Below are 43706 nucleotides of genomic sequence, written 5' to 3' on the forward strand. Positions count from 1 at the left end.
CCATTCCGCCGCCTTGATAATGATCGAGTACTCGTCGCCTTCAAGCAGATATGCCTCGCCCGCCGGGTGATCCGAGGGCAGCATCCCCATCACCTGGCCCTTCAGAATCGCCAGGTGCGCCTCGATCTCTTTCTGCTGTTTGTGCAGCGCCCCGTAGGCGTCGATTGCCGCGCGCTTTTCATTCTTCGTCACGCGGCCACCTGCTCGCGCCAGCGGTTTTTCGCCCACGCCCGCGCCATGGCGCGGCGCTGGGTCCGGCCCTCGCCCGCGTACGTTCGCGTGAACGTGTCGAACGCGGCGCGAAACAGCAGGTTGCGCCTGCACTGCCGCGTGGCCACAGGCGGCGCGGCTGGGCGCTTTGTCACGCTGGCCCACAGGTGGTAGGGCTTCGCGTTCTTGCCGAGCTTCAGCCTTTGCTCGATTTCACGGCTTACGGTGCGCATTGTGCGCTTGATGCTTTCGATCATGTGGGGTTCTCCGATACGGCTCGATACGTCTCAATGCGTCTCAGTAGGGCGAGATGGCTTCGCGGTCCTCGTACGTCACCACCTGCTCGCGCGGCCCGTACGAGTCAATGGCGCTCCAGGCAATCGCCAGCGCCATCACGCAGTCGTCGTGTTGCCCGCTGGGCGCTTCGTAGCGCGTTAGCCCGCTCGGCAGCTTCGACGATGCGAACGATTGCAGCTCGGCAAGTAACTGCGGGTCCGGCGTGATGCGGATATCGCCGCGCTCAAACGCAAGGCTCAGGCCTTCGATTGCCAGTGTCTTGCTGGCGTTCGTCGTGAAAAACGCTCGCACCGGCACGCCATCGCGGTAAAGCTGCTCGATGATGGGTTGGCCCATCGAGTTCGATTCAGCCAGCACAAGTGCGGGACGCCATGTCTTGTACATCTCCTGGATTCGCTGGCGCTGCACCGCATAGTCCACGCTCGACCATCGCTGCATGTGCACCTGCGTGCGCAACCGCGGATCCACAACCATCACTACCGTGTAATCCAGCGAGCGGCCCCAGTCGATACCGAAAATGTACGCTGCGCCTTCCTCGGGCTCGTCAAGCCAGGCCGCCGTTGCCGCTTCCTGCACATGGCGGAAGACGCTGCCCTCGAAATTCACGAACTGTGCCAGATACTCCTGGCTGAACGCCAATTCGTGCATATCCTTGCGCGCTTCCTCAATTTCCCCCGGCACGATGTAGGGGTTCGTCGAGGTGGGCATTTGCCAGCTTGCCCACGCCGGGTACAGCGGGTCCTGGCCGCGATCCCACAGCGTCTTGAAGTAGTTCATGCCACGCGGCGTCGAGAACATCCACGCGTCGCCCTGATAATCCGTCAGCGTGGCGCGAATCACAAGCTGCCAGGCATCGCGGAGGTTCGCGATGTGCGCCGCCTCGTCGACCACGATGCGCTTGTATTTGCGTCCGCGCGCTACGTCCGTCTTATCCATCGACCACATCTCGACCGAGCCACCGGTGATCAGATCGATCGAGTGCAGGTTTTCCATCTTGCGCTTTGTAATCGGCTTTAAAACGTTCACCATCTCGCGCCAGGCCGGTTCGAGCTGCTTGTTCGTCGGCGCGAACCAACCAGCCGGGTAGCCTTCGAGTACAACAGGGATTAGTTGGTCGATGCCCTCGGTTGTTTTTCCCCAGCGCCTGCCGCAGCAGACCACGTTAAATCGCTTCGCCTCATTCCTCACCCGCTCCTGGGCCTGGTGTGGCGCTGGTAGTTTTAGGCGGTATTCGGGCATATTCGACGACGATTTTGTGTTCCTGCGGCCCGCCTCCCGCGCCGGTCACCTCGCTCGCGGTCACGTCGCGCTGGCCGAGAAGCTGCTTGCCGAGCCAGATCGCCATCGTGGCGCTCCCCTTCTTCATCAGCTCAATCTGCTCTCGCCGCACGCTCAGGCGGCCCCGCGCTCGCCCGCGCTCATACGCCTCGCGGTAACGCGGCTGCTGCAGCCGCTTTTCGATCGTGGCCAGGCTGCAACCGAACCACCCGGCAATCTCTTCCTGGGTGGCGTTCAGCGCGCCCAACTTCTCGATCTCGTCGACGCTGATCCTCAGCTTGGGTCGCCCGATCTTGCCGGGTTTGCCAACCTTGCCGGGTTTCTTCGCGCCCATTACGCCGCGATCGCTTCCGTGCGATCGTAGGCGACCTGGTCAAACGTGCGTCCGTCCTCGGCCAGGCCCGCCGTTTTGCCCGTGAACGTCTGCCAGCGCTGCACGATCGCGTCGCAGTAGCGCGGGTCGATTTCGAGCCCGTAGCAGATTCGCTCGAGTTCCTGGGCGGCAATCAGCGTTGTGCCGCTGCCGAGGAACGGATCGTAGACCGCGTCGCCGCGCTTGGTGTGGTTCACAATAGGGCGGCGCATGAGCTCGACGGGCTTCTGTGTGCCGTGGCCGGTGGGCTTTTCCGTTTTGTTGCCGCCCATCGGGTGCAGGTTCGCTACGTCCCACACGGTTGTCTGCTTGCGGTCGCCGAGCCAGTTCGCCTTGCCGCCTTTGCGGACAGCGTACCAGCATGGCTCATGGCCCCAGTGGTACGCGCCGCGCCCGAAAACGAAGTGCTGTTTGCGCCAGATGATCTGCGCCCGAATCTCGAAAGACGTTGCGATTAGCCCGGCTGAAACATCAGCAGCATAAACGCCAGCGTGCCATACGTACGCCACGTCGCCAGGGAACAGCCGATAGGCGTCGGCCCAGTCTGCGCGGTCATCGTTGGCAACCTTGCCCACTGCGTGGCGCTTAAACTGGTCGTAATCTTCGCGCCACTTCGGGTCGTATTCCACACCATAGGGCGGGTCGGTGACCATGAGATTCGGCTTTGCGCCGGCTAACAGGTCTCGTACGTCCAGCTCATCGGTCGAACTGCCGCACATGACCCGATGCGCGCCCAGGATCCAGATGTCGCCGCGTTTCGATACCGGATTCGCCGGCGGCTCGGGCGCGGCCGCGTCCGCGTCGGCTCCAGGCGTCGACGCCGCCTGCAGAAAGCCTTCGATTTGCGGCAGGTCAAACCCGGTAAGCGTCAGATCGAGGCCTTCGAGCTTCAAATCCGCCATCTCGAGTGGCAGAATGTCCAAATCCCAGGCCGTCTCGTCGTGGCTGCGATTGTCCATCAACCGGTACGCCTTTACCTGCGCCGGCGACAGATCGGCGGCGACCAGGACGGGCACCTCGTTCCAGCCTAGTTTCTTGGCCGCTGCGAGGCGCGTGTGGCCGACGATGACCACTCCCTGCGGGTCCACTACCAGCGGCTGCTTCCAGCCGAACTGAGCCAGCGACGTGGCCACCTTGGCGATCGCCTTCTCGGGGATACGCCTCGCGTTCCGGACGTAAGGCTTCACCTTGCCGATGTGCCAGGTTTCGATCTGCATCTCTTTTTAGGAGGCCGTAAAAACTACAACTCCCCGTACACTTCCCGCGCCGCCGCGTCCATCTCCGCGCTGCGGATTTGTGCGTATACCATCGTGCTCTTGATGTCCTTGTGGCCCAGCCAACCCTGCGTCTTCGCGACGCCCAGCTTGCCCACCAGATGGGTAGCAATGCTGTGCTTGAGGCAATGCGGGTGCCACAGGTGGCGGGGTATCCCCGCCTCTCGGCAGTAGCGCTGATACAGGACGTACACCGTGCGCCGGTCAATGCCGCGCTTCTCGCGCGAGACGAACAGCGGCCCCGCCGCGTCGCCGCGAACGGCGAGCCAGGCGCGCAGCGCGCGCAGCTCGGGCGGCGAGAGCAGAAACGAGCCGTCGAGCGATCCCTTGACCCTCTTTACGTGCAGCCGGCCTTTCTTCGCGTCGAAGTCGGAGAGGCGCAGCCGCCCGGCTTCGGAGGCGCGCAGGCCGCGCCAGTACATGATCGTGAACATCGCGCGATCGCGCGGCGCTTTGATCACGCGGAGCAGCGAGGCGATCTCCGCCTCGGTGAGGTATTTTCTGTCGGCCACGGATTACCGCTGGGGTTCGTACGGCTTGTTCACGTCGGAAACGCGGAAACGCGGATCCACGCTGCGCTTGCTCCCGAAGTAGCGCCGCGCCACAGGCGCGAGCATTTCGCGCGGCTTCAGTAGCGGCAGCTCCCGAATCTGCGCGTCGAGCGCAATCGTGCTGTGTATTTCGCGTTGCGTCCGTTCGGCGCTTTCGCGCTGGTGGCCGCCGAACTCGATACACCGCTCGCCGCCTGCCGCCGTCACCCACTCGGCCGCGCCGCGCGCGACGTGGCGCACGCAGGCTTCGAGCGAGAGCCGCGTTACGCCGCCTGCTATCGGGTTCAGGATGCGCACCGTTTGGCGGCGGATGCGCCTCGCCTCGCCTTGCATTCTCTCCAGATGGCGGCGCTCCGCCCCGGGAAATGCTACTGCTTTTTTGCGCTGATTTGCGAGTGAATACACGGAGGGCGGCTTTGCCTCGATGGGGAGCCGGGTATGCCCGGCTGGGGTTACAAGCGTTCGCCACGGATAGCTAATCGTGGCATGACCGTACTGGGACCGTCAATGGTACGTATCGGCGCGATGGGGGGTAAAGTTGCGCGCGTCGAAAACAGCGAAAAGTAGGCTCGCGCCCGACGATGCGCTGGGTGGCGAAAGTGGCGTTTTCGCCGGGTTGGCTGGGCTTGCGGGCCTCGGGCGATGGCTCGTAAACCGCTGATCCGGCAATCAGTTGCGCCCGGTTTTGCCCCGCAAAACGAGTTGGTCAGTATTCGCCTTCTGTCCAACTGGAGGCACTTTTGGGCACCTAACTCGTTGATTCTTCGTTCGCCAAAAACGCGAATCCTACCCCGTATTGTCTAATTCAATCCCTTTTCGCGGGGTTCCTGTTCGCGGCCGGCCCGCGGCGCGCCGATCACGCCTCGTACACGCCGTGGCTGTCGATCCGGATCGTGGGCAGGCGGTCGAAGTCGGGAAAGCTGAGCTGCGCGGGGTGCGGCGCGATCCGCGCTTGGCGGCGCAGCTCCTCCGCTACCAGTTGTTCAACGCGTTCCTTGGCCAGTTGCCCCAACGCTCCCAGGATGAGCACGCCTCCGAAGACCGAGCTAAAGAACGTCAGAATCCTGGTTTGCCGACTTTGCCGACAATTCCGAAGCGGCGCGAGATTAAAACAGTCTTGCGATCATGATTGAAAAATCCTCCGCGCGTACGATCGGCATTCACGCGGCTGATCGTTAGGGCGACTGCGCTTTCCCCTTTTTCCTCCATCTTGCCGCCGCCGCTTTCTTTGCGACGGCTGAACGCTGAGCGGGTGTGAGCGCGGCCGCGCGCGCCGCGCCGCCAACTGCGCCGCCCTTACGCCCGATCTCACTTAAAGCCTCGGGCGTGAGAACCCGCGCTCGCGCCTTGCCTCCCAGCTTCCCTAGACTCACCGCCGCCCGGTTCTTTTTGGCTCGCTTCTTGATTGGCATCATGCCTATCTTAGCGCTACGTAAAAAAAGTTTCAATCCCTGTCTTTTTTGCTTGACCTAACGCTAGATTAAGCTCATACTTAAATCATGAAACACACACAAAACGCCGCCAGCTACGCGGCGATCTGCAACGTGACGCTGGTGCTCAAATGCGCCCTCGTCCCGAACCCGACCGTGGGTTATTACCCCACGGTTGCCGCCGCCCGCGCCGCCGCGCTGAGCCGCAAGGGCTTTGACAGCGCCGTCATCTACGACGAAGCGAACCGCCTCGTATTCCGCTCGCGCCGCTGGTTCGGCCAGGGGGTGAACTAACATGCTCCCCCGCATCCCCCCACAACGCGAAACGGCCCCGGCAAGCGTCACCTTGCCGAGGCCTTCGGTCCAAACAACTTCGAGCAGCTCGAACCAAGCCCAGTATAACGCCGAGCCCAGCGGCGAGTACGTGTTCACCTGCCGCTCCTGCGGCAGCCCCGATCTCGCCTCCCTGTGGGGAGGCGGATACCTCGACGAACTCACCGTCTGCAACGCCTGCGGCGCGCGCACTGCCGAGGATCCGGATTGCACGCTGCACTTCCCCGAGTTCGCGCCCGATTTCGCCGCCATCGCGCCCTACAGCGAGCCCGCGGCGGCCGAGGTGGCAGCATGAGCGCCGCCGCCAGTTCGTCTCCCAAATCAGAAACGCGGCCGATGCGCCCGCGCGTCGAATTCCCGTTCAACACTACGGTGCTCGTCACCTTGCAAAACCCGAAACCGGCGGGGCCGTACCCGAGCCGATACGAGAACGGCCGCCCGAGTTACCTGTACACAGTCCTCGAAGGCGACGTCGAGAAATCTATGTTTCTCGACGACTCGCAAAAAGACATGGTTGACGCGCTCCACGTCACTGCTGGCACCATGATCGCCATCACTAAAAAGGAGGTACGAATTACCCTGCCGGACGGCAAGCCAGGGCGAAAGGCCGAGTGGACAATCGTTGACCCGAGCGCCGCCATCCAGACACAACGCAACGCCCGCTCGCCCTTTCCCGCTCGCAGCGCCGACGAGATCAACGCCGAGCAGCGCGCCCGCGAGCTGGCTGATGACATCGCGCGCCGCAAGGCCGATGAAGCCGCCGCCTCCTCCTCCACATTCACACCCGCTTTGAAGCCTTACGGAGATCTGATCCGTGACGCGCTCTGCCAAGCTATCGACGCTTGCGCGGCAGCGCGCGAATACGCGGCCGCCAAGGGCATCGCGGTTGAGTTCAGCCCAGACGACTATCGCGGTCTGGCCAGCACGATCTTCATTCAGCGGTCCAAGGGAGGCGCGCTGTGACGACACGCACCCTTTCCCCGTCGCAGGTAAACACCTTCCTGAGCTGCTCCTACGCGTGGCATTGCGAGTACGTAGAAAAGCTCCCCACCTCTCCGAGCGCCCCCGTGGCGCTCGGGAGCGCTGTCCACGCCACGGTTGCCGTGGCCCTACGCGCTAAGCGCCAGGGGCACAATATGGATCTCTCCGAGTTGCTCTGGGATCACTACGAAGATGCCGCACACGCGCACCTGTCCGAGGCGCGCTTCAGCGAAAAAGAATCGCTCGCCGAAGAGATCGAGCGCGGCCGCTCGATGGTGTCCCTCTGGCATGCGCAGGCGCTACGTACGATCAGCCCTGTCATCGTTGAGCGCAAAGTCACCTCGAAAATCGGCGGCGTCAACGTAGTTGGCGTGCTCGACATCGTCGATAGCGACGCGGTCGCACGCGACACGAAAACCAGCCGCAACCCACCCTACCCGCTTCGCGATGTGAAGCCGCGCCACCGCTTGCAGATGGCCACCTACGCCGTCCTCTGCGACGTGGAGCGCGTCCAGCTCGATCACATCACCGCCAACTCGAAATCATCGCGCTACACACCGCAGCAACTCACCATCACGGATGAGGATCGCCGCTTCGTACAGCTCACCTATCCAGCGGTGGCCAAAGCGATGGATGCGGGCAACGTGTTGCCCAATCGCAACGCGCAATTCTGCTCTCGCCGCTTCTGTTCGCACTGGCAGCAGTGCGAGAAGGAATGGGGCGGCACCGTGAAGGAGGGGTTGTGAAACGGCTTATTCAGTCGCTCATCATCCACTGGATGTTCTCCAAAGTTCCTTTCCCCGCTCCAGCGTTCTTGCACCCACACATCTTCGGGTGGGCGATCGGCGCGCGGATCTACGAGCGCGTGAAAGGCGAGCGCCCATGAAGTGCCTCGTGTGCGATTCCCCACTCGCCGCCGGCCGGTGCGAAAGCCCGGCCTGCGCGCTGTTTCTCTCCGCGCAGCCGCGCCTGGTCGTGCGGCTCGACGGCCCCCGCATCATCCTCGCAATCGAGGAGGAAACTGAAACCCCGCAACCGAACCCCGGAGGATTGATCGTATGAAACTCTGTCCGAAGTGCCAGCGGCCCCTCACGCCGTCGCGGATCTCGCCCGCGGATCTGCTTCACGCCGCTGCCAGCATGGCCCCGCCGCTCGATGGCCCGATCCGCGAGAACGTGATCGAGGCCGCGTTCCTGCTTTCGTGCATGGTCGATGTCGAGATTTCGCGCCTCGCTGCCGACCAGGCCGACCGCGACCGCATGCTCGCGCTCGTTGCTCAGCACATCGAGCAGAGGATGGGGCAGACGGCGTGAAAAACGACGACGCCTCGCTGCTGATCCTCCTGTTTCTGCTCCTCGCCTGTGCCGTGCTCGTGTTCTTCCGCTAGGCCGCTGGGGCCTTCACAAAAAGGCGCGGCGTGATCGCGAACTACCTGCGCCCGCGCTTCGGCGAGGCGAGACCCCAGGGCAAAACTGCGCCGCGGCCACCGCGCGTGGATCACGCCCGCCCAGCTCGCCGGGATTGTCGACGCGATGGCCGAGCCCTACGCCACGATGGTGCACACCGCCGCCTGGACCGGGCTGCGGGTGAGTGAGCTGATCGGGCTGCGCTGGCGCAACGTCGGCGCGGATTCGATCACCGTGGCCGAGCGCTGCTGCCGTGGCGACTGGGGCGAGCCCAAAACCGAGGCGAGCGCCGCGACGATCCCGGTCAACCGGTCCGTGCTGGCCCGCCTGGGCAAGCGCGGCGCTCCGGACGCGCTCGTGTTCCGGACGGCGTGCGGGCGGCCGCTGCGCGATAACAACGTCCTGGTGCGGCACCTCAAGCCCGCCGCGCGCCAGCTCGGCCTCGACTGGGTGAACTGGCTGGTGCTGCGCCGCTCGTTCGCCACCTGGCTCAAAATGGCCGGCGCGGACGTTAAGGACGCGCAGGGACTCATGCGCCACGCCCAGGGCCAGTACCACCCTCGACATCTACCAGCAGTTCGTCCCAGCCTCCCAGCGCCGCGTGATCGATGGACTTATCGATCACTTCGCGGCTGAGTCCGCGCCCTGAAAAGGCTGGCGTCGGCGGTTCGATTCCGTCCCTGGCCACCATCCCCTTCAACTAGGGGAAATATTGGGGTAACGTTATCGTGCCTTTGGAACACAAAGGTACTTTGATGTTTTTGGGCAGCGTGGAAGCGTTTCCGCAGTAGAATAGTGACTTGAGCGCCGCCACACCCTGGCGAGCGCCTGTTCGCAGTCCTCGCATCCGCGCCCGCTGCCATGCGAAGTTAGGCTGAGGTTCACTGGGTTTCTTCGGATGCACGCCCGGTGACTGAAGCCCGACCTGGCGAGCGGGCCGGAACATGCCGGACCTTCGCGAGACCCTGGGGGCGGAATGCTCGTGCAAAAGCACCCGCCCTCCAGATTTTTTTACCCCCCAACAGAGCCGACGAACACAGCCTTTTGACTGCATCCCGAAACATAGTCTTTTGACTGTGTGTTTGCCCGAAAAACCCAGTCATTTCACTGGGTCCCATCATTATTCAGTAGAGAATTACTCTATACATGTAGAGTCTGTCTGTTCTCCCGGAGAGAAAACCGACCCAACTGACTTGACCCTTCTCCTTCTCTTCCCTCTTGCGTTTTACGCGCATGTGGGAGTATCGTTGACTCTTCCGGCTGTCGTTTTGAAATCGGACCAAAGGGATTTGCACCCCTCCGAATCGAGCGATGGCGCAGGAAAGTGCATCCGACAAGCGGGCCTCGCCCGTTGCCCCCCACGCAACGACGATCCACGTTTTCGGAAAGAACGAAGACGAGGGTTAATCGTCCTGATGCGAACACTGAGCTTTTACGCGCGGGAGGCTGCCAATGAGTAGAGCCTCCGCCGCGACAACGGCAGCCGCTGAGCTGCCAGCCCCCAAAGTCCGACGCCTACCCGCCTGGACGCGCCGCAACATCGCCTGGCGCGCCATCCCCGAAACGTACTTCACCGTGTTGGCGCGCGAGCTATCGCCCGCCGCCTACTCGCTTGCCGGGCTCATGATCTGCCTCGCGGGCGAGGAAGAGTTTTGCGACGTGCTGCAATCGCGGCTCGCGAAGCTCCTGAAAATGCACACGGTTACCGTTGGCGAGGCGCTCGACGAACTGGAACGCGCGGGCGCTATCGCCAAGCGCAAAGTCGGCGCGCGCAAGGTGTACGACCTGCTGGTGGATGCGTGGAAAAACGTGAAGTGCCGGCCGCGGCCCAAGGTCGAAGAGATGCCCGCCGCCGAGGAAGCGGAGGCGACAGAGCCCGCCGCCGATGCGCCGCGCAAGCCGCTGCAGAGCGTGAGCATTGCCCGCGGCAAGACGCGCGAGATCGCGATCCCGGCCGCGATCACCTGCCGCGCCGTGCGCTGCGCGAACGAGAGCGCTTTCCCGCTGGACGTGGAAGCGCGTATAATCTCGGGAGAGCAGCCGGGCGCGGACACCATCGAGTTGGCGATTCGCGAAAAGAGCGCGATTTCGCAACATGTGCCCGATGCAAGCAAAGGAGTTAAGGTCGAATCACCCAGTCAAATGACTGGGTGTTTGGATCCGCAAAACGCGCCGAGCGAGCTGAATTCGCTGCGCGAAATGGTGAATCGCGCCCTCGGCGCGCACCTCGGCTTTGTCACCGACGAAGATCTCCGCGCGATCGGCACCGCCCTGAACGGCTGCCCGATCGACCAGTATGCTCGCCGCCTCCACCAGCGGCGCGGCATGTTCACGGGCGGCAAAGGCACCTGGGGCGGTGCCCTCCTCATCGCACAGGATTGTGCCAAGGCCTTTGCCGCCGCCTCCACCCCGCCGCCCGCAGCCGCGCAGCCTGAACCACTCCCCACCGTCGCAGCGGCCGACGAAGCCGCCTACGAAGCGCATTGCGACCAGCTTTTCGAGGCGTGGTGGAACGCGCAATCGCCCGATGAGCAGGCGAAGCTGAACGAGCAGCACAGAGATGCTGTGTACAAACAATTCGCCGGAACGCGCTATTGGCCTAAGGCGCAGCTCGCGGAAACGATCCGCCGCAGCATTCGCGTAGAGGCGCTCAAGACGCTCGCGCCGGCGTTCGATGAGTTTATGCGCCGCCCTCGCGCGAAAGGGGCAAGCGTATGAGCTACCTTGAGAGCTGCTCCTCGAACGCGTGGCAGTGCCGCGAGTGCGGGTGCGATGACATGCACGCGTGCATGGATCGCGGCGTGCCCTGCCACTGGGTTGCGCCGCACCTGTGTAGCGCCTGTGCACGGAGCAAGGCGTCTCCAGCTCGGCGCGCTGCGAGAGAGGCGCGAAGTCTTCTGGCACTCCGCCGGAACGCGGGCGGTATAGCAGGCCGCGGGGGCCTGCCTGCCGCCCTCCGCGTGCAACGCGTGGGGAAGGGCAGGTGATGCGCCCATGGCGATTGAGATCCTGAGCCGGTATACCGGCGCAATCCTCTATTCGAGCGCGACGGCGGAGACGATAGCGAAAGCGGTCGTCGAAGCTGCTCGGAGCGGCGACCTCTACGGCGCGAACCTCTACGGCGCGAACCTCTACGGCGCGAACCTCGAAGGCGCGAACCTCGAAGGCGCGAACCTCGAAGGCGCGAACCTCTACGGCGCGAAACCTCGACCTCTAGGCGCGAACCTCTACGGCGCGAACCTCTACGGCGCGAACCTCGTCCGCGCGAACCTCTACGGCGCGAACCTCTACGGCGCGAACCTCTACGGCGCGAACCTCGTCCGCGCGAACCTCGAAGGCGCGAACCTCGAAGGCGCGAACCTCGTCCGCGCGAACCTCTACGGCGCGAACCTCGAAGGCGCGAAAACTTCAGACACCACCAAGATTGATCGCGTTGCGATCACGCTTGTCGGATCGCGGCACGTCATCACCGCCTACTCTGATCGCGTCCGCATTGGTTGTCAGGAACGCTCGTATGGAAACTGGCTAGAGGTCTACAAGAGCGTCGGCAAGATGGAGGGTTATACCGCAGAGCAAATCGAAGAATACGGGGGGCTGATTCTTCGCGCCCAGGCGATGTTTGCAGCGAGTGGAAAAGCCGTGGAGGAACTTGCGTGAACATCCGCCCCACCACGCTCATCCTCACGCTCGCGCCCACGCCACAGGACGGGCGCGATCTGTATCGCGAGCAAAGCCTCACCTGCGCCTGCTGTGGCAACGACAATCGCCGGGTGACGGCATGGGTGATCCCAGGCCTGTGCGTTGAGTGCGCGATTTACGTTATAAGCGTCACCGTGGCCGCGCCACACACGCCGCCGCGCCAGGCTGCGCTGTTTGATCGCGGCGCGAGGTTGCCGGGATGAGCGCCTCAGCGTTGGCCTTCCCCGCCGCCACCTTTCGGGCGTGTCTCGACTGCGACGCGCCTCTCGATCAGCCATACGCGCAATGGTGCACACGCTGCCGCCCGGCGCATCGCAAGCGCCGTCTCGTCCACGTTCCCAGCACGCAGATCGACGAGGAAATTACTGCGGCGTATAAAAAATTCCGCGAGTTCAACAACCGCAAGGCGATCACGCTCGCCGCGCGTCGCATCGGCTGGCCTCGCCACGCCGTGCTGAGGCGCGCCCGGCAGCTCGGCCTGGCGCAAACGAAGGAAGCGCCCTGGACAGAGCGCGAGGTTTCAGTGCTTCAGCAGTACGGCTACCTCTCAGATGCGAAGCTCGCGGAGAAGCTGCGGGCTCACGGATTCATCCGCTCCGCCACAGCCGTGCACCTGAAATGCAAGCGCATGCGGATCAAGAGCAATGGCGACTGGTACAGCGCGACGAAACTCGCGAACGCGTTCGGCTGCGATGCTCACGTGGTGCTGCGCTGGATCAACTCGAAGGCGCTGCGCGCGGAGAAACGAGGGACCGAGCGCGGCGAGGCGCAAGGCGGCGACACGTGGCTGATCCGCCATGAGGACGTGCAGCGCTTCGCGCTCGCCTACCCGGATGAGTACGACCTGGCGAAGGTGGAAAAGTACTGGTTCCTCGACATGATCACCGGAGGCAAGATATGTCGGTGAGCGCGGTCATAAACATCGTCGTTTTCGTCGCGCTTGTCGCTCTTCACTTCTACATCATCCATCGCCTCATCCTTGTCGAGCGCGCCTTGCGCAACGTCCTCGCCGCGATTGAAAACGGCGATGATCTGGAGCGCCTCAACAATGCGATCCAGGCAGCGCGAAAGGTAGTGGCGTGATGGGTTGCCACATTGAAATCCCGCAATCCGGCCCATGGAAGGGCGCGCAAGTTATCACCTGCGGCAAAGCGTTCGACCCGCCGAAGCCCTGCAAGTTCTGTAGCGAGACAGGACTCTATCTTTGCGACTGGAAGGAAGTGGAACGCGTAGAGGCTACGCAATGGCACGATGTGCGGATTGGAGACGTATGGATGTATTTGCCGAGCCAGCCCGCAAAAGTAGTGAACATCGAGGCCGAAGATTATGGCCTGTGCTTCTGTCTCGACATCGGCAAGGGTAGAATCGTTCGCCCTTTCCGCTTCTTCAACTCCACTCTGACTTGCCCCATCTTCCGCCGCGGCAGATGCGATCAGCCAGTGTGCGAGTGCCACGCCCGCGAAGTTGGCGATGACGTTCATTACTGCATGGACTGCTGGCAGCGCCAGGCGGCGCTGATCGGGGGCGGGCGATGAACCCCCGCGAAATCGCGATCATCCGCGAGCTGCTCGCGCTGCGCCGCGCGGGCCAGCTCGCGGGCGTGTGGTGCGACGCGGGCCACCTCCGCGTCGAGCTGCCCGACGGGCACGTTTACGCGGCGCGCAAGCCAGAACGCTACCAGCGCGTGCTGTTCGCCGCGCAGCAGCACCTCGCGACGCGCAAGGTGGCCGCGTGATGCCGAGATTGGAAAGGAGTTTAACCCTGTGAAGGTAATGCTGGAAAGCACCAGTAAAATCACCTTTCTCGTCGTGAATGGCGAGGAAGTACCGGCCCGCGTGTGGGAAGGCACCACGGAAAGCGGCATCCCCTGCCACGCGTACATCACGCGCATTGCCGTGAACGCACAACACGATGCCGCAGAATTCGAGCGCGACCTGCGCGAGACTCGGCCACCATCGGCGGATCTGGCGCGCGCAATTCCGATGCGCATGGTGCTGTGAGGCAATGCCCATCCGCCCCGAGCTTCGCCACCTGTACCGCGGCCCCGCCTGGGCGGCGATCCGCGCGCGCATCCTGGCCCGCGCAGGCCACGCCTGCGAGCGCTGCGGCAAGCCGCACGCCGCGAAGCTGCGCGTCACGCGCGGCGGCATCTGGTACGACGACGCGCTGAGTAGCTGGCGCAACGACGCGGGCGAGGCGAACGGGTTCAACTATCCCGGCATCACCGGGCGCACCGTGTACGTGATCCGGTGCGTGATCACCATCGCGCATCTCGATCACGATCCGCGCAACAACGCGGACGCGAACCTGGCCGCGCTGTGCCAGCACTGCCACCTGAAACACGATACGCATTTCCACCACGCGAACGCGCGGCGGACGCGGGCCGCGAACGTGGGACAGGCGTGGCTGAGCCGGGAAATTGAGGAAGGGGTGAGGCCGTGAGCATGTTCCGCAATGGCAAGTGGCACTTCAAGGCCGCCGTGGAGCCGAGCGCGAAACGCTGGCGCGTGGTGAGTGTGGACGGGCGAACGGAGATGCCGTTCCACGTCGAAGAGGCGGCGCGGCGCTACGCGGAAAAGCACGGCGGGCGCGTCGAGGAACGCGTTGCGCGACCGTTCAAATTGCAGGAGGCGAGGTAAGGCAATGGCAGCCACAGCAGCCGCGCTCGTCACCACCCGGCCAGGCCGGGTCCGCTACGGCCACTACGAAACCTTGTCCGGCGCCGCTGGCTCCTGCCCGATGTGCGGCGCGCCCATCGAGGCACACGTCCCGCACGCCTGCGCGAAGCCCGATCTCGATCACCGGCCGCACGCGGTGCGGACGCGTTCGGAGCCGTTCGAGTCGGCGACGCTGCCGTTCCTCGTGCACAGGGGAATGACGTGCCGGTTTGAAGGGCGCGTCTATCGCTACACGAATTACGCGCCGCTCTGCGAAGGCCGCGTGCGGGATAGCGATCTAGTAGAATCGCGCGAGCACTTCTACGAGCTGGTGGGGATGGGTGTGTTGGAGGAGATCAACGCACAGGAGGTGCAGGCGTGAACAACTACGCCATCGTGCTTATCGCAATCATCGGCGGCACACTCGCCGCGCTCCTGATGATCCCCATCAGCACCGCGCAGCAACCGGGCAGCGTCACGGTGACAAACACCGTGACGGCTATCGCAGGCCCGATCACCTGCACGCTTTCAAACCCCGCGCCGCCCGCGTTCTCGATGACGTGTTCGGCGCCAGGGGGCGCGACACTCAAGCAGGACGCGACGCCAGCCGTGGGCGCAACGTCGGGCATCGTGGGCAGCTTCAACGTGGGTGCCGACGCAGTGACGTGGATTGTGAAGCAGGAGACGGCGGGCGCGGTGACGTGGCAGGTGGGGGCGAATGGCGTGATGAAGGCGGGGAGTTTTTGAGATGATCCTCGGCTTCAAAGACCGATTTATCCCTTACGTTCTCGACGGCTCGAAGACGCACACCATTCGCGCCGGTGAGCGCTGGCGCGCTGATATGCGTGCCGACTTGTTCGCCAAGGTGAGACAGAAGGGGATGAGGCTTTTGTTTCGCGCACCGGTGGTGCGTGTGGAAGAGATACTCATCCAAGTGTTGCCGCACTACGGACCAATGATTGTCATTGGGGATTGTGCTCTGACTAACGAAGAGGCGGATATGTTCGCGTGGCGCGACGGGTTTCGCCATCCGATGGCATCGAAGCCGCACGGCGCGTTCAGCCTGATGATGCGCTTCTGGCAATTCACACACAAGATCGACGCGAAGCCCTTCCACGGCCAGATCGTGCACTGGGATTACGCCCAGCGCTACGTGCCGTGCGGCGATTGCGGGCGCTCACATCCGCTCGGCCCGTGCAACGCGATGTTCCGCTCAGACTGGCGTTTGCCGCGTCCCACGCGCGCGGCGATGGCTGCGCGATGAAAGCCCTCGACGTGTTCACGGGCAGCGAAGGCGCGATCACCCGCGCCTACTACGCCGCGCTCGAACAGCACGGCGCTCCAGGCATCGTCGCGGTGAACCTGTTTCGCGCGCAAAAGTGCTCGACGCGCGCGAAGAAATATCGAGGCGGCGTTCGCGGCGTGGGCTCGTATCGCGACATGGCCTACGACCGCAAGGCCTGGTCGATGGGGAACCTGGTCAAGGCGCTCGAAGAACACGGCGACGCGCTCGGCATCGCATACGGCTGGAAACGCGATCCGCTCGCGCTAACGAACCCGTGGGTGCTGTACGTGGATCTGCCGAATGGCCAGGTGAGCTTCCACTCACCCACGCGCGGCGAAGGCCCGGATTACGCGGGCGAGTGGGACGCAATGCGCGCCAGCGAAGAGCGCATCCTCGCGTTCTGCGATGGCGTGATGCGCGGGTTTCGCGTGGATGTGACAAACCACTCGACGGGGGAGCTGAAGTTTTTATAGGCGGTGATGAATGAATCGACGAGCCTTTTATGAAACGCTGTGCGCAGTCGCCGTAATCAAGGCTATCGCGCGGGACCAATCCGCGCCTGTGCGGACTTGGTACCCGCATTCAATTCGCGAACTGCTGAGCTTCGGTGTCGAGGTGCGGAAGGTGGGAATCTCGCTGTGTGATGTGGACATGCGGGTGGAAGGGATACACCTTAACCAACACATGAACCTCGGATGCAAGGTGTACTTCGAGGACGTTCCGCAGTCCTTCGTCTCGGCGACGGCGAACGCGATGAACGTCTTCATCCGCGACGGCTCGTTGCACTGTGACGATGTGACATTTTTCTCGGCTACGGGAAACGAAGCAGGGTTGCTGATTCACTTGGAGTTCACAAACGGCTCCCGTCCGATCCTCGCATTCCTGACGGATTCGCGTTACTTCTTGGGTCTGCCAATCACTCCGAACGGGGGCACAATCCACGTACAAATGCCTCGTCGGGAAGGCTTAATCCGCCTCGCATGAAACGTCTCTTTCTTTAAGCCCGAATCCGCCCTAAGGCTCCGGTGATTTTCGCTTCGCAGGCAGCGAGGCGCGCAGCCGCTCCATCGCTTCCGCCACGGCCTCGGAGGCCTCGGCCGAGCGCTCCAGGATGCGGAGCGCTTCCGCGATCACCTGGTCTTTCTGGTCGAGCTTGCGCCACAGCGCGATCACCGCGATCGCCAGCGCGGCTGGCAGCGTCAACGCCTCGATATTTACTGGCGGCATTCATCACATCTCCATTTTCTCAAAAGGGTCAAAACGAGTAGCCTTGCGGCACGCACTCGCCGGGCGCGTCGATCGCCGTGTCCGGGTCCACAGGGTTGCACGCGTTCGAGGGCTCGACCGCGATCGGCGTGCCGCACGTGTCGAGGCCGCCGCCTGTGACGCCGGACGTGTTGAAAAAACGCTCTTTCGTTGTGATGGGCTCGACGCCGGTGATCGTCTGCGCCGCTCCGCTGGCCAGGAAGTAAAACGACGGCAGCGGGTCATCGGAAAAATCCGTGAAGAAGAAGCCCCAGGCGCTACCCACTTCACGGCCCGAGAATGCCCCGCCAATCGACGACAGGAGCGCTGTGGACGCGCTCCAGCCGCTGGAGTACGTAGAGGCATAGATTGTGCCGCCGGCCGCCCAGGCGGCCCTGAACGCGCTGCCGCCCACGAGTCCCGCGTTCACGCCCGCGTCGGCGGCCGCCGACGTGTCGATGTCCGCAAACGCCCAGGACGGCGCGTCCGCGCTGGTCGCAATCGCGGAGCGCAACTTCCAGTTCGTGCCCACGCCCACGTCGGGCGCGTTGTAGATCACGCCAATGGTGCCATCGGCGAGCGCGGCGGCGCTGATCGGTAAATCCTCGTCGTCGATTTCAGCCTCGATCTCGTCGAACGCGGTGCCGATGCCGCCGCCTTCGCCGATCACGAGCACATGCAGCAGCGAGTGCTCATCGGTCGAGATGGTTTGCTTGCGTACGAAACCATGGATGCGCCCGTCGAGGCCGCGCGCGATGCCAACGGGATTGAACAAATGATCGCTGTCCGTTTGGCCGGCTGGTGCGCTCAGCGATGACCACGAATTCAGATCAGCGCTCAGCGTGCAGATTTCAGCTTTGATCGTTGATCCGCTGCCGGGAAACGTTTTAACCAGCACGCCGAATCCACCATCGGTGGATTCTTCAATGAACAACAACGCCGCATTGCCTGCGCCATTGTCCAACGTCGGACCCGCCGCGCTGGTGTCGTCGACCGCGCCCGTCGCGAGATTGAAGCGCGACACCTCCAACTGCGTATCGAAGCCGTCCGGCACGACGTACAGCACGTAAACGTAGTCGCCCGCGATGGATCGGCACGCCGCGAAAACCTGCGTCGTTCCGCCAATGGTGCGAGTCTCGCCCGTCGCGGTCCACGTCTCGCCCGCGTCGCTCGACGAATACGCTTCGAGCGTGGTCAGATCGGAGAACGCGAAGCAGTACAGCGTTCCGCCGTACTCCCACGGCCCTTGCGGCCCGCCACGATTCGCCAGCGGGTGCGCGGCAGTCGAAACTTGAAATGGTCCAGGCATTTCAGTAGCTCAAATACAAAGACGTGGGCACGCTCAGCGGGTCAATCGAGATGCCCGACGGCGGCTCGAAGTACTCGCCCGACGCGATGGGCGCGACGCCTTGGAGGCGCGTTTCGTACACGCTCGAATCCGCGAGTGCGAACGCCTCAGCGCTCGCAATCGGCGTTGAGCCCGTGATTGTCTGGTCCATGCTGTAAAACCCGCTCCGCGCTCGCGATGGGCGCGTTGCCGCTCAGCGTTTGCGCGGGCGGCGCATTGTCTTTCCGCTCGTCGAGAACATTTTCTTCGATCATGTTTTTAGCCTCTCGTAATCAGGTTCACCACGCCGCCGCAGCCAGGAAACTCGCTTCCCACCCCGACCACGTCCACGGTGAACTTGTCGTCGCGCTCGATCACGAGCGGAGCCTCGCGGAAGCTGGTCACCCGGTGCACGTCGGTGCTTCCGGCGGGCACTTCTAGATAAGTTCCGGCGGCGAAGATCGAAGTGCCATTTTGCTTAATGTCGATCAGCACGGGCGCGCCCTCGGGCGGCGTGCCGAACACCACGGACACGCTCTCCGCGACGCTCAGGTCTTTCTGCGCGTACCAGGGGTTAGTCACATTCGTCCCGGTGGCCAGCGCGCGGCTGGCGACGCCGGGGATCGCGTTGGCGAGCACAAACGTGGCTCGCTCCTGGTCGAGGTTCGTGCCGACATACGTACCGGCGGCGAGCATGGTGCGCAGGGCGTTTGCCTCGCTACTCCCCAGTGTCACGCGCACAATCGCGTCGGTCTCGGCGCAGCGGCCGCGGCGATCGTTCTGGAACGGTTCGCCGCCGGCCAGGTTGCCGACGTCGGCAGCGAAAAACGTGGTGGGCGAAAGCACCTCAACGCGCGTGGTTGCCGTGTTAATGGAGCTGCCGGTCGGTCCCACCGCGCCGGTCACCCCCCAGATTGCGACACGGAAGCCGTTGTCTGTCGGGTAGCTGGACGTGAAGCCGTGATTCTGTGAAGTGGTAACCACGTTTGTGTTCGTGTCCACGTTGGTGATGACGAGCGCGTCTGAGCCGCCGATCCCCGTCTCGCCTGGCTCCGGACCGGTCCCACTCCATACGTAGCCGCCGAACGGATCGGGACCGCTATTGTAGCCATTCGTGCCGCCGCCGTCCGTGCCCCCGCCGCCGCCCTCGTATGTGTAGCCGGTCACGTCGATGGGCGTCAGGTCGATGGTGAACGTGTACGGGTCAATCGGCGTGACCTCGAACGTGCCGCCGTTGAGCAGCTCGCCCAGCTCGCCGCTGAACCCGCCAAAGTTCACGCCTTCGTATGTACCGCCAAAGCCGTGCGGATACTCCGTCTCAATCGTCAGTTCACTGGTGTCCGTCACCTCGACGCCTACAACAAGCGGTAGCTCGCGCGCCTGCGCCGTCACGTTGTAGCGCAGGAACGTGCCGCCGATATCGCGAAGCTGGACGCGCTGGATGATGAACACGCCGCACAGCGGAGGCGAGGTGGTGAACACATCGAGCCACTGCCCGATGTGCCAACCGTTCGTGTCCGTCTCAAACTCGACTTCGGCGACGTCCACGCCGAAGTTTTGGAAGCACGTTTCCGCGAACGCGGCCGCCATGCCCGCGTCGCGAATGTTCTTCGCGCTCGTCACCGCCTCAATAATGCCGCTGCCGCCGGTCCGTGCGGCGACGCTGGCGATCGCGGCCGAGTTCTCAGCCCAGTACACATCAAGGCTGCTCGACGCGTGAGTGACCACGATCTCATCGATTGCCGTGTACGCGGTCTGAGCCGAATTGTGGCGCAGCACATTTGAGGTGCGCTCCCACGCGAAATCCCACGGCGCCGTATCGCGGTCTTCCCAGGCGAGAACGATCTTCTCCACGTCGTTCACCACCACCTTGGGCGCGTAGAGCAGCGAGTAGGAAAGTAAGTACTGATGCGTCCCGTTGCCCGCAAGTGTAGTTGTGCGCTGGCCGCCGGTCGGGATCGCGGTCCGGACGCCCTGACGGGTGCGCGTCTGACGATTCGAGCGCGTGATGCGCATGTTGCGCCACACGCCGTCGTCATCGCGAATCACGCGTGGGGCAACGTCGAAGCTCTTGCGTTCGAGGCGCAAACGGCGGAAGTGGTCAATGCGCCAGTTGAAGCCGAACACGCTTGAGACGCGATCGAGGCACGCTGCCACGGTCTCATCGTCGAACACGAGGCGCTTGCCCGTCACGCTGCCGGTCTCGACCGCGTCGTAGGTGACACCCTCGCTCGCCAGCGTGGCGTCGAAGATCTCCTGCACGATCGTCCGGAGGTCGAACGTCGGACCCTCGTACGTTTTCGCAAACGTGCGCCGGTCCGCCAGGTCGCGATAGTCCGTGCACGTGACGCTGATCTTCAACTCGCTGCGCGAGTCGAAGGCCTGCTCGACGATGGTCTGGACGAATCCACCGAAAAGCCGGTCAGTGCCTCGGAAGTAGATCACTTCCTCTCCCGCGTTCGGGCGATATGTGGCGCGGCCCACGTCGTTCAGCGCGAACTGCGCACTGGCGCGGCCGTTGAACTCTTCGACGATGTTCAGCGTGTTGACGCTGAGCCAGGCCGTGCGATCGCGGCCGCGCACAAACAGCGTTCCCGTCGCTTCGCGCAGCACCGCGCCGCCAGGCAGAAATGTTTCCCCGCTCGCGATCGTGTCGTAGCCGGTGATCGTGTACGACAGCGCGCCGCTGCTCGGCACGCTCTCTGCGGACGCGATCGGCGACGCGCCGGTAACGTTGAGCGCGAGCGAGCCCGTGCTCGGCACGCTCTCTCCGGAAGCGATGGGCGAGGCTCCGGTGACAGGCTGATCGTAGATCAGCGCTCCAATACCAAAACTCTCCCCACTCGCGATAGGCGTAACGCCGGTGATCGGCCCGGCGACCACGCCGCCTGCGGGGAAGAATTCTCCGCTGGCGATGGTTACGGAGCTGGCAACCTCGGCGATACCGCCGGGGGGGAACGTTTCTCCGGACGCGATCGGTAAGACGCCCGTGAGGGTGATTGTGCCGTCCGACACAGTGCCGCTGCTCGGCACGCTCTCTCCGGACGCGATGGGTGAGTTGCCTGTAATTGGTCCGGCGATTACACCGCCAGCGGGGAAGGACTCTCCGCTCGCGATGGGGGTGGAACCGATCAAGTTGGGTTCGGCGAGCGGGAAGAATGCATACTTGACTGCCCTCCGGGGAGGGTTGAACATCTGGAATGGCTCTCGCCAAAGGGAGGAAACTTCCTCCTTCGAGAGAATGCGATCCCAAATGTAGACGCATTGGCAAACGGAGTTGGAGTCCCGTCCACCAACGTTGTCGCCAATGGAAAACGTCGCATCGGCACTGTAGGAGATCGTTCCTGTGGTTCCGCCGCCTCCATCGTAGGAACCGTCATCGGTGTATGCTCGCTGCCCTGCTGTGGTGGGTTGCATGTCCACCGTCAGGACAAACTGATGGAGGCCGTTAGCTACAAAGTCGCTGATGTTGCGAAAGCCGTTGTTTTGAAACGCTCCGTTGTTGAAGCCGAACGTCAGCTTGCCGGCATTGTCCTTGTAGAACACATACGACGTGTAGGGGCTCGAATCGGTGGCATTCGGAGCAACGCCCGCGAAGTTCGCGAAATCTGTTGGCGTCGAACGAATATAGCCTCTCCAGAGGAGAGAGACTCGCTGCAACCGCAGCGCCGGTTCAGCCGTGCCCTTGATCCCTTTGCCCGCCGCGTCCACGTCGAGCGCGAGGCCGTAGCGGCCTTCCTCCCACGTTGGAGCCGTCGAAGACGGCCCGTACACAACCCCGCTGATGAGGTTGCGGACTGAGCCCTGATGCTCCTTTTGGAGAGGGAAACATCCCACCATGCCGATGCCGAACGGAGATCCGGTATCGACACGAGAGCCGAGAGGTGGCTTGACCAGCCACCTGCCGGGATGAAGGATGGAAGGCATTTATAATGCTTAGGTGTATTGAGCCAGCACGCCCTGCCAGATCGCCGCGTGGTTGCCACTCGTGGAATCGAGTGTCCCGCCGGAATTGTTGACCACAACAATTCCCCAGTGCGATGGCATCACTCCGCCGAACGCCGCCGCGATGGACATGATCGGGGACTTATAGTCCGTCCCGTTCGCCGTCATGTCAACGCGTCCGACCAGGTTCATGTTGATCGGCGTCAACCCTCCGTCTGTGCCGGTTGCATTGCCTGAGTAGGAGGAGCCGCCATCCACGGAGCCGTAGGCATAGATCAGCAGATATCCGGTCGCGGAGGTGCCCGACGCTGGCGAACGCGATTTCAACATGAGCAGCACGTCGGCGAACAAATTGGATGTGTTGTCCACTGCTGTGCTCTGCCGTCCGGCGGCGTTCGCGAGGGAAGCGAGAGAAATGGTGAGGGTCTGGTTTGAAGTCCCAAACTTTTGTTTGATATCACCGGCCATCGGTTTAGCTCCTAAAAGTGAAAGACCACGCGGTTTTCCGCCCTTTCACCGCCTCTCGCGGTAAACACAAGGGGAGGGGGCAAGGCGAGTAGCCCTAAAGTACAAAGATCCCGCTCGCAGGCCACGCCACGTTAATGTTGCCGCCGTTGGGTGTCACGGGCAGCCCCGTGTAATCGTCGATCTTCGCGATCAGCGGCGACGTGCCGGAAGTGCCCGTCCAGCGCATGATGATGATGTACTCACACGGATCGCCGGTAACCGTGCTGAACGTGATGTCCGCCGCGTCGGCCGTGCCGAGCGTCGAGGTCTTCGACGCGAAGTTGCTGCTGGTGGCGACGATCCCGCCGCCAGCGACATCGTCGTGAAACTCATCCGTGTTTTGCGTGGGCGTGTAGTCCGCGCCATCGACCAACATTGCCTTGATGTCGTGTGCCGACCAATCGATGTCGGCGTCGAGAAACTTCTGGCGAGCGAGTCCGTAAAGATACGAAGCCATGGAAAAACTCCTGTGTGAAAAGTGGAAAAGGTGGAACGCGGGCGGGAATCAGATGCGCGCGGGCAGCAGGGCGTTGATGCCCTGCGCCACTTGCAGGCCCTGCGTGTACGGGTTGCTCGAATTGCCGGTCACGTTCACCTGGATCGTGACGGGCGGCCTCGATCCCGTTGGATCGCCGCCGCCGCTCGTCGGCACGCTCGGGTTGGTGAAGCGCACAGGCCCGCCAGGCGTGGTTTGCCAGCCGGGTTTCGCGATGGCCTGATACGTGGCCCAGACGCCCTCAGCGATGTGCTTCAGCCAGTTGATCGTTGTTTGCTGCGCGTCGCCGAGCCCTTGCGAGTTCACGCGCAGGCCTGCGTCCAGAATCGCCTTCTGCTCGTACAGCACGCGCTCGATGGATTCGAGGCGCTGGAGCTGCGCGAGGTTGTCGAGCCATGGCCACCAGGTGTTGGCCATTTCAAGGATGTACTGCAGGTGGATCTGCGAGTAGCGCACTTCCTTTTCGATCAGATCGAGCGTCTTGTTCATGCCGCTCATCTGGAAGTTGCCGATCACGCCCGAGATGAGCGAGCCGATGGATCCGATCATTCCCGCGACGCCGCCCAGCGCGCCCGCAGCGCCGCCCAGCCCGCCGGATGCGCCGCCGGAGGCTCCGCCGCCCGCGCCCGCAGCGCCGCCGCCACCGCCGCCGAACAGCGAACCGAGGCCGCTGGTCATCTTCGACATGAGGCCGGAGAACGACGCGGTGAACCCGTCGAGGCCCTTGATCGCCTCTTTGATCGCGCCCTCGACCACGGTGCGCAGGAACGCCTCTTTCAACGCGTTCGCCATTTTCGTAAACGCGTCGCCGAAGCTCTTTGCGTGGATAATTGAGTCCGCGATTCCCTTGCCGAAGTCGGTAAGGATGGTGGAAACCTGCTGGCCAAACGCGCCCCAGGCCTTCTCCATCTCGTTCGTGTTTTTCACCGCCTGCTTTGTGGGCGGGTCGAGCTTGCCCAGCCCGATCCCCAGCGAGTCGAGATACGCCACGCCTTCAGTGCCGACGTTGGTAAGCCCCGCGTCAAGTTCCTGCACGCCCAAGCCCAGCGATTCGAGGTAGCCCACGCCTTCAGTGCCGATGCGCTTTAGATTGGCGTAAAGTTCATGGAAGGTCGGCCCGATATTCTTCAGCCCTGCGTCGAGCGTTTTGAATGCCGCGTCCGTAGCCTTCGCCATGTTCGCCGCCTCGTCCGCGAGTTCTTTCGCGTGGCGCTTCGCCAGCTCGCCGACGAGCGCGACGCCCTTCGCGTGCGCCGCAGCCGCCTCCGCAGCTTCCTTGTGGTGCTTCGCGGCTTTCTCGATGGCCGCTCCGGTGAGCAGCCAGGACGCCTGATTCTGTGTGTTGGCGACGGTGCTTTTCACCGTCTCGTTTGCGGTCGCGGCAACGAGCGGAACCGCGTTGCGCAGGCGCTTCGAATATTCCTCCAGGCTCAGGCCGGTGCTGTCGATCACGATTCCCTTGGCTTTGAGCTTGGCTTCGAGCATCGAGACCGAATCCGCCAGCGACTTATTCGCGGCAGGAACGCCAGACAGCGAATCAATAATTCGCTGCACTCCGGGGATCATCGACACGATTTTGGCGATGCCCTCGCCCCAGCGCTGGAAGTATTCGAAGTTCTTTGCCAGCCACTCGCCCAGCTTCCACCCAGCAAACGCGCCCGCTAGCGCAGTCACGACAGTGCCCAGCCCGGCGAGCGTCCCGGTCACTGTGATGCCCGCGAGGCCGAGCGCGGCGAGCCCGGTCTGCACAGTGGTGATGGCGAGGCCCAGCGAGCCCAGCGCCACGAGAAGCGGCCCGGCTGCCGCCGCAAGCCCGGCGATGGCGATAATCACCGTTTGCGTTTCGGGCGCGAGGTCCTTGAACGCGGCGACCATGCCCTCAGCAATTGCAATCAGCGGCTGCAGCGCGTCCATGGCTCGCTGTGCGGCGGGTGCCAGCGCTTCGCCGAGGTCCATCATGATGAACGTGATCTTGTCTTTGACGTTCGACCACTGCCCGGCAAGCGTCTGCGCCTGCTTCTCCATCATTCCGCCGAACTGTTTATTCAGCCCTTCGAGAATTTCCGGCACGGCCCGCGCGGCGTTAATCATGCCCTTCTCCGCGAGCTTCATCACTTCGGGGATTGTCTTCCCCATGCCATCCGCGAGGATTTTCCAGGCGTTGATACCGCTTTCCGCGAGCTGGTTCATCTCCTGCGCGGATACCTTGCCCTTGCTCTGCATCTGCCCGAGCGCGAGCGTCACGCGGTCAATCATCTGCGCGCCGCCGCCCAGCGCTGCCGCCGCGTCGCCGATGGCGCGCAGAGAAGGGATTACCTGATCACTGGCGAAGCCGAGCGCCTGCAAGCGTCGCGCCGCGTCCACAAGGCCGGGAAACTCGAATGGTGTGCCAGCGGCGAAGGCCTTCAGATCCGCGAGAAACGCAGTGGCACGCTCTGCAGAGCCGAGCATTGTAGTGAACGCGATTTTTGTCTGCTGGAAATCGGAACCAAGTTTCAGCGCAGCCGTGCCCACGTCGAGCAGAGGCCGCGTGAGTGAATCGGTGAGAGTGCGGCCCACATCCATCGCGGCCCCGGCGATTTGCAGGCGCATCATCGTTCCGATGTCCGAGAAAGCCTTGTCGAGGCCATCGAACTTCGCGCCGATTTTAAGCCAAATGCCTTCGAGTTCCATTTATTTCCGTTTCCCACCCAACAACGCCGCGCCATCGCGCAGCTTCGCCTTGAGCGCCGCGCGCTGCTCCGCCGCGAGCCGCTTTTGCTCTGCCTCACCGCGCTTCCCCGGCATGAAGAAATCCGGGTGTACGGGCGTGCCCTTCTCCGGGTCGATATGCACGTTCGTCACAGCCGCGCACACCATCGCGTGGCCGAAAAGCGCACGCTCGCCCGCCTCTTCGAGGCGCCGCCACAGCGCGTCGAACAGGCCCGGCGAGAGGTGCCAGAATTCGTCCTCGGACAAGCCCAGGTCGAAGCGGCCCAGCGCCCAGGTGTCCGCCCAGTCGAGCGCTTTCCCAGAGGGGTTTTCCTGACCTTCAGCCGCGCCGCCAGGCGGCGCAATGAGCGCCGTTGCCGCGTTGATCGCCGCCACGTACTCGCGCGGCTCCAGCGCCCCCACGTCGCGCACAGTGAGGCGCGGCTGGAAGGTGACCAGCAGCGACCACAGTAGCGTGCGTGTCATCGCCCGGCCTGGCGCGGGATTGCGCCCGGCCTCCTGCTCGAAGCGATAGATCGAGAGCAGCGTGCACGCCATCACCGCGGGCTCGCCCGCGAGCGTGATCTCACGCCGCGGCAGCAGCAGGAACGGGGATGCGGTAGGCATAGATCGTGTGCGTGCGCCCTTCCGCAGCCACGTGCTCGACCGCTTCCGCCTGCCAGTCCGGCATCGAGAAATCGTGCGAGATGATGAGCGCGCCGGGCTTGCACTCGGCGAGCAGCTTGGGCTGCAATGTCACGTTGCTCGACTGGAGCAGGTAAAGGAAAACTGCATCCGCATCGCACAGCGCGGCGTTGCGAATGTCGATCTGCTGGATATACGCCCGCCCGCAGCCGGGGTGTTCCGCGACGCGCTTCAGCAGCGCCGAGTAGCGCACAGGGCTCAACTCCACGCCGTCCACACTCGCGCCCGTGTCGAGCGCGGCGAGCAGCAGCCGGCCGTCGCCCGCTCCCAGGTCTACGGCGTGCTTGCCGGGGCCGAGGTTCGCCAGCGCCACCATCCGTGACACGACGTGGTGCGGCGTCGGCACGAACGGTGCAAGCTGGCCCTCGAACTCGCGCGACGCGACGCCCATCTGTGCAAGGTAATCCTCGATGATGAGCCCGGCGGCCTCCATCATTTCGACCTTCTTCTTTGGATCCGCGAGCCACTCGCCCACGGTGCGCAACGTCTCCGGACGCCCGTCCCAGTTCTGGCTCTGCGAGAGCAGCGCCCAGGCGAGCAGGCGCGTGATGCGCATCTTTTCCGCGTAGAGCACGGGCGCGATCGGCTTGCCGTCCTCGCCCAGCAGCGCGTTGCCGTCCTCGTCGTGCGTCTTCGCCGCCAGGCGCTGGCCGAGCGCGAAGAAATCCGCGCCGGTCAGGTCGAACAGGGCGATGATCGCGTTTTCGTTCAAAGCCAGGCGGCGTTTCGCGCCGCCCAGCTCGATCTCGATTGGTTGCATGTGTTCCTCCGATTGGTTGTGGTTAAACGCTGAAGTCAGGCGTGCCGGTGCCAGCCAGCGTGATATTTCCGCTGCGCAGGCCTGCGACCGGGCGGCCCATTTTGATCGCCTGCACTACAGCGTTGAACTGAATAGTGGTGTCGCCAGAGTCTGTCTCGACGATCTGGTAGGTGCGCTCGGCGCGCGCGGCGAAGACGGCCAGGATGCCCGTTGCATCGCCGTGGGTGGCCCCAGTGGGAACCCAGTTCACCATGAACTCGACGCTGCCGAAGTTCAGCAGCGTCGCAACCTTGACGCGCCAGGGCGTCGCGGTCGAGTGCGTGGTCGCGTCTTCGATCTGCGCGTCCAGGTTCCAGTTCACGTCTTTGACTTCGGCGATGGTGGTCGGGGAAGTTGCGCTCGCGTCCGAGCACAGCTTGAGTAGCGTGCCGTATGCCGGTTCGGCTGTGGTGGAAAGTGCCATTGATTTGTTCTCCTCTTGTGTTGTGCTCGCTCAGCCGGTGGCGCGCGTCAGACGCGAATCACCGAAATCAGAACCTCGGCGTGATCCGCCTCGAAATAGAGCATTCCGTCGCTCTGCCGCCAGCCGTCGATGCCCAGCGGTCCGACCGCCTTGATCGCGCCGGCAGCGAGGGCGAACGACACGTTGCCTGTGCGATTTTTTTGACTGTCGGCGACGCTGGTGATAATCACGTTTCGCTCGGTAGCTCCCGAGTTGCGGAAAATAATTACCTCTCTGCCGGTGAGCGCGGTTTGCTCGTCATCCGCCGGGGTTGCCGCCGTCGCAGTAAGCGTGAACGGGGCGGTGGGGTACTTACCGCTGGTCTGAACAGCGGTGTGAGTGACTCGTGCCATTTAGTTCTCCTGTTGGTGGTTATCCGAAAGCTCGATGTGCTCCACGCGTGCGCCGGACGCGTCGTACAACTCCGCCTCTACCTCACGCCGAAGCGCCGCCTCTTCCTGTTGCAGGCGCGGCAGCTCGTGCCGTTGCCACACGTGGAGCTTCACCTCCACCTCGTGTTCGCTGTCGAACTTGCAGTGCGGGCATTCGTGGATCGTGATGCCGCAAAAATCGTGTGTATTGAACTGGCTCATTGGTGTTTACCTTCCGGCGGTGGGTTAGACTTCGACGCGGTACATGATGCGAAAATCGAGCACGATCTTGTACACGTTCTGGCCAGGCTCTTTCGCGTAGTGGCGATCCACGCGGCTCATGTAGCCGACGGGAATCTGGTTCGGCAGCGTTCCACGAAACTTGTCGAAGCGCCGTTGCACGCGATCCGCGAGGCGCAGCGCGTCGAGGTGGCAGCTCGCCCAGCACGTAATCTGGTAGATCGCGTTCTCAATCCCGCTGTGCCCGCTGTGCGACTCCTCGCCGCGCCCGGTGATCTCCTGCACGGTGACCGCGGGCAGTGTGCTGCCGAGCGGGAAATCCGGCCCGTACCAGCGCGCCACGATCAGGTTTGTGATCGCGCCATCTTCGAGTGCGCGGAGGCGCAGCCCTTCCTCGACGTAGTTACCTTCCGGCAAGGGAGCGCCTCACTTCCTCCGCAAAGATCCGCGTCATCGTGCTGCGCGTTTCCTCCATCGCAGGGCGAAGGTATGGCTGTGCCGGCTGGTTGTACAGGCGGCCCAGGCGATCACGCCCGGCAAAGCCGTATTCGATGCGCGCCGCATAGGGCAAGCGGCTTCCCACAACCACGTCGCGCGGGCCGCGCTCCTGCACCTGGATCGAGCGCCGCAGCGTGCCGGTCTTGTACGGGGCGCGCTGGCGTGCCGCGTTCGCCGCTTCCATGGCCGCAATCGACAAGGCGTCCGTCACTGCGGCGTCCACGGCCCTGTCGGCGCGGGTGATGCCGGCGAGAAACTCGGGGCCGATGTCCAGGCCAACGGTGAGGCTCATGTGATCAGCTCCAAAATCAATTTCGTCTGCACTTTCGCGCTGCTCTGTACCACGCCGCGGATGTTGTACGTCGTCGAGTCGACGACCGCGCGCATGCCCTCGCCGATCAACGGGTAATACCCGTTGAGCTGGCAGTGGCGCGTCTTGGCGTCGTAGGTCGAGTCATCGCGCCGCTGCTCGCTCTTCTGTTCGCCCAGCGCCTGCGCGGCAGCCAGGTTGCAGGAAATGTGCGTGTGGCCGACCAGGTCGGCCCAGGTCGGCTCCAGCTCGCCCACCTCGTTCGCCGTGTTGGTGGCCTCCTGGATCGTGCAGGTGTGCCGCCAGAACGTAGTCCCGAGCGCCTCGAACAGGCGCGGGTCGATGAGCTGGTTGCGGAGCGGCATTAGTTGATCGAGAGAACGATGGCCTGCGTCTGCGCCGCGCCGAGGCGCGGCCCGATGATGGCGCGCCCGTGCTGGTCGCGGACGCCCAGGTATCGGTATGTGGCCGAAATCGGCCCCTTGTCCTTGGCGCGCAGCGTGAATTCGAGGGTGGCCGCAGTGAAGTCGAACTGCTCCAGCCGTACGCCCTCGCCGCGCCCGTACACGATGGAAACGCGGTGCACGCCCTCGGCGAGGCCGCGAATCGGCTTCACTTCCTGCAACGTGACCAGCGTCGGCGTCGGCTCTTCGAAACAGAACGCGGGTGCTTGTTGATCCATCCACTGGAGGATGGCTTTCACCACCTCGACGGGGAACTCGGCGCGATCGTCTTCGAGAACGGGATCGGGGAGCGGGTTGCCGGGGCGCGGCGGCGTCCAGCCCACCACGCGCGGCGTTTCGCGGCGTGCGATATTCATCTGGTTTCTCCGAATTAGGCGTGTGTTAAATTGCGTCGCGCTGCACTTGCTTCAGCCAGTACTCGCGCTCCGTAAACGTGTCGTGGATCTGCTCCGCGATGTCGAACGCGCCGACGGCGGTCTCCTGTGCACGAAGCTGCTTCGCCTGTTCGCGCAGCTCGCGCGCCACGGCCGGCCCGTCCGTTTCGAGGTCGAGGTTGATGATCTTTTTCAAGACCAGAACCTCGTTCGACGCGATCACCTCCAGCGCGGCGGCCGCCGCCAGGCGCACGCTCGTGTTCATGCTGAGAAAGGCGTCGATCTCCGCGTCCTGGAAAATCGCGTTGCTCTCGATCACATCCGTGCAGAGCAAGCGAACCTTGCCGCGGTCGGTGGAAACGTCGTATGTGAAGGCCATCAGATTAGCTTTCCGGAAGTGCGCCGCGCGCCCTTTGCGGGCTTCAGCTCACCCGAGCTGTGCGTTGTCACGTCAAGAGGCGTCGCGCCCTGCAACGCGTTCGCCTGGCGCAGCTCCGCCAGGAGCTGCTCAAACAACGCGATCAGCACGTCGAGGCGCTCATCCGTGCCGTTCACTGCTCCACTGATACTCATTTGTTCAGTCGCTCCCAGGCGCGTTCTACGCGCTTCCACTTGTCGATACCGCGCTCGCCACTTTTCAGCGCGAGCACGTAGGCGTTGTAGGCGTCCGCAAACGCGTTGAGCCTGCCCTCGTCGTCCGGAGGCAGGCCTCCGGCCATGACGCTGCTCGCGAGGATGAGAAGCACGGCGCGGGCGAGCATCATTTGTGTGTGTATGGTGTGGTGTAAGCGGCGGCGCGGGCTCGGAGGAACACTCGCGCCGCCGCGTCTCCCTGTGCGTCTTTGGTGGATTTACAGGTGAGAAGTCGTTACGAGCCGGAGCCGTTGCTACCCACGGTGCTCTTGCCGTCGATCCGCGATCCGCCGAACACGTGGCGCACTTTGTACGCAATCGTGTCGTCTTCAAACGAGCCGTCGAAGCCGGAGCCACCGCCGCCCACGCGCACCTGGTTCTGCTGCTTCATAAACAGCTCAGGCGCTTCGTGGCCGCGCAGCAAGCCGAACTCCATGGCCGGGCGGCCGGCGCTCGGATTCGCGTGGACGAACCAGGTCGTTTTGCCGTTCGTGGTGGCGATGACGGGGATGTACGGATTCACTACCAAGGTCACCTTGGAGCGCATCCAGTTTGTCGTGAAGATTTTCTGCGCTGCCGAATCCGCCCCAACCATGATTTGGGTAGCGTTCAGCAGGTTCTGTGCGGTGACTTCGAGCGAAGGCGGCACTTCGAGAATCACGCCGTCGATGCCGATGGGTTCGGAATCGGAATCGAGCATCAGGCCAAGCACGGTGAACGCGTCCTGAAGCCCTGCCACGCCGAGCACGGGGTTCGTGCTGGCTGCGCCATTGGTCGTGTTGATGATGTTCTTGTTGCCGGAGGTGTACAGCGAGGCGTGAGGCCCGTTTGTGTCCACGTGCAGGCCGGTGGCGAAGTAGTCTTCGCTACGGCGCGCAGCCTTGCCGAGGCGGGCGGGCGAGCTGGCGCCCAGCGCGTCCAAGTCGTCGTTGATGAACGATTCCCAGCTCCAGTTCAGCGTGCGGCCGTACTTCGTCACGGCGTAGCTGTACTTCGTTTCGCTGAGCACGTTGGGCGAGTAAATCACTTTCTCCCCAACGCTCGGCAGTCGCCCTTCCGCGCCGTCCACCGCGAAGCGCTTCACGTCGCGGAAGTCGGGTACGGTTGCGCGGCGGCAATACGTGCTCCAGGTCTGCGCGGTCTCCGCATACGAGGCGTAGAGCTGGCGATCCAGCACATCAGCCATGAGCAGCGGGAAATCGCTGGTCTTCATCGCTTCGTTGAAGTAGTGTTTGCCGAGGCTGGAGGTTCGGGCGCGGCTGATGAGGGTCGTAGCCTCGACCAGAAGCGCGCCGTAGTTGGCGCGTTTGCGGATGGTGCGCGGGGACACTTCGTCCTTGTCGTAGAGCCGGTCCAGACCGGCTTCCTCGGCGCGCATCGTCTCGATCAGTTGCAAAAATTCGATTGCCATTGGTGTTTTGTTTCTCCTCTTGTGTGCTCTCTCTTTTGCGCTCTCCGAGTTACTGAGCCGTGTTGTGGACGTAGAAGACGAACACGTTGAACTTGCCAGCGGTCAGAGCCTGCACAGCAATGCTCATCGTGATTTCGCGATCCACGGTGGCCTTTTTGTAGTCGGCCACGGTAGCTAGGTCCGGGATGGCTTGCTTCATGCCGGTGGTGGACCAAGGCGCGCCGGAAACGGCGGCCGCCGTGAAGATGTCATTTGCCGCTTCCACTTTGATGGCGATGGTGGCCGTGGAATCTGGTGACGTTGGTGCCGTCAGGACTTCGGCAAAGGCGTTGCAAACAATCGCACCCTTCGGCAGCGAAACACGAAGCCCGATGTCTGAAACAGCCCCGCCGTGAATGGCAAAATCGTACTGCGCCGCAACGCAATGCAGCGCTTTCTGGTTTGTCAAAGATGCAGCACTCATAGTGTGTGTGCCTCCAGAGGGATGAGCCCCTGGTTTAGGCAGCCCTCCCTTCAGCGGCGATCTTCGCCGCACTCTCGGACATGCCGAGTGCCACGAAGGCAGCGGTGATGTCCTCGGTTTTCACCGTCTTCGATTCCTGCGCGGGCGAGCCCATGCCGTTGATGCGGCCTGTGCCGATGCCGACGCTCTTCAGGTACTCGCCTTCCGCCTTCACCGCCTCCTCGATCACCGCGGTAAACGCGGCCTCGTCCAACTTGCCGTCCTTCAACGTCGCGTGTGCCGGCAACGCCTCGGCCAACCGCTGGCGGGTGGCTTCGGGCAGGTCGATCTTGGCGAGCTTCGTCCGTGCGAAGTCGCGCGCGTCGCGCAGCGCGAGGGTCTCGCGCAGCCGTGCGGCTTCCGCTTTGCAGGCCGCGTTCTCGGCCCGGAGCGGAGTCAATTCCGCTTCGAGCAGAGCTTTCACTTGGGCTTCATTCATTTCGTGCTCCTCATTGGTGGGTGGTTCAGTCGCGGGCCTCCGCCCAGCGGCTTCGAATAAAGACAAAATCTCGCCGCCGCGCCCCGGCACGGTGACGTAGTCCACGCTTTTGACGCCCGCGATGGTCTCGATCACGGGGCCTTTGCGGCCCTCGGCCTCGCCGGGCTTCGCCGTGCCCACGGCGCGGATCGACACGCCGATGTGCTGCGCCAGGTCTTTCACCGCGGGCGCGAAGCGTTCGAACACTTTGGCCTTGGCGTACAGGCCAGGACCCGTGGGTCCTGACTCGTTCCAGGCGGCGTCTTCGAGCAGCTCGCCGGCGAGATGGTCGAGGTTGCCCTCGGGCCGCGCCGATTCCTCGGCCGCCGTCTGGTGGTTCCAGTACATCTTGAGGCCCTTGGCGAATTTGGCGGCCGCCGCTTTGAGCAGCGCGGGCGAGTAGTAGCCGGAGCTGCCCCAGCCTGGGGAGATGAGCTTCAGATTCGCCGTCGCTGCCTCCGATAGCTCCGCCGTGGCGCTGGCCTCCACCAGCGGCACGCAATCACCCAGCAGCGGCGTTTCCGCCGCCTCGCTCACTGGCGCGTCATCGTACACGGTGCGCGCAATCACGGGCCGCGAATCGCCGAGCGCAACCGCGCCGTCGTCGCTCAATGCGTAGTCGATGGCGAACAGCCCGTCGTCGCACGAAAACACGCAAAACGTGTCGAAGGTGTCGGCGATGTAGCAATAGAAGTATTCCGCGCCAGGGCGCTTGAACTTCGCCTGAATTGCAGCGCGCAGCAGCTTTTCCTTGTCCGAGGCCGAGCGTTCGGCTTCGGTCGCGTCCGCGTCGTGTTCCGTCGCCTCGTCGATCAGCTCTCGCAGCTTTTCCATCGCGGAGTGGAGGCGCTCGCGGTTTTTCTTGCTGATCTTGCGGCCTACTTCCAAAAGTCGTTGAAACATGGGGGCTCCAAAAAAGAGCGGCCACCGGAGGTCTCCCTCAGGTGGCCGTTTACAATCGAGCTATGCGCGCGCGGGCTAGCTTATAATTCCTGCTCCCCGTCGATTTCGGTGAGCAGCGAGAAGATCGCCAGAGCAATTGCCGGATTCGCGTTCTGCACGATCTTCTTTCCGCCCTGCCCGTCGCTCACTTCGGCTGTGGTACGTGCAATCTCTGCCGCGACCAGGCCCGCGTTCACCGCGACGCGGCGCGGCTGGCCCTCTACGCCGATGTGCCGCATCGGCACACTGATGGGGAACTGCTCGTTTGCATCACCCTGGAAAATTTCGCACGGAATCTGTGTATGCCGCCAGAGCAGCTCCAGGACGCGCTGCGCGGTCGAAGGCGTGGCGAACGCCCAGGGCGTCACCGTGACGCGCTGGCGGCCCGTCTCCGGGTTGTCCGGGGTAGGCGCAAGTTGGGTGGGGAGTTCGAAAAACCAGCCCGTGGGGATGCCGTTGCAAACGGCCTCACCTGTTTCGGTGTTCTGTTCAAGGCCTTCGTAGGTGGCCAGGATAAGCCCGCCCAAGGTGGCCATGCTTTGTCCCTGTGTGTTCTCGCTCAAGTTACTGCACCTCCAAGTTCTTCAGTATCGCCGCGACGCGCTCGGCTGGCGTGCCGCCGCCGAACAGGGCCGCGCCCACAGCGGCGAGGAACCCCTCGTCGCTCATGTTCTTGACGCGGATCGCGCCGGTGGCCGCGCTGCCCGGAGGGCTCACGTTGTAAACGAGCGGATATGCGCGCTCGTAATCCTGGTAGTTGCAAGCCTCCACCTGGCCAGTCACCGGGTGGAAGCGCAAAATGTGATTCTGCGCGTAGCTCCAGCTCTTTCCGCCGTCGCCGCTCGGGTCGTCGCGGTAGCGCGCCAGCGGGTATTGCGCCTCGCTTGCTGTCACTGTGCGCGGGCCTGGTTTGCCCACGCCGCTCGTCATGTTCATCTGCGCAGGCTCAGCGCTGCTGAACCGCTTGAATCGCGGGATGCGCGCGAAGACCGGGTCTTTCGCCGTGGCGCGATCTCGGTAGAATCGTGCCACTGTGGAGCCGTAGACCGTCATCGACCACTCGCTCCACGTCGCCAGGTCGGACGTGTCAAGCCCCGTTTCGCGCGAGCCCTGGACGGTCACGTAATCGGCGCCGGGCGTGAAATCCGCCCAGAACTTCTGTGTGCTGGCGGAACTTGGGATGTACGGCAGCGAGCCGCCGAACGCGAACGCAAACGCCTCCAGCGACGCGAACGCGGAAACGCCGGGCGCGAGCACGCCACGTTTCTTCAGCTCGTCGAGTGTCGATTGCGTGATCGTGGTTCCGGGGGTGGGCACGGGCACACACACCTGGGCGTGCACCGTGAAAAGCGAAGCAAACAATAAAATCAGAAGTTTCATAGCATCTCTCAATTTCGATAAGCCTTCAGTCGAAGCGAGCGCAGGCCGCGGCGATACACTTCGCTCCAGTACACCGTCCCGAAGCTGCTCATGAAGCGCTCCAAGCGCCGCTCGCGCTGGGCCGCCGTGAGCCAGCCGAGCTGCTCGCGGATACGCTGCCGGCGCACATACGCGCGGTGCAGGCACTTACCGCACGCCCCGCATTCGCACGTCGTTTTCGGCAACCTATGCCACCCGCCTCCGCGTCTGCAAAGCGCACCGGCAGCCGGGGAACCGCAGCGGCGCGGCGTGGCCGGACGGGAACGTCTGCGCAAACGGGATCCACTTTGCCGCCTCGTTGCCGCGGCAGCCGTCGCTCACCCGGTCGTCACCCACGGTGAGCCAGCTTTTCTCGATCTGCGCGCCGCCGTTGACGAGGCGCTGCGCCGTGTCGAGTTGCCCGTCGATGTAGGCCTGGCCGATCTCCGTTACCGCGATCAGCTCCGCGCGATCGCGCAGGTGGCGCTGGGGCACGGCGCGGCCAAAATCCTTGAACAGCTTGCGCAGCGCGCGCGCCAGCTTCGTGTACGCCCAGTCCTCGCTGATGGCCTGCTCGATCAGCGTCTGCACCAGCTCCAGCGTCGTCGCGTCGATCCCCGCGATCCTCGCGGCCGCGCGGCGGCGCATATCACGCGTCAACGGTGGCTGCACGTCCTCGCGCAGCTCTTTGTCGCCATCTGCCTCGCCCTGTTTGTATGCGGCGTCGAGCAGCTCGGCGAACGCTTCCGTGTGCGCTGCGGATACGCCCGCCAGCGCAGCGCCCACCGTGGTCGCTGTGGGCGGCCAGAACTGTGCGAGCGATTCGCTTACCGCGGCCGCCTGCTCGCGGAAAACGCGGCGCACCAGGCGGCGCATGCGGCGCTCCTGTGTGCGTCGGTGGCGCAGCATCATTGACACGGCCAGCGCCTCTTCCAGGAGCCTCAGAGCGGAGAGTAAGGGATGCACTTTGTTTACCACTCCACCTGCAATGGCATCCGCGCCCACACGAAATCGGTACCCGCCTCGTTCGGAACGCACACGTAGAAAAACTGGCGGTCGGTCGCCCAGCTCCCGCGACCGTCCGGCCAACAAGAGCCGGCTGCGGCGGGCGGATCCACGCGGTTGGCGAAGAAATCCCGCAGCACGTGCATGGTCGGAGGCTTGCCGCCATAGCGTACAAAGCCGATGTTGCCGTCTGCGGCGATGGGCTGTTTCACACGGCCCAGGTCAACCTGTGCCGAAGCAAGCAACGAGCCCAAGAACAAAATTGATCGCATCATGCGCGCACCGTCCATACTTCGCGGCTGCCAGTCGGAAAGTACTCGATCTTGGCATCTGCTCGCGTGACCTTGAACCGGACCAGATACTTGCTCGCGTCGGCAACGAAGTCGCTGGCAGCCGGGCTGTAGGTAACCTCGCCATTCGCCGCATCAGTGACGGCAAGAGTGCCGGTCCAACCAGCGGTCGCGCCAGTCTGCCTGAGTGCGTCCATCTCCACTGTGCAGCCGGTGAGCGGATATGCCACGCCATCAGCGAAAAGTTGGTACACGATGGGCGCGGTTTGCCCCGCAACGATGTTCAAGGCCATGATTAATCCACAATCGCCAGCGCGGTATTCTCAGCACTGACCAGCCCGACGGTGTTCTCGGCGGTCAATCTGAGAACGGTTGCGATTAGAACCTCGGCAGGCGCAGCAGCGGCGGCGCTGCCGGCCCCTCCCATCCAGAACGCCAGCAGCCCGATCACGCCGGGTCGCTCCCTGTCACAGGGTCTGCGCTCGCGTTCGTCGTGACGGTCGCAGTCCACGCGCTCGTCAAATCGTCTTCCTTCGTCACCGTGAGCGTGGTTCCGCTAATCGACCACTTGTTTCGCAGAAACCGCACCGCGTTGAGCACGCTGCGCGCGGCCTCGCCGGTCACCGTGCTGAGGTCCAGCTTCAGCAGCGCCTCTGCAATCGAGGTGCGCTCCCCGCTCGTCAAGGCGTAGCCCGTCTTGTCGTTGTTCGTGGTCACCGTCACGCCCGCGGTCACGCTGGCGACGGCTCCGGTCACGCTCGCCACGCCCTCGCCGAAAGTCCCGGCGGTAGCGTGTCCGCTTCGCGCTTCATCCCACACCGCATTTGCGTTCTCGGCTGCCGTGGGCAGCGCGTCGAGCTGCGTATCGAGGTTGGCACTGGCGAGGCCCACAGCGGTGCGCACGCCTGCCGCCGTGAGCGTGGAAAGCCCGCTTTGGATCTCGGCTACCGCGTCGGCTGCCAGCGCAGATGCGTTGAGGGCGTCGGCCGCGAGCGTCATTGCCGAACCTACGGCTGCCGGCGACGCCGGCAGGTTATTCGTCTTCGCCTGGATCGCGTCCACTACGGTATCTACCGTGTCCACGCTCGCCTGGCTCGCCCTGCTGCTGATTGTGGCGTTGACGTTGTCGACCAAGTGCTTTCCGATGCTGCTGGCCGTGCTCAGCGCTGATGTCAGCGCGTCCCAGATCGCCTGCACGCCTCCGGACGATAGCGCGTATCCCGTCTTGTCGCTCACAGTGCCCGCCGTCACCGCGCCGCTCGAAAGGCTGATCTGCCCCGTCCCTGTGCCGGGGCTCAGCAGCACGCTCGCGCCAATATCGCGGCCCGTCTGCGACGTGCCGGCCAGGTGTGTCGTATTCACTTCCGGCCGGCCGCTGGCAAACGTGCCAGCCGTGCCGCCGAATGCGGTAACGTTCACGCGGATGTCCCCGGCTTCTTCCGGGTACATCACAATGGGCGTGGTTTTCGCGCCGCTTGACGAGGTTTTGATAATCACAGCGACCGTGTCGGCGTTCATCTCCGTCGAGGTCAGATCAAGGTAGTACATCCCGCTGTTGGTGGCGATTTCCGTTGCCTCGTTCGTGCAGTCGGTAAATGTGCCGCCGTCTTTAGAGACTTCGGAATCCAGCCCCGTCGCGCCCGTCACCAAGTCGCCGTCTGCATCGAAAATGGGGAACGTGATGCGATAAGCGACGTTTTTCTGAGGAACCGGACGTGCGTCTGTGGATGCCATCTAAAATGCCCTCGCTCGTGACCCGCCAAGAAATGGGACGGTCGCGATTCTCATTGCCGCCGGTTGCCCGGTCGCCGCGGAATCAGGCGCGAAAAACTGGTGCACTTCCCCGCCGCGCCAGTATTCCATCGTAGAGCCGCCTAGCGTGTCGCCGCCGAGCGCCTCACCCGCTCTGAAATTCTCAAACATTAGTCTATGAATCGAAGTACGCGATGCCGTTGCCTGCCGCGCTGCGGGAGATGCAGCGAATCGTAACCACGCCTTTGGCGGTAGGCGTAAACGTGAGCTGCAGCGCCTCCCAGGTATCCACGGCTGCAGTCATCGTCGCCGTCGCGTCCGACACGCCGATTTCGCCGCCGCCGAGCACGCTGATCTGTGGTTTGTTCGTCGCGGCGTGGTTCGTGTCGTAGCGCGCGTACACGGTGATCGTCGTAATCGACGCGTCCACGGGTACCTGGAAGTCGTGATAGCCGGGCCCGGTCAGTTTGAGCGATGCCGCGCCCGCGTGCGTGACGCTGGTTTCCTTCGTGCCCGCGTTTGGGCGCTCGTACGGCCCAACTGCGTAGCTTGTGGAGGCCCCGCCGGAAGCCCGAGGGCCACCGCTGATGTCTGTTACTGGACCGCCGGACTGCGCGCCAAAACCTAGCATTGTAGAGCTTTCAGTGGGCATTCCCCAGGGGCGCACGGGACGCAACCCCCAGAGGCATTCTCGCCCCTCGCTCCACGTCGCGGCTTTTGTTGTTGATGAGTTGCTGCCTATCGACACATTTGTCCGTGGCGTTGTGGCCATGAATACGTTGTAGTCCTCGACGATCATCCCTGAACTCGCTCCGCTGAGCGCCGTGCCGGAAGAATACCAATAGCTGTTGTAGACCGAAAACGGGAGGGAGGTGGCAACGTTTGCGGAAATACCATTGAATCCGAAAAAGGCGCAGTTATAGACGCTGATGCCTCCGCCTTTGAAGCTGTTTGCACCAGTAACGCCAACGATGATGGACCAGTTTCCACCCGTCCCCACTATCATGAAAACGCAATTTGTGATGGAAATGCCGACATTGTAGTCAGCGCTGGCTGAGGTCGGCAAGGTGATCGACGCACACGTTCCACTATGGGAAATGAAATAGCAGCGATCAAACGTCCAGTTCGCCGCCTGCCCTGCCGTACCTGTATAGGCGACCAGCAGGCTTGTTATGGCGGAGGATCGGAAGATACAACGACGAAACGTGCAGTTCGTGCTGTTGGTTGTAGTGGCGTTCACGCACCGTGTTGTACCGCTGAAAATGATGAAATTCTCAAAAGTGAGGTAATCTCTTCCCGCCAGGTCGAGCGTGTTGGCGCTCACTGGTGCGGTTTCATCATCCGTGACTCGCGCAGTCCACACCACCTCGCCCGCGTCGCCAGTAAACTGGCCGCTCACATCTCCAATGACCTGCGTTTCCGCCGTAGCGGATGTCATCGCCACGGTGACCACCTCACGGTAGGTCCCGGCCCCCACGTAAACGGTGTCTCCGGAGGCGATGCCGGACGCACCCAGGGCTTTGCCCAGGGTAAGCCAAGCCGCGCCGGCAGAGGTGCCGGCATTCGAATCGGAGCCTGATTTTCTGACGTAGTAGGTTGCCACGCTATGCGGCGCTCCTCTTGTCGATGATCCAGTTGGCGATGAGTTCGATCATCTCCACTCGTTGCGCCTCGCTCAAATTGGCGAGCACCTGAGGAAACGTGAGTGTGTTCGCGCCCGTGAAATCACGAATCCGCGCGCCCGTCTTGCTATTCGTGACGCGGCACGAGATCTCGTACCGCGGCGCGTTCGTGATCGTCTGGTTGGCGAGCTTGGTAATCGCGAAGTTTTGGAGATCGGGCATAATTTAGGGAGTATCCGTGGTCCAGTAAAGGACAGTCAGCACGTCATCCGGCGTGAAGGGTCGATAGGACGGTAAAGTGACGTCGAGCACCTTGGGATTCGCGCCACCTCCGGGAGCCAGGAAGTCTACTACGTCGCCGGTCGCGCGCGAAGATCGAAACGACACGAGGATGGCCGCACTCGCTGTGGGAGTGTGGGATAGAGTGAGGCTCACTGAAGGCGTGGTCGCCGGCACGGCTGCCGGTATCGTAAACTTCTGGATCACTGCGCGGGGTTGAACTACGGGCGCTGTGATCGCCTCGAGGCGCGGAGGCGTGACGCTGGTATTTAGCGTCAGGCCAGGCCCAAGTTCCGCGCACACCGGTACCGGCACCGTAATTGCGCCGGCGCTGAGTGGCACGGAGACGGAAACCTGCACGGTATTGCCGCGGCAGGCCTTCGAAGCGATCGCGGCCGAGGTTTGCGCGTCGGCTGCCGGCGCGAGGGCGAACGCGAGCACAACCAGGCCCAGCAGGCCGCTGTTCATTGCAAAGCGGAATACCGCCTTGCCCGCCACGAACGCGGGCTCGGCGCGTAGTGTCTCGATTGCTCGTTTGTGTACTTGGCTGATCCGCGCTTCCCCCACGCCGAGGTCCCCGCCGATCGCCGCCATCGCCTGGTCGTGATAGTAGTACTGCCGCACGATAGTGCGTTGCCGCCCACTCAGCCCCTCGACCAGGTTGCGCAGTTGCGACGCGAACTGCGCGGCCATGCTCGCCTCCTCGGGCGTGCGCTGCACGGCGCGCGGCTCCAGGTACAAATCGTCGACTCGCAGCTCCACGCGTTCACTCGCCTCGCCCGCGTTGATCTTTGCGCGCGCCTCTCTCGAGACGAAGTCCAAGCCGCGCAGGTAATCGCGGATGGCACCGTTAATCCGCCAGCGTGCGAACGTTTCAAACGTCGCGCCTCGCGCCGCATCGAACCGCAGCGCGGCCTCGATCAAGCCCATGCGTGCCGCCTGGTTAATATCATCGCGTTCCACGTTCGCGGGAAGCCTGCGGTGGTGATCGCGTGCGATCAGTGTCGCGAGCTTCAAATTCTGCTCGACCAATTCGCGCTGGGCGTCGGTCAATTGCATGTGTGCGATTCCCCTTTCAAGCTGCTGCCTTCCGTGATTCGTGCAGCCGCGTGATCGCCGTGCGCAGCTCGCGCAGCGCCTCCGCCATTTTCGGGCTCTGCACGTTGCGTTCGTTGTCCTGGTCGTCGCGCTGGTCTTCGAGCGCCTCGATCTCCGCCTTCACGTCCGCCACGCCTAGGGCTTCGAGCACGAGCCGCGCCGTGGTCTGCCAGGTGATGGAAACGGGCTCTTTCCCGTCGAGCGTTGCGCCCTGCACGATCGCGCCGATCTGCTCCCGAATATCGTGTTCGAGAATCGGCGGAAACGTGACGCGGATCTGCGGCTTCGCCTCAGCGCCAGCCAAGCGCAAGCGCCCGTTCGCCGCGCGCTGGTTGCGCAGGATCGCATATTCGAGGATCGTGATCAAGATCGATTTCCAAAGCTCCTGGCGATCGCGAAACTTCAGTTCCGTGGGCCGGTCCAGGCTTTTCGCCGTGGCGAGGTTGCCCGTTGACACGTCGCCGAAGAACGTCTCGGGGAGCCCCATGGCCGCGCAAACCATGAGCAGTCCGCGCCGCCCGTCTTCCGCGCTCGTCGTCGCGCCGGCGGTTTTGATCGGGTCGAGCTTCACGCCCGAGCCGATGAACGTTGACGCCGTCGTCGACGGCGGGTTCGTGTCGTATGCGCCGCCTGTGCCCGTGTTCGCGTTGAGGCGCGTTTTCAGCCGGTCGACGAGCTGCTGCCCGCCCTGCCCGCTCGCGTGCCAGGCGAAGCGCGCGTAAGCCTTTACGATGGAGAACCAGTTTTCCAGGAACGTCTTGTAGGCGCGCGCCCAGTCGTTGGCCTGATACGTTTCGGGCACGCCGAATTTCATGTCGCTGAGCGAGCCCACTTTGACGTGGTACACAGGCGCGTCCCACATCACCGGCGCGCCGCCGATCGTTTCGCGCCGCGCGTCCGGCTCGTAGCCGAGCGCGGGATAAAACGCGGTACGGTCCGCGTGCGTCAAAGTGCCACTGTCCTCGTTCAGCACCGGCTGGCTCCAAACGCGCTTGTACAACCAGGGTTCTTTCGCGTCGTCCGGATTGCAGATGATTTCGCTGATCTCATCAGCGGGGATCGTGCGCACCCGCGTCATGCCCTCGATCGCGTCCGTGAAGAGCACGAAGAACAGGTTGCCGAACACCTGCAGGTCCTGCTCTTTGAGCGTCCGCGCCTGGTGGCCGAACTCGGCCTTGTTCTTCGCGTCGTCGAAGAACGCGTTGAGAAACTCCTGCGTTTCCTCGTCGTCGCTCGTGATCGACACGCCCTGCGCCCAAACATACTGCGATTGGATCGTGACAGCGCGATTGATCAGCGGGTTTTTGAGGAACATGACCCGGCTCAGCTCTGCGATCTTGCGCCGCCCCGCCGCGTCGAATTCGCGCGCGCCGTCCATCATGACGCGCTGCCAGCCCTGGTCTTCGAGGGCAAGCTGCAGATCCGCGATGGATTCGCGCAGCAGCTCGTTCGTCCAGCGCTCCTGCTGGAGCGTCTCGGCGAGCTTCGCCTCGGCGAGCGCGGCGGGTTTGGCGGGCTTGCGTGCCATCTAAAAAATACGGGCCGCGAACGGCTTGCACCGTGCGGCCCTGGGGAAATGCAGTTTATTCGGAGGTTAGATTTTACGTTCTCATGTTTGGGAGGTGGGACGCGCCCCGCGCGGGACTGGAGATCGGGCGCGCTCGGTCTGTCATCTCTCGATAGTCTCGGTCCCTCGCGGCAGCTCGGCCAAGATCAAATCACGTCGCTCAGCTCGTCGTCATCCGCAACGAAGTCGAGCAGGCCGCAGTTCAGAGCGCTCATTGCTTGCCGCGCGCCAGACGCGGTCGAGCGCGATCGCAAGCGCGCCGGGCGATAGCCGCGTGTCGGCGCGCAGGTGTGCAACAACGTTCGGCAAAAGGATTTCGCAGGGTTCGGGTCTACTTTGTTGCATGCAATTTCTTGACCACCTCCAGCTTGCGCGGCCCGGTCTGCTCGCGGCTCACAAACTTCGCGCGCTCGGCCTCGTCGGGGATGAGCGCGTCGAGCGCCTTCAGCGGAAACGTGCACGCGGCGAGGAACGCCTCTCGGCCGACACGGCGCAGCACTTTTGCGATGTCGAGGATTTC

General features: G+C 63.5%; 66 protein-coding genes and 1 tRNA gene. 23 read left to right on the forward strand and 44 right to left on the reverse strand.

Translation table 11 applies throughout. The features are described 5' to 3' along the window. From IPK75_18120 to IPK75_18155, 8 genes are all read right to left on the reverse strand, one after another. Nucleotides 1-192: hypothetical protein (locus tag IPK75_18120; protein ID MBK8200267.1), on the reverse strand; the 192-nt coding region annotated here is incomplete at its 3' end. Next, nucleotides 189-467, reverse strand: coding sequence for a hypothetical protein (locus IPK75_18125; GenBank protein ID MBK8200268.1), 279 nt, complete (start codon nt 465-467; stop codon nt 189-191). The genes IPK75_18125 and IPK75_18120, both read right to left, overlap by 4 nt. A gap of 40 nt (nt 468-507) precedes the next feature. Continuing rightward, nucleotides 508-1746 (reverse strand): hypothetical protein, encoded by a 1239-nt coding sequence (locus tag IPK75_18130; protein MBK8200269.1) that lies wholly within the window; start codon nt 1744-1746, stop codon nt 508-510. Then, on the reverse strand, nt 1685-2119 hold the full coding sequence (locus IPK75_18135) for a hypothetical protein (protein ID MBK8200270.1): 435 nt from the start codon (nt 2117-2119) through the stop codon (nt 1685-1687). Before IPK75_18135 ends, IPK75_18130 begins: the two co-directional genes overlap by 62 nt. Beyond that, the gene (locus IPK75_18140) at nt 2119-3375 is read right to left on the reverse strand and encodes a ParB N-terminal domain-containing protein (GenBank protein MBK8200271.1); all 1257 of its coding nucleotides are present in this window, start codon (nt 3373-3375) and stop codon (nt 2119-2121) included. The genes IPK75_18135 and IPK75_18140 overlap by 1 nt, the downstream gene beginning before the upstream one ends. Nucleotides 3376-3398: 23 nt before the next feature. Continuing rightward, a complete protein-coding gene (locus IPK75_18145) occupies nt 3399-3944 on the reverse strand; it encodes a tyrosine-type recombinase/integrase (protein ID MBK8200272.1) in 546 nt (181 codons plus the stop codon). A gap of 3 nt (nt 3945-3947) precedes the next feature. Next, nucleotides 3948-4316 carry a hypothetical protein gene (locus tag IPK75_18150; protein ID MBK8200273.1) on the reverse strand — a complete coding sequence of 123 codons (369 nt, stop codon included), beginning with the start codon at nt 4314-4316 and terminating at the stop codon, nt 3948-3950. A 523-nt stretch (nt 4317-4839) separates the two neighbouring features. Next, nucleotides 4840-5013: a hypothetical protein gene (locus IPK75_18155; protein ID MBK8200274.1), complete on the reverse strand. Its 174-nt coding sequence runs from the start codon at nt 5011-5013 to the stop codon at nt 4840-4842. A gap of 469 nt (nt 5014-5482) precedes the next feature. Here IPK75_18155 and IPK75_18160 point away from each other — a divergent pair, with 469 nt between their 5' ends. The 23 genes from IPK75_18160 to IPK75_18270 all read left to right on the forward strand — a co-directional run bounded on the left by IPK75_18160 (nt 5483) and on the right by IPK75_18270 (nt 16758). Further along, nucleotides 5483-5707: a hypothetical protein gene (locus IPK75_18160; GenBank protein ID MBK8200275.1), complete on the forward strand. Its 225-nt coding sequence runs from the start codon at nt 5483-5485 to the stop codon at nt 5705-5707. A 1-nt stretch (nt 5708) separates the two neighbouring features. Then, entirely contained in the window at nt 5709-6041 is a 333-nt protein-coding gene (locus IPK75_18165; GenBank protein ID MBK8200276.1) for a hypothetical protein, read from the forward strand. Continuing rightward, entirely contained in the window at nt 6038-6709 is a 672-nt protein-coding gene (locus IPK75_18170) for a hypothetical protein (protein MBK8200277.1), read from the forward strand. The genes IPK75_18165 and IPK75_18170 overlap by 4 nt, the downstream gene beginning before the upstream one ends. Further along, nucleotides 6706-7473: a PD-(D/E)XK nuclease family protein gene (locus IPK75_18175; GenBank protein ID MBK8200278.1), complete on the forward strand. Its 768-nt coding sequence runs from the start codon at nt 6706-6708 to the stop codon at nt 7471-7473. Before IPK75_18170 ends, IPK75_18175 begins: the two co-directional genes overlap by 4 nt. 136 nt (nt 7474-7609) lie before the next feature. Next, nucleotides 7610-7789, forward strand: coding sequence for a hypothetical protein (locus IPK75_18180; GenBank protein ID MBK8200279.1), 180 nt, complete (start codon nt 7610-7612; stop codon nt 7787-7789). Then, a complete protein-coding gene (locus tag IPK75_18185) occupies nt 7786-8040 on the forward strand; it encodes a hypothetical protein (protein ID MBK8200280.1) in 255 nt (84 codons plus the stop codon). The genes IPK75_18180 and IPK75_18185 overlap by 4 nt, the downstream gene beginning before the upstream one ends. Nucleotides 8041-8259: 219 nt before the next feature. After that, nucleotides 8260-8769: a tyrosine-type recombinase/integrase gene (locus tag IPK75_18190; GenBank protein MBK8200281.1), complete on the forward strand. Its 510-nt coding sequence runs from the start codon at nt 8260-8262 to the stop codon at nt 8767-8769. Further along, nucleotides 8756-8823, forward strand: a tRNA-Phe gene (locus tag IPK75_18195). The genes IPK75_18190 and IPK75_18195 overlap by 14 nt, the downstream gene beginning before the upstream one ends. A 762-nt stretch (nt 8824-9585) precedes the next feature. Beyond that, on the forward strand, nt 9586-10851 hold the full coding sequence (locus IPK75_18200) for a hypothetical protein (protein ID MBK8200282.1): 1266 nt from the start codon (nt 9586-9588) through the stop codon (nt 10849-10851). Between the two features lie 276 nt (nt 10852-11127). After that, a complete protein-coding gene (locus IPK75_18205; GenBank protein ID MBK8200283.1) occupies nt 11128-11790 on the forward strand; it encodes a pentapeptide repeat-containing protein in 663 nt (220 codons plus the stop codon). Beyond that, a complete protein-coding gene (locus IPK75_18210) occupies nt 11787-12035 on the forward strand; it encodes a hypothetical protein (protein MBK8200284.1) in 249 nt (82 codons plus the stop codon). Before IPK75_18205 ends, IPK75_18210 begins: the two co-directional genes overlap by 4 nt. Further along, complete coding sequence (locus IPK75_18215) at nt 12032-12739, forward strand: hypothetical protein (GenBank protein MBK8200285.1); 708 nt, start codon at nt 12032-12034, stop codon at nt 12737-12739. Before IPK75_18210 ends, IPK75_18215 begins: the two co-directional genes overlap by 4 nt. Next, entirely contained in the window at nt 12736-12915 is a 180-nt protein-coding gene (locus IPK75_18220; protein MBK8200286.1) for a hypothetical protein, read from the forward strand. Before IPK75_18215 ends, IPK75_18220 begins: the two co-directional genes overlap by 4 nt. Beyond that, a complete protein-coding gene (locus tag IPK75_18225) occupies nt 12915-13367 on the forward strand; it encodes a hypothetical protein (GenBank protein ID MBK8200287.1) in 453 nt (150 codons plus the stop codon). The genes IPK75_18220 and IPK75_18225 overlap by 1 nt, the downstream gene beginning before the upstream one ends. Beyond that, the gene (locus tag IPK75_18230; GenBank protein ID MBK8200288.1) at nt 13364-13567 is read left to right on the forward strand and encodes a hypothetical protein; all 204 of its coding nucleotides are present in this window, start codon (nt 13364-13366) and stop codon (nt 13565-13567) included. The genes IPK75_18225 and IPK75_18230 overlap by 4 nt, the downstream gene beginning before the upstream one ends. A gap of 28 nt (nt 13568-13595) precedes the next feature. Beyond that, a complete protein-coding gene (locus IPK75_18235; GenBank protein ID MBK8200289.1) occupies nt 13596-13832 on the forward strand; it encodes a hypothetical protein in 237 nt (78 codons plus the stop codon). A gap of 4 nt (nt 13833-13836) precedes the next feature. Further along, the gene (locus IPK75_18240; GenBank protein MBK8200290.1) at nt 13837-14274 is read left to right on the forward strand and encodes a hypothetical protein; all 438 of its coding nucleotides are present in this window, start codon (nt 13837-13839) and stop codon (nt 14272-14274) included. Then, nucleotides 14271-14471, forward strand: coding sequence for a hypothetical protein (locus IPK75_18245; GenBank protein ID MBK8200291.1), 201 nt, complete (start codon nt 14271-14273; stop codon nt 14469-14471). Before IPK75_18240 ends, IPK75_18245 begins: the two co-directional genes overlap by 4 nt. A gap of 4 nt (nt 14472-14475) precedes the next feature. Continuing rightward, nucleotides 14476-14871 carry a hypothetical protein gene (locus IPK75_18250; protein MBK8200292.1) on the forward strand — a complete coding sequence of 132 codons (396 nt, stop codon included), beginning with the start codon at nt 14476-14478 and terminating at the stop codon, nt 14869-14871. Then, nucleotides 14868-15236, forward strand: a complete 369-nt coding sequence (locus IPK75_18255; protein ID MBK8200293.1) for a hypothetical protein — start codon at nt 14868-14870, stop codon at nt 15234-15236. Before IPK75_18250 ends, IPK75_18255 begins: the two co-directional genes overlap by 4 nt. A gap of 1 nt (nt 15237) precedes the next feature. Then, nucleotides 15238-15753 carry a hypothetical protein gene (locus tag IPK75_18260; GenBank protein ID MBK8200294.1) on the forward strand — a complete coding sequence of 172 codons (516 nt, stop codon included), beginning with the start codon at nt 15238-15240 and terminating at the stop codon, nt 15751-15753. After that, nucleotides 15750-16247 (forward strand): hypothetical protein, encoded by a 498-nt coding sequence (locus IPK75_18265; protein ID MBK8200295.1) that lies wholly within the window; start codon nt 15750-15752, stop codon nt 16245-16247. The genes IPK75_18260 and IPK75_18265 overlap by 4 nt, the downstream gene beginning before the upstream one ends. A gap of 10 nt (nt 16248-16257) precedes the next feature. Continuing rightward, a complete protein-coding gene (locus IPK75_18270; protein MBK8200296.1) occupies nt 16258-16758 on the forward strand; it encodes a hypothetical protein in 501 nt (166 codons plus the stop codon). Between the two features lie 30 nt (nt 16759-16788). On the opposite strand, the gene IPK75_18275 is transcribed toward IPK75_18270, so the two are convergent. The 36 genes from IPK75_18275 to IPK75_18450 form a co-directional block, all read right to left on the reverse strand. Beyond that, the gene (locus tag IPK75_18275; GenBank protein ID MBK8200297.1) at nt 16789-17001 is read right to left on the reverse strand and encodes a hypothetical protein; all 213 of its coding nucleotides are present in this window, start codon (nt 16999-17001) and stop codon (nt 16789-16791) included. Between the two features lie 28 nt (nt 17002-17029). Beyond that, nucleotides 17030-18328 (reverse strand): hypothetical protein, encoded by a 1299-nt coding sequence (locus tag IPK75_18280; GenBank protein MBK8200298.1) that lies wholly within the window; start codon nt 18326-18328, stop codon nt 17030-17032. A 1-nt stretch (nt 18329) separates the two neighbouring features. Then, a complete protein-coding gene (locus IPK75_18285) occupies nt 18330-18518 on the reverse strand; it encodes a hypothetical protein (GenBank protein ID MBK8200299.1) in 189 nt (62 codons plus the stop codon). Beyond that, the gene (locus tag IPK75_18290) at nt 18475-18621 is read right to left on the reverse strand and encodes a hypothetical protein (GenBank protein ID MBK8200300.1); all 147 of its coding nucleotides are present in this window, start codon (nt 18619-18621) and stop codon (nt 18475-18477) included. Before IPK75_18290 ends, IPK75_18285 begins: the two co-directional genes overlap by 44 nt. A 4-nt stretch (nt 18622-18625) precedes the next feature. Next, nucleotides 18626-22273, reverse strand: coding sequence for a hypothetical protein (locus tag IPK75_18295; protein MBK8200301.1), 3648 nt, complete (start codon nt 22271-22273; stop codon nt 18626-18628). Nucleotides 22274-22282: 9 nt separating this feature from the next. Continuing rightward, nucleotides 22283-22759 (reverse strand): hypothetical protein, encoded by a 477-nt coding sequence (locus IPK75_18300; GenBank protein MBK8200302.1) that lies wholly within the window; start codon nt 22757-22759, stop codon nt 22283-22285. Between the two features lie 94 nt (nt 22760-22853). Next, on the reverse strand, nt 22854-23255 hold the full coding sequence (locus IPK75_18305; GenBank protein ID MBK8200303.1) for a hypothetical protein: 402 nt from the start codon (nt 23253-23255) through the stop codon (nt 22854-22856). 48 nt (nt 23256-23303) lie between these two features. Beyond that, entirely contained in the window at nt 23304-25967 is a 2664-nt protein-coding gene (locus IPK75_18310; protein MBK8200304.1) for a phage tail tape measure protein, read from the reverse strand. Further along, the gene (locus IPK75_18315; GenBank protein MBK8200305.1) at nt 25968-26612 is read right to left on the reverse strand and encodes a hypothetical protein; all 645 of its coding nucleotides are present in this window, start codon (nt 26610-26612) and stop codon (nt 25968-25970) included. Beyond that, complete coding sequence (locus tag IPK75_18320; protein ID MBK8200306.1) at nt 26572-27450, reverse strand: hypothetical protein; 879 nt, start codon at nt 27448-27450, stop codon at nt 26572-26574. The genes IPK75_18315 and IPK75_18320 overlap by 41 nt, the downstream gene beginning before the upstream one ends. A 22-nt stretch (nt 27451-27472) precedes the next feature. Continuing rightward, complete coding sequence (locus IPK75_18325; protein MBK8200307.1) at nt 27473-27913, reverse strand: hypothetical protein; 441 nt, start codon at nt 27911-27913, stop codon at nt 27473-27475. A gap of 47 nt (nt 27914-27960) precedes the next feature. After that, nucleotides 27961-28305: a hypothetical protein gene (locus IPK75_18330; protein ID MBK8200308.1), complete on the reverse strand. Its 345-nt coding sequence runs from the start codon at nt 28303-28305 to the stop codon at nt 27961-27963. Further along, nucleotides 28306-28545, reverse strand: coding sequence for a hypothetical protein (locus tag IPK75_18335; protein ID MBK8200309.1), 240 nt, complete (start codon nt 28543-28545; stop codon nt 28306-28308). A gap of 24 nt (nt 28546-28569) precedes the next feature. Continuing rightward, nucleotides 28570-28980, reverse strand: a complete 411-nt coding sequence (locus tag IPK75_18340; GenBank protein ID MBK8200310.1) for a DUF3168 domain-containing protein — start codon at nt 28978-28980, stop codon at nt 28570-28572. Beyond that, entirely contained in the window at nt 28967-29353 is a 387-nt protein-coding gene (locus IPK75_18345; protein MBK8200311.1) for an HK97 gp10 family phage protein, read from the reverse strand. Before IPK75_18345 ends, IPK75_18340 begins: the two co-directional genes overlap by 14 nt. Beyond that, the gene (locus IPK75_18350) at nt 29350-29736 is read right to left on the reverse strand and encodes a head-tail adaptor protein (GenBank protein MBK8200312.1); all 387 of its coding nucleotides are present in this window, start codon (nt 29734-29736) and stop codon (nt 29350-29352) included. Before IPK75_18350 ends, IPK75_18345 begins: the two co-directional genes overlap by 4 nt. Beyond that, on the reverse strand, nt 29736-30191 hold the full coding sequence (locus IPK75_18355) for a hypothetical protein (GenBank protein ID MBK8200313.1): 456 nt from the start codon (nt 30189-30191) through the stop codon (nt 29736-29738). Before IPK75_18355 ends, IPK75_18350 begins: the two co-directional genes overlap by 1 nt. A 25-nt stretch (nt 30192-30216) precedes the next feature. Continuing rightward, complete coding sequence (locus IPK75_18360) at nt 30217-30588, reverse strand: hypothetical protein (GenBank protein MBK8200314.1); 372 nt, start codon at nt 30586-30588, stop codon at nt 30217-30219. Continuing rightward, a complete protein-coding gene (locus IPK75_18365) occupies nt 30588-30782 on the reverse strand; it encodes a hypothetical protein (GenBank protein MBK8200315.1) in 195 nt (64 codons plus the stop codon). The genes IPK75_18360 and IPK75_18365 overlap by 1 nt, the downstream gene beginning before the upstream one ends. After that, a complete protein-coding gene (locus tag IPK75_18370; protein ID MBK8200316.1) occupies nt 30779-30973 on the reverse strand; it encodes a hypothetical protein in 195 nt (64 codons plus the stop codon). The genes IPK75_18365 and IPK75_18370 overlap by 4 nt, the downstream gene beginning before the upstream one ends. 104 nt (nt 30974-31077) lie before the next feature. Further along, nucleotides 31078-32253 carry a Mu-like prophage major head subunit gpT family protein gene (locus tag IPK75_18375; GenBank protein ID MBK8200317.1) on the reverse strand — a complete coding sequence of 392 codons (1176 nt, stop codon included), beginning with the start codon at nt 32251-32253 and terminating at the stop codon, nt 31078-31080. A gap of 49 nt (nt 32254-32302) precedes the next feature. Beyond that, the gene (locus tag IPK75_18380; GenBank protein ID MBK8200318.1) at nt 32303-32716 is read right to left on the reverse strand and encodes a hypothetical protein; all 414 of its coding nucleotides are present in this window, start codon (nt 32714-32716) and stop codon (nt 32303-32305) included. Nucleotides 32717-32750: 34 nt separating this feature from the next. Further along, nucleotides 32751-34136: a hypothetical protein gene (locus tag IPK75_18385; protein ID MBK8200319.1), complete on the reverse strand. Its 1386-nt coding sequence runs from the start codon at nt 34134-34136 to the stop codon at nt 32751-32753. An 80-nt stretch (nt 34137-34216) separates the two neighbouring features. Further along, nucleotides 34217-34738, reverse strand: a complete 522-nt coding sequence (locus tag IPK75_18390; protein ID MBK8200320.1) for a hypothetical protein — start codon at nt 34736-34738, stop codon at nt 34217-34219. Nucleotide 34739: 1 nt separating this feature from the next. Next, on the reverse strand, nt 34740-35555 hold the full coding sequence (locus IPK75_18395; GenBank protein MBK8200321.1) for a hypothetical protein: 816 nt from the start codon (nt 35553-35555) through the stop codon (nt 34740-34742). A gap of 8 nt (nt 35556-35563) precedes the next feature. After that, nucleotides 35564-35779, reverse strand: a complete 216-nt coding sequence (locus IPK75_18400; GenBank protein ID MBK8200322.1) for a hypothetical protein — start codon at nt 35777-35779, stop codon at nt 35564-35566. Nucleotide 35780: 1 nt separating this feature from the next. Then, complete coding sequence (locus tag IPK75_18405) at nt 35781-36449, reverse strand: hypothetical protein (protein MBK8200323.1); 669 nt, start codon at nt 36447-36449, stop codon at nt 35781-35783. A gap of 95 nt (nt 36450-36544) precedes the next feature. After that, on the reverse strand, nt 36545-36868 hold the full coding sequence (locus tag IPK75_18410; GenBank protein MBK8200324.1) for a hypothetical protein: 324 nt from the start codon (nt 36866-36868) through the stop codon (nt 36545-36547). Beyond that, nucleotides 36850-37161, reverse strand: a complete 312-nt coding sequence (locus IPK75_18415; GenBank protein MBK8200325.1) for a hypothetical protein — start codon at nt 37159-37161, stop codon at nt 36850-36852. Before IPK75_18415 ends, IPK75_18410 begins: the two co-directional genes overlap by 19 nt. A gap of 2 nt (nt 37162-37163) precedes the next feature. Beyond that, nucleotides 37164-37319 (reverse strand): hypothetical protein, encoded by a 156-nt coding sequence (locus IPK75_18420; GenBank protein ID MBK8200326.1) that lies wholly within the window; start codon nt 37317-37319, stop codon nt 37164-37166. Next, a complete protein-coding gene (locus IPK75_18425) occupies nt 37316-38602 on the reverse strand; it encodes a hypothetical protein (GenBank protein ID MBK8200327.1) in 1287 nt (428 codons plus the stop codon). The genes IPK75_18420 and IPK75_18425 overlap by 4 nt, the downstream gene beginning before the upstream one ends. A gap of 193 nt (nt 38603-38795) precedes the next feature. Next, nucleotides 38796-40223 (reverse strand): hypothetical protein, encoded by a 1428-nt coding sequence (locus IPK75_18430; GenBank protein MBK8200328.1) that lies wholly within the window; start codon nt 40221-40223, stop codon nt 38796-38798. 1 nt (nt 40224) lies between these two features. Then, complete coding sequence (locus IPK75_18435; protein MBK8200329.1) at nt 40225-40464, reverse strand: hypothetical protein; 240 nt, start codon at nt 40462-40464, stop codon at nt 40225-40227. 3 nt (nt 40465-40467) lie between these two features. Continuing rightward, nucleotides 40468-41580, reverse strand: a complete 1113-nt coding sequence (locus tag IPK75_18440) for a sigma-70 family RNA polymerase sigma factor (protein ID MBK8200330.1) — start codon at nt 41578-41580, stop codon at nt 40468-40470. A gap of 16 nt (nt 41581-41596) precedes the next feature. Then, nucleotides 41597-43147 carry a hypothetical protein gene (locus IPK75_18445; GenBank protein ID MBK8200331.1) on the reverse strand — a complete coding sequence of 517 codons (1551 nt, stop codon included), beginning with the start codon at nt 43145-43147 and terminating at the stop codon, nt 41597-41599. Between the two features lie 370 nt (nt 43148-43517). Beyond that, a partial coding sequence (locus tag IPK75_18450) for a hypothetical protein (protein MBK8200332.1) occupies nt 43518-43706 on the reverse strand: 189 nt, incomplete at its 5' end.

The organism is Acidobacteriota bacterium (assembly GCA_016712445.1).
GTDB lineage: Bacteria > Pseudomonadota > Alphaproteobacteria > Caulobacterales > Hyphomonadaceae > Hyphomonas.

Coding starts and splice junctions, on each gene's coding strand:
- IPK75_18125 (MBK8200268.1), bottom strand. CDS start 467: ATGATCGAAAGCATCAAGCGCACAATGCGCACCGTAAGCCGTGAAATC.
- IPK75_18130 (MBK8200269.1), bottom strand. CDS start 1,746: ATGCCCGAATACCGCCTAAAACTACCAGCGCCACACCAGGCCCAGGAG.
- IPK75_18135 (MBK8200270.1), bottom strand. CDS start 2,119: ATGGGCGCGAAGAAACCCGGCAAGGTTGGCAAACCCGGCAAGATCGGG.
- IPK75_18140 (MBK8200271.1), bottom strand. CDS start 3,375: ATGCAGATCGAAACCTGGCACATCGGCAAGGTGAAGCCTTACGTCCGG.
- IPK75_18150 (MBK8200273.1), bottom strand. CDS start 4,316: ATGCAAGGCGAGGCGAGGCGCATCCGCCGCCAAACGGTGCGCATCCTG.
- IPK75_18160 (MBK8200275.1), top strand. CDS start 5,483: ATGAAACACACACAAAACGCCGCCAGCTACGCGGCGATCTGCAACGTG.
- IPK75_18165 (MBK8200276.1), top strand. CDS start 5,709: ATGCTCCCCCGCATCCCCCCACAACGCGAAACGGCCCCGGCAAGCGTC.
- IPK75_18170 (MBK8200277.1), top strand. CDS start 6,038: ATGAGCGCCGCCGCCAGTTCGTCTCCCAAATCAGAAACGCGGCCGATG.
- IPK75_18180 (MBK8200279.1), top strand. CDS start 7,610: ATGAAGTGCCTCGTGTGCGATTCCCCACTCGCCGCCGGCCGGTGCGAA.
- IPK75_18185 (MBK8200280.1), top strand. CDS start 7,786: ATGAAACTCTGTCCGAAGTGCCAGCGGCCCCTCACGCCGTCGCGGATC.
- IPK75_18190 (MBK8200281.1), top strand. CDS start 8,260: ATGGCCGAGCCCTACGCCACGATGGTGCACACCGCCGCCTGGACCGGG.
- IPK75_18200 (MBK8200282.1), top strand. CDS start 9,586: ATGAGTAGAGCCTCCGCCGCGACAACGGCAGCCGCTGAGCTGCCAGCC.
- IPK75_18205 (MBK8200283.1), top strand. CDS start 11,128: ATGGCGATTGAGATCCTGAGCCGGTATACCGGCGCAATCCTCTATTCG.
- IPK75_18215 (MBK8200285.1), top strand. CDS start 12,032: ATGAGCGCCTCAGCGTTGGCCTTCCCCGCCGCCACCTTTCGGGCGTGT.
- IPK75_18225 (MBK8200287.1), top strand. CDS start 12,915: ATGGGTTGCCACATTGAAATCCCGCAATCCGGCCCATGGAAGGGCGCG.
- IPK75_18230 (MBK8200288.1), top strand. CDS start 13,364: ATGAACCCCCGCGAAATCGCGATCATCCGCGAGCTGCTCGCGCTGCGC.
- IPK75_18240 (MBK8200290.1), top strand. CDS start 13,837: ATGCCCATCCGCCCCGAGCTTCGCCACCTGTACCGCGGCCCCGCCTGG.
- IPK75_18250 (MBK8200292.1), top strand. CDS start 14,476: ATGGCAGCCACAGCAGCCGCGCTCGTCACCACCCGGCCAGGCCGGGTC.
- IPK75_18260 (MBK8200294.1), top strand. CDS start 15,238: ATGATCCTCGGCTTCAAAGACCGATTTATCCCTTACGTTCTCGACGGC.
- IPK75_18265 (MBK8200295.1), top strand. CDS start 15,750: ATGAAAGCCCTCGACGTGTTCACGGGCAGCGAAGGCGCGATCACCCGC.
- IPK75_18270 (MBK8200296.1), top strand. CDS start 16,258: ATGAATCGACGAGCCTTTTATGAAACGCTGTGCGCAGTCGCCGTAATC.
- IPK75_18275 (MBK8200297.1), bottom strand. CDS start 17,001: ATGCCGCCAGTAAATATCGAGGCGTTGACGCTGCCAGCCGCGCTGGCG.
- IPK75_18280 (MBK8200298.1), bottom strand. CDS start 18,328: ATGCCTGGACCATTTCAAGTTTCGACTGCCGCGCACCCGCTGGCGAAT.
- IPK75_18285 (MBK8200299.1), bottom strand. CDS start 18,518: ATGGACCAGACAATCACGGGCTCAACGCCGATTGCGAGCGCTGAGGCG.
- IPK75_18290 (MBK8200300.1), bottom strand. CDS start 18,621: ATGATCGAAGAAAATGTTCTCGACGAGCGGAAAGACAATGCGCCGCCC.
- IPK75_18295 (MBK8200301.1), bottom strand. CDS start 22,273: ATGCCTTCCATCCTTCATCCCGGCAGGTGGCTGGTCAAGCCACCTCTC.
- IPK75_18300 (MBK8200302.1), bottom strand. CDS start 22,759: ATGGCCGGTGATATCAAACAAAAGTTTGGGACTTCAAACCAGACCCTC.
- IPK75_18305 (MBK8200303.1), bottom strand. CDS start 23,255: ATGGCTTCGTATCTTTACGGACTCGCTCGCCAGAAGTTTCTCGACGCC.
- IPK75_18310 (MBK8200304.1), bottom strand. CDS start 25,967: ATGGAACTCGAAGGCATTTGGCTTAAAATCGGCGCGAAGTTCGATGGC.
- IPK75_18315 (MBK8200305.1), bottom strand. CDS start 26,612: ATGCCTACCGCATCCCCGTTCCTGCTGCTGCCGCGGCGTGAGATCACG.
- IPK75_18320 (MBK8200306.1), bottom strand. CDS start 27,450: ATGCAACCAATCGAGATCGAGCTGGGCGGCGCGAAACGCCGCCTGGCT.
- IPK75_18325 (MBK8200307.1), bottom strand. CDS start 27,913: ATGGCACTTTCCACCACAGCCGAACCGGCATACGGCACGCTACTCAAG.
- IPK75_18330 (MBK8200308.1), bottom strand. CDS start 28,305: ATGGCACGAGTCACTCACACCGCTGTTCAGACCAGCGGTAAGTACCCC.
- IPK75_18335 (MBK8200309.1), bottom strand. CDS start 28,545: ATGAGCCAGTTCAATACACACGATTTTTGCGGCATCACGATCCACGAA.
- IPK75_18345 (MBK8200311.1), bottom strand. CDS start 29,353: ATGAGCCTCACCGTTGGCCTGGACATCGGCCCCGAGTTTCTCGCCGGC.
- IPK75_18350 (MBK8200312.1), bottom strand. CDS start 29,736: ATGCCGCTCCGCAACCAGCTCATCGACCCGCGCCTGTTCGAGGCGCTC.
- IPK75_18355 (MBK8200313.1), bottom strand. CDS start 30,191: ATGAATATCGCACGCCGCGAAACGCCGCGCGTGGTGGGCTGGACGCCG.
- IPK75_18360 (MBK8200314.1), bottom strand. CDS start 30,588: ATGGCCTTCACATACGACGTTTCCACCGACCGCGGCAAGGTTCGCTTG.
- IPK75_18365 (MBK8200315.1), bottom strand. CDS start 30,782: ATGAGTATCAGTGGAGCAGTGAACGGCACGGATGAGCGCCTCGACGTG.
- IPK75_18370 (MBK8200316.1), bottom strand. CDS start 30,973: ATGATGCTCGCCCGCGCCGTGCTTCTCATCCTCGCGAGCAGCGTCATG.
- IPK75_18375 (MBK8200317.1), bottom strand. CDS start 32,253: ATGGCAATCGAATTTTTGCAACTGATCGAGACGATGCGCGCCGAGGAA.
- IPK75_18380 (MBK8200318.1), bottom strand. CDS start 32,716: ATGAGTGCTGCATCTTTGACAAACCAGAAAGCGCTGCATTGCGTTGCG.
- IPK75_18385 (MBK8200319.1), bottom strand. CDS start 34,136: ATGTTTCAACGACTTTTGGAAGTAGGCCGCAAGATCAGCAAGAAAAAC.
- IPK75_18395 (MBK8200321.1), bottom strand. CDS start 35,555: ATGAAACTTCTGATTTTATTGTTTGCTTCGCTTTTCACGGTGCACGCC.
- IPK75_18405 (MBK8200323.1), bottom strand. CDS start 36,449: ATGCGCCGCCTGGTGCGCCGCGTTTTCCGCGAGCAGGCGGCCGCGGTA.
- IPK75_18410 (MBK8200324.1), bottom strand. CDS start 36,868: ATGGACGGTGCGCGCATGATGCGATCAATTTTGTTCTTGGGCTCGTTG.
- IPK75_18415 (MBK8200325.1), bottom strand. CDS start 37,161: ATGGCCTTGAACATCGTTGCGGGGCAAACCGCGCCCATCGTGTACCAA.
- IPK75_18425 (MBK8200327.1), bottom strand. CDS start 38,602: ATGGCATCCACAGACGCACGTCCGGTTCCTCAGAAAAACGTCGCTTAT.
- IPK75_18435 (MBK8200329.1), bottom strand. CDS start 40,464: ATGCCCGATCTCCAAAACTTCGCGATTACCAAGCTCGCCAACCAGACG.
- IPK75_18440 (MBK8200330.1), bottom strand. CDS start 41,580: ATGCAATTGACCGACGCCCAGCGCGAATTGGTCGAGCAGAATTTGAAG.
- IPK75_18445 (MBK8200331.1), bottom strand. CDS start 43,147: ATGGCACGCAAGCCCGCCAAACCCGCCGCGCTCGCCGAGGCGAAGCTC.